We start from the raw sequence: 51048 nt of genomic DNA, 5'->3' as shown, positions 1-51048 counted from the left end.
AGTCAGGTGATGAAAAACTAAGCACTCATGCGGTCGCCCTGTCACTTTCCCTGACTTCATTTTTTATCTTGCATTTTTTAGTCATGTTTTTATATCTCCCGTATTGGTCCATTACAGGCACATTCCAAAATGAATGATCAATATGGTTAAACATTGAAGAAAACATTTCTTCTGACGGAAGTTCATCAAATGTTTTCAGATTCAGTCCATTATATTCGTACTGATACAGATAGTGATTAAATTGTTCTTTTTCTCTGTCGTACAATGAATTCATACAAATGACATCATTCAACAGAATACTGTGATTCACGATGTTCATATTGAAGAGACATTCCTGATTGGTACTGGAAAGAAAAGTAAATCTTACAACTTTCAGATGTCCATCTGCTTTCTCTTCTACAACCCGATATGCATATGTACTGGCTTTGATGATATTTTCATTCATCATGATCTGATCAAGATAGAGACCATGGGCATCAATGTTAACACGCGGTTGATATTCACCGACTGATTCTTCGTTCGCTTCATCCAAAAGGGTTGAACCAGATTGGCTCTCTGAAACATCATTCAATAAAAATAGCCCAGACGGCGTTTCATATGCTTCACCGTTGAACTTAATCACTTGATTGACGCGTATCGTTCTTTCTTCTGACCCTCTTTTTGGATCAAACGTATAATCCTCTACTTTATCTGAGAGTCGAATGTCTCTGTACCCATTCGTTTCCGTATTCAGTAAATGCAAAATGGTGTGAACGGTTTTCTCTTGAATGACACCTTCATAGCCATTGCAATGATCGCCTTCGACTAATCTCCAGGAATAGGTTGGCATGTTATTCAGTACAGGAACGAGTTTCTCTCCATTCTGGACAAACAAAGTTAAGAAATCATTCTCCAGAAAACCTGCGCATCGCGGTTTATCCCCTGTATGTAAACGCACTCCTAATGCACGTACTTCATCGTTCAAATAATATCTTGCTGTATCCAGCATGATGCTATTCTCATCGATGCGTGTATCGCCTCCTTCAACGATGACATTTTTGTAGCTAGCGATTGATCGCTTGGTCCTCCGGTCAACCAGTAACACGCGCCACAAATAATTCTGATGTCGCTCAGTTTTATGCTCACTCCTGATATATGAAGCAAACACAATATCTTCATGCTGCGGATGTGTTTTACACTGGATCGATTCTATATTGCCTCTGAACTCAGCATCGTTTCGCTGTTGATATTGATGGATGATACTCAGATCACCCTCAAGGCAACCAGATTCAGGTTCACCAAATGACTTCATGCTGAAGAGCAGCAAAACTGATACAAATATACTTTTCACAGAACTCACGCACCCTCCTATCTAATCTGAATTCAGGAATACAAAGAATTATCTAGTGTAATCAACTTACTCTCAGAGAGAGTATAATTTAAAAAATCACCAGCAGCATCTTTACTTCCGGAAATTTTGACAGATATTATATAGATCATTGAAACAGTCTTTTTGATATTATCACTTTTACATAATATCAGACAAAACTCATATTTATCAAAAATTTCACTTCACTACCTCCATGTTATTAGACTTTATTATTTTTATATAATTTATCAATCTTTCTGTTTCATCTTTTGCATTTGGGTTTTTGCACGTAAATATTTTCTCTTCATTCCCTTCATTTTCAAAATTGATATATTCAATATTTGACAATTCATTCATAAATGCAAAAGTGAAATATTTAGATGATGAAGCAATAACAGTAAATTGTTCACCATTAACTTCAACCGAATCGGATTTTATATCTATTAAAGATACAAGTAATCCTTGATGGTAAATTTTTATTTCATCATTAACCAACTTGAAATCAATAATACCACTATATCCATCATCCATTTCGTATTCAGGATAAGATCCAATTTTACTATCGTAGATCATTCTCCCCTTCTGTAAATCATCACATGTAAATTCATAATTAAATGAATCAGAATTCACTTTTGCAGGGGTATTTATTGAAAACAATAATACTACAATATAAAAAAATGCACTCATTAGGTTACCCATTAAAACCATCCTCCGGAAATTTTTTATCTCCAATATGTCCTTTATATCTAGTCTTACTTACATCTAGCTGCCATTTCTTTTCACTATCAGATTGTTGTTCATAATATTTAAAATCGACGAAATATCCAGGATTAATTTTAGTATGAGAGTCAAAATACTGATGGCGTGTAGAAACCTCAAAATGTAAATGTGGCGCACATGTACCATCTATTTTAGTTCCAGAAACCCCTGATTTCGCTATAATCTGCCCTTTAGTCACTTTATCGCCAACTTTCAACGGCATTCCTGTTTCTGGATTATTTTCAATCGATTTTAGATGCATGTAAGCAAAACGTAATCCATTGTCAATATTAACATCCTTTCCTATAGCCCCTTCACTACGATCTGATAATTCATGAACTTTATAATCTAAACGTTCATTCCAAATTCTCTGCACGAGTTTCTTATCAGTTACCCTTAAAACAATTAAATTTCCGTTAGAATTAGAATGCCTTGTATGTTGAATCTCAGCATCTACGCAAGCATAGACATTGGTTCCAACTTCAGCAAAAATATCAAGACCACGATGAGCACCAGCTCTTTCTTTTCTTATATCATCCCCAAACAATCCCCAATATATACATTTCCCACCACTTTGATAATGATTTGTACTCATCGGATTTAAGATTGGCTCATGCCAATGACGTTCACCATCCTTAATATTCGAGATAGATAATGGCCAAATATGCCAAACCCTAGATTCAACATTCAACACATTGAGATCAATTTGTTGAATCCATGTGATTTTCTCAATCCGCTGCTGTTCATGGTTTATAAATTGGCTATATATAGATTCGATCATTTCAGGATAAGGTGAATTCTGATAGCCTTCTTCAGATTGATAATAACTCCTCAGCTTGTTTTCTTGTATCTCACGTCCTTTCTCTATTAGTTTTTTGTATTTAATCGCTAATTCATCTTCCTTGGAATACCACTCACTCGGGTGCTTGGCGATTACTTTTTCAAGTCTGTTAGTGGCGGCCTGATAGAAGGCAACCAGTTCGTTTTCTGAGATCTGGCCGTCGTTATCTGTGTCGATTGCGCGGCGAATGTCGTTAAAGAAGGCGTTTGCCGGCTCCATTACACCGGTACTGCTGCTGCCGTCGATAACCTGAAAACCATGTTCTTCTTGTCCACCAGCCAGAGCTTTAAGGAAATATTCAGGCGGGCGATCATTTGAGAACACTTCAAGATGAACACGATATTCCTGATCAATATTGCCTTGGGCATTTTTCAGGTACTCGTACTTACCCAGATAACCCAGGTGTTCGCCGGCTTTAATGTTCATCGGTAGTTCAGGCACCTGGACGGTACCATCAGCGACGATGGGTAAATTATTTTCCGGGCCATTTTTGGTGTGCCATGGCGGCATTTGTTTGGTCAGGACATCGGCCAGTGCGGGTAAACAATATTCAGCCGTATCTCCGTTGTATTTACTGACGGATAACCAAATTTCCTGATCCAGTTTTTGATCAGCCGCAGACTGTTTGCTGACTCTATCCCTTTCGTTATCTGCAAATTTACCGACTTGCACGACTTTACATTTCAGGAAATCCCAAAATTTCGTTCCAGCTTTCTTTTTCGTAACCGATGTTCTGGACGGATCGGTTAACTGAATCACAGTCCCGACAGGCATTAAAGTTTTGGTCTCAAAATCCGTGGTTGTCACATCGCCACGGACATACCAGGTTTGTGTCAGCCTGATATAGTGGATTTCGCTGACACTCTCTGCCGCTGTGATCGAATCCTGGATTTCTTTTTGCGATTGCAGATGCATGTAAAGGGAATAGAAAGTGTAACTTTCGTCTTCTTTATCCGGGTTCTGGAAGGTATGGCGCAGCAGGCAGAAGTTGTTGCTGTAACTGGACGTGGTCTCCAGATACTGTGTGGTCGGGTATTCTTCCGCCATGCGATAAGCCACCAGCTCACCGTCGGCCATGGCCTGAACCGGCTGGAAGTGCTGTGCCCAGAATGCAATGCGGTTATTAAAGTGAATGCCGCCGTGCCAGCCACGGCCTTTACTGATGATGTAACGGCCGCTGGTCTGCCCGTTCAGCAGCACCTTTAGCGCGGAAACATCGTTGAACTGGCTACCGTCGACCTGACAGATGGGAAATGCGGTTTTCATGCTCGTGTCACCTTAGTCTGAATACACATCGAGGAACGGAATCAGGCTTTCCTGTCCGGTGTTTGCTGTTGTGAAAACCACAGCAGTCACCTGGCCGACCGTGGAACTGTAACCGGAAACCTGGGTGTTTGTCACAATACTTTCTTCTGCGTTTTCAATTAGCTGCATCAGCTTCTCACTTAAAGAAGAAAAATATTGTGCCGTAATGTCCGGCAGAAGCCGCTTCAGGGTTTTTAAGCCGTCTTCATAACGGGCAATCCCTTCCACAATCACGGTGCGGTGTTCGTATTCAGCCTGCAGTTTCACGAAGGCGAGATAATCGGCTATCACACCGACAAAATTGTCGATGTACTGACTGAACGACTGAGCGACAGCCTCCCAGTCCATATTGCGGATATATTCAATACTGTTGCCTGTGCCGTGATAACGTACACCGCCCAGCAAAAAGGCCGGCGGCAGAAACTCGTCCGGCGTGAACAAGGCATCGAGAATATGCCCCTGCGGATGGCACAATGGCGCAAGGCTGTGAATCAGCGGTACGTAGTGATCGACAGTGTCTGCGTCGCGTTGAATCCAATCCAGTGCTGACACAAAACATTCGCCAAACACTTTATGCTGATGTTCGGTGGCGAAATACGTGGCGCTGAACTGGCTTTCAAACCGCACCAGTGATTCGAAATCCGGATCAGAGAAGGTTTCCGACAGCAAAACGCCCCAGTCGTTGCGCACGCCACTGCGTTCCTGCCAGAACGGCACGCGATTGCCCGCCACAGCTGAGCAATAGCTGAATAAATCCGGATACGGGTTTTCGACGCTATTTTCCGGCAGGTTATTGTAAGGCTGATACGGATCCTGAGATTCCTGAATATTGAAGAGACACAGGGTTTCTTCCAAACCGCTGACCACGGCCTGTCCGGAAGCATCCAGCGTGCCGCTGCCCAGCTCCGCCCCGCCTTCATCAGTAACCGTAAAAGGCGCATTTGCCAACGGAGCACCCGTTGGGTATCGGCAACTCAGGGTGACATCAAACGTTGCGGCTTCGTCTGGCGGTACCTCGACACTGGCTTGGGATACGCCAGACAGGCACATGGTATTGGCTTTGTTCATGGTCATCATGTCAGACAAGCGGGCAACCCCTTCGCCTTCGATTTTGACGGTGGCAGAGGCAGTGACAAAAGCGGCTTCTCCCTGAATTACACCAGAGACTATGCCCTTCTTGTCTCCACCTTCATCGCCGGTACTGGTTGAGAATTTGCTGGGTTTGATCGCGATACTGTTGCCACCGTCCATTGTCACTGTCGTCGTACCCTCCACCAGATCGGCCGATTTGGCTTCATTGGAATACGGAATCGGCACAACGGGTGGCCCGCACTGTGTCATACAAACATCCGGAATATCGGCGTTTGCTACGCCCTCCGAGCCTTGGTGGACAATACTCAACCCATCTGCACTTACTGTTACCGGCATTACCCGTCCTCATCTCATCAATAATTAGGCCATTTTATCAACAAGATAGGATTGCTTTCTCACTGGAATCTCAGTGAATAAGACGGATATGACTGTCGATTTAACGGTTTACCCCGAAGTGAGAAGCGGATTCCGTTTCTGTCCTGATGATTCGCGTTTGCTTTTATGACCTTGATTATCTGGTCTTATGATCTTTTCTTAGAGCGAAGGCATACCATGACGCAGCAGTATTATCCAGAACTGAACCGACTGGGACAGATTTTAATTCTGCAGTTATGGTAACTAAGTAGCGTGATTTTCTGAACGCATATGCAACAATGAGCTAATCTTTTATGTGAGTAACCTCTGTCGGGGAAGGCGAGGCCTATGTTGTTATGCCACCACTCTTTTTTAATCATTGACGATAGTCATATGGCTATCGCACTGACGCGCTCTATGCTGACTAATGCCGGTGTGCCCAACTCACACATTCAGACCGCCACAGACAGCCTGAAAGCGCTTCGGTTACTGCGAGCTAACCAGTTCGACGTGGTACTTTGTGATTACAACATGCAGCACCATATTGATGGCGGACTTATTTTTGATGAAATCAAACATAATCATCTGTTATCACCCAGCAGCGTCTTTATCTGTGTGACCGGCGATAACAGCCAGAAAGTCGTGACCCATTTTCTGGAACTGGAACCCGATGATTATCTGATTAAGCCGTTTCGTTTTTCTGATTTCATTTCGAGAATCGAATACGTACTGGAGCGAAAAACGGTATTGAAGGTATTACTGACTGCTATTGATGAAAAACAGTACGAACAAGCCCTGCATCTCGCCTCGTCACTAACCCAGGACTTCCCCAAATATAAGGGCTACATCACACGCATACAGGGTGACTGTCTGTTGCGGTTACAACGCCATCAGGAAGCTGAAACCCTGTATTTAAAGGCCTGTACGGAAACACAACATATCTGGCCCATGATAGGGTTTGGTAATGCACTGCAAGGCTTGGGAAAACTCAAGCAGGCACAAGAGATTTTCCATAAAATACTGGCAAAACATCCGTACCACCCCAAAGCCCGCCAGGGGCTGGCTAACTGTTTGATCAGACAAAACGAACTGCCGCAAGCCTTACAACATTTTCTGATGCTTCATAAAATCAATCCGGCTAACCCGATCCGGGAACTTATCATTGCCAACTTATATGCCCACCAGCAGAACCATAATAAAGCCGCAACCGGCTATCAGCGTTTCATCCGCAAAGTCGCAGATACCAGCCAGTACAGTTATGGCGTGGAAGTGAACGCCGCCATCTCGCTGCTATTGGCCAGCATCTATTCCCGTGATGCCAAACACACAACACAACTGATTGATGAAGCCCGTAGTGCGCTTGTTCAGCTAAATCAGAAAGCAGCGAAAGAAGATAGACGGCTCGAAAATCACCCCAGCTTTCTGGTTGGTCTGGCGATACTCGCCTGCATGCGCGGGGAGATTCAAAATTGCTACAGCATCGCAAGTCAAATTGACATGGATAGCGTAGAGACAGATGACTTTTACACCGCGTTGAATCTGGCACGTATGTATGGATTTTGTGGTATGCCGGACATGTATGAAGCGGCAATGGTCAAAGCGCGGAAAATTTGCGGTCAGACAGAAGATGAAGGACTGATGCTCAGTCAGATTGAGTTGCTGAACGGCTTTCAGGATGAAATTTACCAACGGCTGAGATTGGGGGGCGCACTGGTTAAGAAGGCACAGTCATACCGGCAACAAAACCTTGCCAATCAAGCGCTAAAACACGCTTATCGTGCTTTTTTCATCGTACCGTTTCACCATGAGCTGTGTTTTTTAATACTGGAACTCACCGCACTGGCTACCCCTGTCGGGCTACAGCATGATGAGGTCAATGAGATTCTGAAATCCTGCTACTGGCTTTACTGCCATGATAAGCGCCCTACTGAACAACAGAAACGGCGCGCGCTGGATCTGTACCGGTTAGCGGCCATGCGAGTGGCGTAATGCTCATTAGATCAAGGTGCGATCTCCCACATCAGCCACTAGGGATCCAGGTTAAATACATTATTGTCGAACAGAGAAGTGACGATTTCTGTGGCGGTTGAACTGATATCCAGATCCAAGCCGCCCAGGTCCAGGTTTTCCAGCACCACATTGTGCTCCCCACTCACCGTACTTACTGCCAGATTGATGCTGTCGCTGGTATCGATATTGGCATCAATGTTATCGAGCAGACGGGTTAAGTTATCAGCGCCGCCGTCCGGTAAAACATCCGACAAGGTCAGTACATCTTCACCGGGATTCAAATCTGTAAACACATCGGTATTGGCCGGCGTGGTGACAGACGAAGTATTGATTACAAAATTATCGGCACCTTCCCCGCCGGTTAAGATGTCATCACCGGGTCCGGCAATCAGGGTATCGTCACCGGCCAGTCCGTTCAGCGTGCTGCCCGAAGCTTCCGCTGCCAGCTGATCATCCGCTATGGTGGCAAAGCTGATATCAAGCAGCAGAGCGCCATTATTAAATAAAGTTTCCAGTTTTTCTCCGTCGGTTAATCCGGCCGGATCTTCGCCAAGCAAGCTGGCCTGACTGACGCCTTCCAGCACTATGCTCTGCACAAGGACACCGCCGTCAAGAATATTGAGCAGCGTATTACTGCCACTGTCGGCCAGTTGAATTTGAGCAGTCAGATCATCAAAGGAACTGCTGCCGGAAGTATCCACCGCTTCGGTCAGATCCAGGCCGTCGATGCCGGCTTCGAAATCTTTCACCGTGTCCGTGGCTTCATTGCCGGCCGTGCCTAAATCAGCCGCAATCCACCTGAACAGATCACGAACCCCGTCACCGGTGCCACCTTCTTCACCGCCCCAGAGCAGGTCATCACCTGCACCACCGACCAGAATATCCTGACCTAAACCGCCAATAAGAATATCTTCGCCATCTCCCCCCAACAGCGTGTCCCCGCCATCCGCACTGATGACCAGATTCGGTGCACCGCTGTCACCGGCCCCGATTTCCCCGCCGGTATTGGCCGGATCATCGACGCGGACTTCAATCGCGACCGGCGCTGATTCTGCCTGACTGCCGTCTACCTCTTCAGAAACCGCAACCACGGACAGATTGCTGGTCCCTTCCGGCAGATTGCTGACCAAGAGATCACTGATCTGTGCCGCAGTGACCGTCCAACTGCCATCGCCATTGTCTGTCCCGACCACAGCCCCGGTGCTGTCGACTAACTGGCCCGTGCCGAGATTGCGAATCTGCACCGTCAGAGCTTCATTCGGATCGCCCGCGACGGCTTCAAGTCCCAGTAACGGTATGACCGCACCGAGCGCACCCCGCATCACTGCGGTCTGCGGGACAGACAGTGTCAGTGTCGGCGGTGTAGCCACCGGCGTCACCGTGACATTCACTGTGGTTGTGGCAGTTTTCGGGCCGTCAGTCCCAACGTTGCCCTGATCATCGACCGTCACTGTGACCGTATCTGCGCCATTGAAATCCGCATTTCCCTGATAATCCACACCTGCTGCCAGAATGGCATTGATCTCATCCAGGCTGCCTTCCAGCGTCACTGCGCCTGTCCCGTTATCGGTCACGATGACCGACGAACCACCGGGGACAGTCACGGTCAGTGTGCCCTGATCCGCGCTCAGCGTGGCGGTCATCACGCCGGTTGATCCGGCTTCGCTGAAATCAGCATCAGTGACGGATAAACCACTGAGAGTCAGTACCGCCTCTTCCGCCACGGTCTGACCGGGCAAGGTTGGCAATTCAGGTGCATCATTGATGGCCTGCACCTGAATGGTCACCGTGTCACTGTCTTCCAGCGGGCCGCCAGCGCCCGTGTTGCCCTGATCATTGGACGTCATCGTCAGCGTGACATCGCCATTGACATTCAGATCCGGCGTAAAATTCAAACCACTGCCAAGCAGTGTGTTGATGTCTGTAACAGAGCCTTCCAGCACTAAGGTGTCTGTCCCGTCACCGGTGATCGTCAGCGCGCCCGTATTGCTGCCGGCCGGCACAGCAAGCACGCCGTCGCTGACGCTCAGTGTCACCGTCATGGTTCCCTCGGATGTTTCATCCACGTCCACATCCGTGACCTGCAGTGCCGTGATCAGCAGTGTGTTATCTTCATCCACCACCAGCGGATCCGACGGTACTTCATTCACCGGGGCATCATTGACCGGATCGATGCCCACCGTGATTGTGGTGAACACGGCCTTGTCGTCGGTGGCCACATCGGTTTGATCCACGGCGCGGATTTCAAGGTTCAGTTCGCCATTCCAGTTCTCTCGGTTGGCATCGCCCGGCACAAAGACCAAACGGTCCAGATCAGCACTATCGACCGTGACCAGCCAGGTGCCGTCCCCGTTGTCAGTCACCGTTCCGCTGACACCGTCTGGCAGCGCAATACTGCTGGATTCCGGTACATTCGACACCAGAACCTGCAGCGTTTCCGGCGGATTTTCAGTCACATTTACCGCCCCGTTCGTATTACTGGGCGCGTCATCGAACGCTTCAATATTCAGGATCAGATCGATGCTCTGATCTTCCGTGCCGCTGGCCGTCGGTGTGACATCGGTATCGACCCGATCTGCCACCGGATCGACCTGCAGTGTGAAGGTCGCAGTCTGTTCAGACGGCGTCGACAAACTTTCCTCCTGAGTGAAGACCGTCACCCCAATTTCTGCGGTTCCGCTGAAATCCATCGGCGGTGTGATTGTGACACTGCTCAGATCAAAGCTCGTACTGCCCGGTGGCACAGCAATGGTCCATTCACCGCCGCCGTTGTTGGCCGCACCGCTGACCACAAACCCTTCCGGCACGTTGGTCAATTTGACAGAGAGAATTTGCTCGGAACCATCAATGTCGACGACTGAGCCCCCCAAGCCCGACAGACTGATGGCCGTGTCTTCATCGCCGACCAGCGGCACATCGGTGCCGACAAAATCGACCGAATCATTCACAGCGACCACCTCAAAGGTCACCGTATTACTGAAGGTTGCAGTATCACTTTCTGTCGCCGGTCCGGTGGTCATGTCATAACTCGCGGTATCTGTCACTTCAACCGACAGCGACAACGATACAGTGCCGCTGAAATCCTGCGCGGGCTGGAAGACAATGCTGTCCAGCTGGCTCAGATCCGTAATCGTCAGTGAGCTGACCGGATTCCCATTGCTGTCGAGCAATGTCCCGGTTGCCGGATCGGTGACAGTCACCACAACCTGAGTGATGGTTTCCAGCCCTTCCGCCTGTGTGGTACTGATATCGCCGACAGAGCCCGACACATCCAGAATGATTTGCCCGTCTTCATAAGCCGTGCCAGTCTGGATGACTTCGGCTTCGCCGCTGTCCGACACAGGTTGCAGATCCGCATCCAGCCCCTGCGTTTCCACCACGCTTAATGTGAAGTCCGGCTGATCCACCACAGGTGAAATACGGATGGGAATCTCATCAAGCTGCTGATCGGTATCGCCGCTGACCGTGTCTGTATTCACATACTGGACACTGATCGTAAAGTCCCCGGCAAAATCCTGCGGCAGATTCAGGCTCACGCCGCTTAAATCAATGGTGCCGTCCGGATTCACCGTCGTTTTGATCACATACTGATTGGTCACAAAGTTAAAATCAGTGCCGGAAATCGTCACGCCCGGTGGCAAGCTGCCTGCATCAATCACCAGCGATAATTCATCATCACCCTGATCACCTGCAGTGCTGTTCAGGCTGACGATCTGATTCAGAAAGCTGCCAAGATCGACCTGCGTGTCTTCCGCCCCTGTGACTTCAATCGCCTCGTCAATCTGAATCTCAGCAGCGACCTGATCCTCCGCGCCACGGGTGAAAGTCACCTGCACCGTATCGGTAAATTCCACCAGCGCGCTGACGTCGCCATCATCACTGAGATCCTGCACCCGGCCTGCCACTTCTACCGTGGCTGTCCCGTTAAATCCCGGTGGCGGGATCACGACAATCTGATCCAGATTGCCATCCGGCACATACCAGCTGCCATCTCCGTTGTTAATCGCGCCTTCGACCACAAAACCGGTCAGCAGATTACCGCCCGCATCGCGGAAGGTCAGAACCACATCGGTCACGACTTCATCACTGCTCGGATCCAGATCCAGGAAACGAATCGAACCCTCCGAGCCGCCGCCCCCAGTCAGATCCAGACGGTCGCCCACCACCAGCGTATCGGTAAAAATGGGATCGCCATTGGTGTCTGTCCCGGTTTGAATGCCAATGACGCCATCCGGCTCGACCACAGCCGTGAGATTCAGCGTGACCGTGCCAGCCACTTCTTTGGTTGCCACAGCCGGTGAATCCACATCGTTCTCTTGCACCATCACCAGGGTATTGATTGTGACATCCAGATCCGAATCTTCCGGCGCAATCAGCTGAAGCTGTGCCCCGCCCTCCAGTAACGCAAATTCCGCCGCAGTCAGGGTGACGGAGCCGGAAGCATCCACCGTCAGGGCAGTGATAGTTCCGCCATTGTTAATTTGCAGGCTGTAGCCCGGAGCCGTCGGTATATTCTGAAGCGTCAGCCCTGTGGCAAACTCTTTACTGTCGCTGAACGGTGGCTGCCAGTTGATGGTCACCGGTTGATCTTCCAGTCCCTGACTGGTCTGGGTGTAATCCCCGGCATCAATGACCGGCTCGATGTGAATCACAATCTGGCTTTCCTGTTCCAGTTGATCCCCATCGTTTTCTGTCACCACCACTTTGGCGTTCAGCACAATATCTTCGGTGCTGTGCAGAGGCGGCCTGACCGTAATCGTTCCGGCATCCAGCTTCACTTCATATTTCGGGGTGCCTGTGGCCGGGTCAATCCCGGCATAAACAATCGACTGAGGATTCCCATCGGCATCAAAGAACTGTGTGCCTTCCGGGATATTACTGATCACCAGCGAGAGGGTTTCCGACGTATCCGTTGGTGCTAACACCAGCTCTCCGGAAATCACACGAAAATCAAGCACCGCTTCTTCGTCTTCATTGATCGTGGTTTCCACCCCCGGCAATCCACTGTCCGGCAGCACGGTCCAACTGGTCCCGCCAATGTCAAAGTCCGGCGCATCAGCGACACCCGTCAGATCCACCTCGATGGTTTTCGCCGGAATCACCCGCTCATCAGTCACTGTGGTTGGGGTGCCGTCTGCCAGCGTGATCTCAACCTGATCACGTACAACGCCTTCCACGGTGAACGAAAAATCGACATTGCTTTCAGGCACCGGTTGCAACTCAATCTCGCCGATGTCGGTATACGCAAATTCATAGACGCCATTGGCATCCGGGGTGAGTGGTGTGCCGTTTTGCAGCAGTACGGCGCCATCGGGCAGGTCGGAAATCCGGACGAACAGGGTTTCGACACCAAAATCATCGGCGGTGTCATCCAGCTCGGTCAGGGTGATATGGTCACTGAGCGGAATCGGTTCATCTTCGAGAGACTCAACCCGCGTCACTTTGAGCAGGGCATCATCTGCGACTGGCAGAACGTTGATGACGACTTCCTGCACCACAGACTGGGCAGTTTCCGAACCAGCCAGAGGGTTCAGTGTTTCTGTACTCTGCGCGATCAGTTCAAGGCGAATATCACCACTGAAGTTATCAGCAGGGTCGACAGCCACGGTATTGATCTGACTGACAGGCACCAGGAACGAACCGTCTCCCTGATCAATCAGCCCTTCACCGACTATCTGTCCCTCGCCTTCGACAATGTGCACAATGTATACCAGCTCTTCTGAGCCGTCGGTATCTTGCAGCAAGGCGTTGAATGACGGGCCGATATTGATGTTATCGCCATCTTCCTGCCCGTTGCCGTAGTGAACCTGTGCCGCGCCGTCCCAGACAGGCACATCGGCAATGCCCTGCACATCGACGGACAAGGTGCCGGTCAGTTGAGCAGGCGGCGTACCTTGTGTGACGTCAATCTGAGCGGTCACGGTGAAATCCAGCAAGAAGCCCGGCTCGGCGGCCGTCGAATAATCAGGCTCCGGTACAAAGGTCACCCCTTGCAGTTCAAACACACCGTCGCCGTCGGGATCAGTAAACGCGCTGGCAGGAATTTGGACCTGGCCGCCGCTCGGGGTGATCAGCACACCGTTAAAATAAAAATCCCCGTGCGGCTCAGCCGACAGAACGATAAAAACATCACCTATGGTTTCGCCTCTGTCCTGATCGCCCAGGTCGATCGACATGGTGACAGGAATCCCCAGCGCAGGATCGGCCAGACTCTCGTCCGGGTCCGGATTGCGTCCCTGCTCTTCCACGCCCTGCGCAGGACCCACAATGAGCACCGGGTTGTCATCAGTGATAGTCAAATTGATCAGGCTGGTGTCCAGATCGTTATCGCCATCGAGCACTTCGAACGTCAGCGTGCTGGTCAGGGCCGCATCGGCATGATCAATGTCAGGCTCTGACACGAAAAACGCGTCACCTTCCGGGTGGACGAATAACTGACCAATCAACTGGCCGCTTTCAAATATATCTACCGCGACAAACCCGCTGGCATCCGGTGCCCCGCTCGCTAAATCGGTCCGGTTACCGTCTGCGTCAATAATGGCCGTCACTTGGGCATCATCGGCCCCTTCCTGGCTGACCGCCAGCAGATCCAGCGTGCTGCTTGTCTGGCCTTCCACTAAGGTATCGAAAGTCACATCAGTCGTTACCGGCAGGTCATCATTCACGGTGACCGACAGGGTGATCGCACCGCTGGGATCATCATCCTGATCAACAGCTGTGACGATGAAATCCAGCTGCAGGCTGGTATCGTCATCCGGTTGCTGGTGATCAAGCGCCCCGGTCAGCGTAAAGCTGTAACTGGCTGTCACCACATCAAAATCCAGAATGAACACTGTGACGCCATTGGCCTGCCCCAGATAAGTGTCTGTCCCGGCGTCATACACCAGAGTCACAGGATTGCCGCCTGAGGTCAGTCCGGTATTGGCGGCGTTAAAGGCATCGACATCCACGATAAATTCCGCCACTTGATCAGAGCCGGAATCCAGCGTGATCTGGCCGGTAGCAGACTCGCCGTCACCGCCGGGATTGGTGCCCGGATGGAAGCCATTGCCGCCATCCAGATCGGCTTCTGTCACACTCACCGCTTCAATGGCAGTGAGTACAGGATCATCACCGTCTTGAATCGTCACATTGACCGGCACCAGATTATCGAGAAAATCACCATCGCTATCCTGCACCTGAACCGGCAATTGGAATTGAATCTGATCATTTTGCGACACCACCAGGCCTGAGGTGTCTGTCCCGTTATGATCCAAGGGGGCAAGCTGCTCAACCACCAGTGTGATATCAAGCCCTGCACCATCGGCGTTCTGGGTGGCGGCCAGCGTCGCGGTCAGCACGGTTGCACCACCGGCGGTCAGGGTCAGTACCTTGGTCGCGTTATCCCAGTTTGCCGTCACTGGCTGGCCGCCTGCTGTGATTTCAGCCTCCAGTTCGGCAATCAGCTGAGCCAGCGTGGCAGCGTCAAGCGTTGTGGTGGCCGGGTCGAGTCTGTCGACACCCGGATTGATCGTTATTTCTGTCTGTCCCGATACCGGATAACCGTCGGCCGGATCGGCCGGGGTGAGATCGCCTTCAGTAAAGACAATGGTATTCACACCGGTAAAGCTGCCGTCGGCGTTGGTGCCATCGGCAATGGTGATTGTTATCGTGCCCGGTGCGCTGATATCGCCATCCCTGTCCTGTGCCAGTACCGTCAGGGACAGATTATTGTTATCCGGCGCATCAAACTGATCGAGCGGCTGGGTCTGGTTCACCACATAGTTGCCGTCTGTGTCTAGGGTGATTGTCAGCACAGTGACTGAGGGATCATCGGTGCGGGTCACTGTGATCGTATCGCCGCTGACCAGATAATCAGTGTCGAAGCCATTGCTGGTCAGGTTGTCCAGCGCAGCCTGCGCCGCATCAAAGAACACAGCAACAATATCGTCACTGCCGGTATCCACCGCTATGCTGCCGTTACCGGTTGCCACTCCGTCATCGCCTTCATTGAGGCTGGCACCGGAATCGCTGCCAAATGCCGGCAGATCACCGTCGATGATCGCAATCCGGGTCACATCCGGGGTTATCAGTAAATCACCGTCACTGTCGGCGATCTGCAAGGGCACATCAATGCGAATGTCGCTGCCATTGGCCAGTACGATGTCGCCGTTGAAATCGACATGCTCTAACGGGCGGAACTGCTCCACACTGGCGGCCACATCCACGTCGCTCCCATTTTGGGTGGCCGTGAATGTCACGGTTAATACAGGATCATTGCCGCCCGTTGTCACCAGGGTAATAGTGACAACGCCATCGACGGATTCATCGACAACTGCGGTTAACGCTTCACCGTTTGAGGTCAGAGCGGACAGCTCATTTTGCAGCGTGTCTGCCGCACCGGCTTCCAGCATCAGGGTGCTGGCGACCAGATCATCCGTCACGGCAGCAATTGCAAAGGTGGTGGCGTTATCAACCGGGTAGGCGTCTGCCGGAACCGTGGTGTCCAAATCGCCTTCGGTGATGCTGAGGGTTCGGTTGCCGCCTTCCGGATCCGGGCCGTCGGTAATATTAATGATCAGATTGCCCTGATTGCTGACATCCCCATCCTGATCCACTGCCGTGACGGGCAGTACCAGTTCGGTGACATCCCCTTCCTCCAGTTGCTCCAGCGGCAGATGCTGCACAACCGTGTAGGTGCCATCGATATTCACAGTGACCGTCAGTACGGGAGTACTGTCTGTGTCTGTCACCAATTCGATGACATTGCCTGTCACCGTATAACTGGTGTTCACACCGTTTGAGACCAGATCCTCCAGCGATGGCTGGCTCTGTGCAAATTCAAGTGTGGCGATCGCATCGCTGCCAATGTCCAGCGGTATGCTGCCGTTGACCGTCTGTTCATCCAGGGTTTCAGTGAAGTTGGTGCCGCTGTCGGTCCCGAGTGAAGGCAGAACGCCATCGGTAATGGTGACCTGGGCATTGACAGGCTGCTGCAGTGAATCACCATCCACATCCGCAAGCTGTACCGGAATACTGACCACCAAATCCGTGCCATTGACCGATACCAGCCCGGTATTATTACCGGCTTGATGATGATCAAGCGGTAAATGCTGGGTGGTCGCAAAGCTGAGCGTCACATCCTGACCGTTCGCGGCCTGTGCGGCGGTCAGGGTTATCGTCAGGGCAGGCGTACCGTCAGACAGCGCGCCGGTCAGCTCTCCCGTTGCGGAGTCATAGCTGAACGTCAGCGCCTGTCCGCCTGATGTCAGTTCTGCTTCCAGTTCATCAATCAACCCCTGCAACTGAGCGGGGTCGATTTCAATCGTAGACGGGTCAAGCCGGTCCTCCCCTGCGATAACATCCGCCGTGGTTGAATTGGTGGCCGGGTAGCCGCTCGGTGACAGGTCGGGCTCGGTCAACGCAAGGGTAATCGTTCCGCCACCGGCAGGATCATCGCCGTCGGTCACAGTGACAGTGATAATGCCGGTATTGGTATCGCCATCCTCATCTGTGATGATGAGGCTCAGCGGCAGATCCAGGCTGTTGCCAGTATCCTGATCCAGAGTGCCGATCAGCAGCGTATCGTAGCTGCCATCTTCTGCAACAGTGACTGTCAGTATGAGATTACCATCGGCATCACTCACTGTGATTTGATTGTCACTGACCGCAAAGCTGACTGACTGGCCATTGCTGCTGATACCGGATAATCCGGGCTGATCGGGCGCAAAATTCAGAGTCGCTATGGCATCTGAGCCGATATCCACACCAATGTTGCCACCGCTGTTCAGCACGCCGTTATCCATGGTTTCATTTACGGTGACGCCTGTATCTTCCAGCAGCGCGGGAATATCGCCATCGCTAATCGTCACCGTCGCGTTAACCGGTGTAATCAGGCTGTCGCCATCGACATCATCGGCCTGGACATTGAAATTTATGGCAATACTGTCGCCGCTGACAGACACGAAACCATCGCTGTTGCCTGCCAGATTATGGTTGAGCGGCAGGTTCTGAGTGACTGCCAGATTGAGCGACACATCATTGCTGCCTGTGACCTGAGTGGCTGTCAGCACAATACTGACAGCGACTGTGCCGTCAGCCAGTGCGCCCTGCAGCACCCCGGTGGCCGGATCATAGCTAAACGTCAGCGGCGATGTACCCGATGCCACTTCGGTATTGAGTTCATCCAGCAATGCCTGCACGTCGGCCGGATCGATTTGTACCGACTCCGGCACTAATCTGTCAGCGCCTGCGGTAATGACGATATCTTCACTGTGACTTTCCGGATACTGGGTGGGATCAGAATCCGGCTCGGTGATAGCAACAGCGACACTCTCTCCGCCAGCGGCATCACCGCCGTCGGTAATATTGACAGTAATAGTGCCCGGCGTGGTGTCTCCGTCATCATCGGCCAGCAGCACGTTCAGCGGTATCACCAGAGGATCAGAATCTGTCTGATCAAAAGTGCCTGTCAGGGTGACATCGTACGCACCGCTCTCGTCAATACTGACCGTCAGGATCACATTACCGCCAGCGTCGAGCACCTGCAGCGTATCATCATCTACCCGGTTAACCGTAACCGCTTCGCCATTACTCTGTATCCCCACCAGGCCCGGCTGAGTCGGTGAAAACGTCAGGCTTGCAACCGCATCGCTGCCGATATCAATGCCTATGCTGCCGGGCAAAGTGGCACCCTGATCATCAGTTTCGTTCACTGTGACTTGAGTATCATCGAGAAAGGCCGGCAACTTACCGTCAATAATAGTCACGGTAGCAGCAACCGGTTGCGCCAGTGGGTCTCCATCCACGTCGCTGGCCTGAACAGGCAAATTAATCAGAATCGTCCCGCCATTGACAGTGACAAAACCGTTGCTATTACCGTTCAGGTTATGATCAAGCGGCGCATTCTGAATCACATTCAGTGTCAGGCTGATATCATTGCTGCCCGCCGCCTGTACGGCGGATGGCAGAATACTGAGAACGACAGTTCCATCTGCGAGTGTGCCTTCCAGCACCCCTGTCGTCACATTGACGGCAAAAGTCAAAGCTTGTCCGCCTGAGGTCAGCTCTGCATTCAGCTCTGTGACCAGCGCCGCAAGCTGAGCTGGATCGATCTCGACAGTTTCCGGTACTAACCTGTCTTCTCCTGCTGAGACGATCACGGTTGCAGTGCTTTCAGCGGGATAATTACTGGGCTCCAGCTCCGGTTCATTCACTGTCACCGCAATCACTTCACCGCCCGGAGGATCTTCGCCATCAGTGACAGTCACAGTGATCAGCCCCGTATCCTGATCACCGTCATTATCTGTGATGACGAGGTTCATCGGTATGTCCAGCGAATCGCCGGTCAGATGATCTAACGTGCCAGTCAGTATCACACTGTACTGACCATCAGGTGTGATCGTGACCGTCATGATCACTGTGCCATTATCATCTTCCAGCGTGATCTGATCGCCATTCGGGACCAGAGTCAGCGGATTGCCGTTACTGGTGAGCGTCAGATCCGGCTGGGTATCGTCAAACACCAGTGATGCAATACCGTCGCTGCCGATATCCAGGCCAATGGATCCTGTCAATGTCTGGCCGTTATCAGCCGTTTCATTGGCAGTTACCCCGGTATCCACCAGAAATTCAGGTAAATCACCGTCATTTATCACTACAGTGATTTCTGCCGGTGTCGCTAAACTATCACCGTCGGTATCTTCGGCATTCAGCGGCAAGGTTAATGCAATCGTCTCACCGTTAGTGGTGATATATGGCGAGATCACTGCGCTGGCGAGATGATCTAACGGCACATGCTGGGTTACTGTAATGCTGACCGCCAGATCTTTACTGCCGGACTGAGCCACGGTAAAACTGATTGCTAACGCCAGTGAATTGTCTGGCAACCTGCCTTCCAGCACACCTGTTGTTGGATTGACCAAGAAAGTGATGGTCTGCGCATCCGAAGTCAGTACCGCGCCCAGGTCATCAAGAATGGCTTGTAACTGCGCCGGATCCAGCGCCAGCGAATCGGGCACTAAGCGGTCGGCGCCAGCCGATATCACAATGTCATCGGTGCCGGTCTGCGGATAGTTATCCGGCTCAGAATCAGGTTCAGTGAAGGTAATGCTGCCCGTTTCTCCGCCTGCCGCGTTGTCACCATCCTGAATCGTCAGGGTGATCTGCCCCTGCGCTGTATCGCCGTCGTCGTCCGTTGCCAGTACCGCCACAGGCAATATGATCTGGTCATCGGCGCTCAGCTCATCGAACGAATCGGTGATGATCACTTCATAACTGCCGTCAATACTGATGGTCGCGGTCAGAATGACACTGCCGGAGGCATCGGATATCTGCAGCTGATTGTCACTCACGTTGTAGCTAACCGGATTGCCGTTACTGGACAGGGCGCCAATCGCATCAGCCAGTGCCTGATTATCGATGATAGTAACGGAGGCTACATCATCGCTGCCGATATCCAATACGATCTGGCCTGCGACGGCAATGCCGTCATCCGTTGTTTCATTGACGATAGCACCACTGTCATCACCAAAAGCGGGAAACACACCGTCTGTTATTGTGCTGTTGACCAGCACAGGATCATCCAGAAAATCACCGTCTGTGTCCTGCGCCTGCACCGGAACAGTGATCACTATAGTATCGCCGGATACTGCAACCAGCCCTTCGCTGTTCCCGCTCTGATTATGATTTAAGGGGAGATGTTGTGTCAGCGTGGCACTCACCGTCATATCCAGGCCATTGGCCGCCTGAGCAGGCGTCAGCACAATATCGACGGCCAGCGTGCCGTCCGGTAAGCGTCCTTCGATTGTATTCGTCTGTGGAAGGTAAGTGAATGTCAGGGGTTGATCGCCAGATTGTACTTCTGAGGATAACTCAGCCAGTAATGCAGCGCTCTGCGTAGTATCAACGGCCAATGTTGCAGGGTCGAGTCTGTCGACACCCGCTGTCACAGTGACTGAATTTGTGCTTGCTACCGGAAAGCCGCTTGGCGACAGATCCGGTTCAGTGACAGCTAAATCAATCGTTTCTCCGCCCGGTGCATTGCTACCGTCAGTAATGATCAACACCACTGTGCCAGGCGTGGTGTCTCCATCAAAGTCGATGGCTGTCACCCCCAGATTAAAGACGGTTTCATCTGAGATCAGCTCATCAATAGGCTGGAACAGTGTGAAAGCATAGGCACCATCCAGTGTAATACTGACGGCGAGGACAGTATTGCCTTGAGCATCCACCAACGTTAACTGGTTACCATCGACGCTCAGCGTCGTTGGCAAACCGTTGCTGGTCAGCCCGTTCAGCGCCGGTTGATCCGCTTTAAACACCAGGGCTTCAATAGCATCACTGCCGATATCCAGTGGTACGTTGCCCATCTGCACCACGCCCATATCTGCCGATTCATCCAGACGTGTACCTGGGTCTGCGCCAAAGGCAGGATCCGTACCGTCCACAACAGTGACTGTCACGCTGACAGGAGTATCTAAGGCATTACCGGCGACATCAGCACCCTGCACATCTGCCAGAATCGTCAAAACATCATCAGCGATAGCAACCCTGCCGCCAGCGCCGCTGTCGAGGTGATCAACCGGACCACTCAACACAGTCGTCAAGGTCACAACCACATCCCGGCCACTCGATTCAGCCACCAGAGAAACAGTGATAACAGTTTGTCCCTGACTTTCCCCGACAATGGCATTCTGGCCAGCGTCAAAACGGAAAATGACGGGCTGACCGCCAGATGTCACTTCGCTGTTGAGTTCATTCAGTAAAGCATTCAGAGTGCTAGCGTCAAAAGTAAAACTGGTGGGATCGAGCGGTAGTGTACCGGCTTCTATCAGCACAACTGACGTTGTTTGGCTAGGATAGGTGTCCGGCGCTAAATCGCCTTCCGTCACAGACAGTGAAACGGATTCCCCGCCACCTGCGGCGTAGATGACATCCGTATCTTCGTCTGACTCAGGAAACACAAATTCATAATCTGTATCAAAGCCCGCTTCGGTAAGTATGCTGTCGCCATCATAATCAACAACCACGAAACCACTGTTGGCGGCCTCACCACTGGAACCTGCAGCAGCAGCTTCAAACACTTCCGTTGGATCTTCCCCGGCCAGGATCAATGCCTGGAGCTGTTCGATATCCAGCCCAACCGGCGGTGCTTGATCGCTGTCAGGCTGTTCAAACTGAACATTATCGGCAAGATCCGACACCCAGACTCCGGCGCCATCCAGCAAAACACAGGTCGGACAGGGACGATCGACCAACACAGGCTCACCGTTTTGCATCATGACATAACGGGCATAGCCGTTCGCGACCACCAGCTCATCGGGCTGAACCTGGTAGGCGAAGTCGACCGGTTTCACCGAGCCATCGGGCTTGATAACAAACACCACCCCGTTTTCAACGATCAGGGTTGCCAGACCATTTGAGACAGACTCTGCCATAACGCCTCGCTGACACAGGGAAGCAATAACCTTGTCGTGAGCAACGATGTCTGCCATTCGCTGACTCACTGTCGGGTCAGTGTTCCTCATCTGATAATTAAGAATTGTAGAATAGAAGTGATACACATCACCTTTTCTTGATCTATCCTTGTCAATACGGAGTTATTCAGTGGGTTAGCATCACACTGTTATCGATTTCGCATTCGGACTAATAGCCAAACTACTGAAGTCGGAGCGGGAAGTTGAGTGTTTAACCGGGTTATTTGCTCTCAGTCTTGCTATTGAGACAATTTCGCAGCTTCAACAAGAGCGCCGACAGATATGAAGACGCCGTCAGTGAACCGCAAGCATCTTGATTTTGTGGATGATAAAACCGCCGCTCTGCTGCTCAACACACCGAGCAGTGCCAGGCTAATACTCTGGGTTATTGTCATTTTCTTTATCGTGGCAGGTGTCTGGGCATCCCGCGCACAGCTGGAACAGGTAACGACAGGAAGCGGGAAAGTTATCCCCTCCTCCCAGCTTCAGGTGGTGCAGAACCTCGAAGGCGGTATTGTCAAAGCACTGATGGTAAAAGAAGGCGAACAGGTACAAAAAGATCAGCCCCTGCTAATGATTGACGACACCCGTTTCCAGTCCGACTTCAATGAAAGGGCACAGGAGCTGGCCAGCGCCCAGGCCGATGCCATCCGGCTTGATGCCTTGCTCGATAATGTCACGGTTAATCAGACAAAAAAAATGGTGTCAGTATCCCGCCCGCCGCTGGTTTTTCCTGACACCTTCCTCAGCACATATCCGGATCTGGTTAATCGTCAGCAGGCTGAGTACAGCGATAATCTGTCAAATATTGAAAGCCAGCTCGCCGTTGCCACCCAACAACTACAGCAAAAGCAGCAGGAACTGATTGAAGCCCGCTCCAGGCTAAGCGGGCAACGACAAGGCTACAATCTGGCCAGCCGGGAATACAACATCACCAAGCCGCTGGCAGATGAAGGTGTGGTGCCTGAAATAGAGCTGCTGAAACTGCAACGCCAGCTCAACGATACCCGCAAAGAGATGCGCTCTACTGAGCTGCAAATCCCCGTCATTGAAGCGGCTATCCGGGAGGCTGAATTCAAGCGTCTGGATGTCGCCCTCAAATTCCGCTCAGACATTCAGGCCGATCTCAATCAGGCCACGGCCAGACGCGATGCACTGAACCAGTCCAGTATCGGTTTAGAGGATAAAGTCCAGCGCACCCTGGTGCGCTCTCCGGTCAATGGCACGGTGCAGACCCTGTATTTCAATACCATAGGCGGTGTGATTCAGCCCGGCATGGACATAGTCGCCATAGTACCGACCGAAGATAACCTGGTGATCGAAGCAAAAGTGCTGCCACAGGATATTGGCTTCTTACGTCCAGGTCTCAAGGCAATGATTAAATTTTCGGCTTATGATTACACTGTCTATGGTGGTTTAGAAGGCACACTGGAGCAAATCAGCGCCGATACGATTCAGGATGAAGAAGGCAACAGTTTTTATCAGGTAAAAATTCGAACAGAAACAAACAATCTCGCGGATAACAGCGGTGAGCAGCTGCCCATCATACCGGGAATGACAGCGTCGGCCGATATCATTACCGGCAAACGTACCGTGTTGCAGTATTTACTGAACCCGATACTGAAAGCCCGCAATTCCGCCCTGAGGGAGTAGACCAATGCACTATCTGTACACCAAGGTATGTACTGCACTGACCCTGGCGCTGATCACCGGGCTGGCCTCGGCACAATCGCTGGAGCAGGCGGTTGCCCAGACGTTGTCTTCCAACCCGGAAATCAAAGGGGCCTATAACGATTTCATGAGTCGCTATGAATCTATCCGGGCATCGAGAGGGCAATATCTGCCTTCTGTCGATCTGGAGGCCGGCATTGGCTACGAAGACTACGATGACACCACCAACAGCACGGGTGATTATAATCCGTCGGATGCCACCATCAGCATCAGCCAGCTAATCTGGGATGGTTCCATCACCTATCACGATATCCAGCGCAATAAGTCCGAAGCCGAGGCACAACGCTATCAGTTACTGGCCGATGCGCAGGACAAAGCACTGCGGGTCGCAGAGGTGTATCTCAATGTTCTGCAGGCGCAGGAAGTGCAGTCGCTCTCGGAATCGAATTACCAGATCCACCAGCGAATTTACACCGATATCAAAAAACGCACCGATGCCGGTATTGGCTCGATTGCTGATCTGTCACAGGTCGAAGGCCGGCTGGCACGGGCGGAGTCCAACCTGATCGCTTCACGTAATAACGTGCAGGACAAAGTGACGGAGTTTGACCGGGAAGTCGGTGAACAGCCGGTCAATCTGGTTCAGCCGGAAGTGGATATCAACTACCTTCCCCCATCGCTGGATCGGGCCATCGAGATAGCAAGGGAAAACAACCCGACACTGAAAACCGCCAGCAATGATATTGATGCGGCCCATTATCAGTACAAGCAGGAACGCGGGGATTTCTGGCCGACTTTCTCGATTGAGGCCTCTCAGGAGTGGGGCGAAGATCTGGAAGGCACACCCGGTCATACCGACGAATTAAAAGCCGGGTTACGCATGCGTTATAACCTGTATAACGGCGGTACTGATATGGCAGAAAGCCGCCGGGCGGCGTACCAGATCAATAAATCCAAAGATATTCGGGACAGAGCGCACCGTCTGCTGGATGAAAGCACCCGGCTGGCATGGAGCGCCCTGGAACTCTCTGAACGCCAGACCCAGTATTTACAAAAGCACGTCGATGCATCGGCCCGTACCGTAGTCGCCTATGAGAAACAGTTTCAGATTGGGCAACGTACTTTGCTTGATGTACTGAACACTGAAAATGAACTGTTTGATGCGCGCAAAGCCTATTTGCAAGCCTTTTACGACGGCATACTGGCCAGATACAGAGTCCTGAATGCCACGGGTAAATTGCTGGATGAAATGCGTGTGGATATCCCGGATAAATGGGCTGAGTCAGTGCGCTGATGAGTAAGGAGGTGACATGCAACGACAAGTGATGTGTTTCTTGCTGACACTCGTACTGCCGGGCTGCTCAACCACGGTATCGGATCCGCCCGTCGCCGAACAGTCGCGTGATCTGCTGGATCAGGATTCAGACGGAGTGATCAATGCGCGGGAGCGATGTGCCGACACACCACTGCCGGCTGTGGTGAACAATGACGGCTGTCCTGAGTTAGTTGAAAGTAAGCGCACCAATCAGCTGCATATCTTGTTTGCGAACGATTCTGATGTCATCCCGTCAGGTTTTCGCAGCCAGATTCAGAAAATGGCCGCCTTTTTGAAAGCCTATCCGGAAACGGCAATTGAGCTTAAAGGCTATGCCAGTCCGGTGGGGGCATCGCCGCATAATCTGGACTTATCCAAACGCCGTGCCGCGAATGTGCGCACATTGCTGATTGACCAGGGTATCGCGCCTGAAAGAGTCAGAACTGTTGGCTTCGGAGATCATGAACCGGTACCGGGACAGACACGCGAGCAGACCAATATCCTCAGCCGGCGTGTGACTGCAACCGTGACGGGGGCCGATGCCGGGGTGCTGGAACGCTGGACTATCTTCACCACAAGGAATCAATAACACCATGACAGTACGGCTTACTCCGGCCCCCTGCTGGCAACGCCAGTGACGCGGTGGCTGTTGATGACATGGCTATTACTTGCGCTCCCGCTGAATGCATTAAATGAACAGGATCAGGCGGTAATTGATCGCGTCACGGCTTTTTATGGTGAACGCGCAGGCAAGCGGATGATCGCCTGGCGGCAACTGCTGACTTCGGTATCCCATCAGCAGGATTGGCAGAAACTGGAGCAGGTCAACCGCTTCTTTAACCAATTCTCTTTTCTGAATGATATTGAAATCTGGGGAGAAAATGACTACTGGGCAACGCCCTTTGAATTTCTCGGTGCAGCAGGCGGCGACTGTGAGGACTTTACTATCGCCAAATATTTTTCGCTGCGTGAACTGGGTGTTGATGACCAGAAACTCCGCCTTGTCTATGTTAAATCACTCAAGCTGAATCAGTTCCACATGGTACTGGCCTACTATGCCAGCCCGAGTGAGGTGCCTGTCCTGCTGGATAATCTGGACCCTGACATCAAGCCCGCTACCGAGCGTCGCGATTTATTGCCCGTCTACAGCTTTAACGGCAGTCAGCTATGGCTGATGAAACAGCAAGGGCAGGGACAGCTCGCCGGTAAATCTTCGCGCCTGAAACGCTGGACCAACCTGAGAGATCGCTTCGACGCGCAGAAACTGGCGCGCCCGCTCATTAACCTGGACCAGCCATAGAAGGAAAGGACGCATGACACTCTACAGGCAAATCATTCTCTGGTTATTACTGGTCTTTGTGCTGCTGCTGGTGAGCGTGTTCTCGGTTCAGATTCACAATACCCGTAACTACCTGCTCAATCAGCAAACCATTGAGACAGACAATGCCGTGAATGCCGCCGGTCTGGCATTAACCCCTTATCTGGCTGAAAACGATTTGATTGGGGCGGAATCTGTGATTAACGCCATGTTTGACGGCAGTTTTTACCAGCGGGTTTCCCTGAACATTGTGACACCTCAGAGCCAGATCCTGAGGGAATACCCGCCGGGGGCTTTTGCGGTGCCCGGTTTTTTCCGCCGCTGGCTACCCATAGATCCGCAGACACGTTCAGTGACACTCACCAGTGGCTGGATGCAAACCGCCGAGCTATCGGTGACCAGCAATCCTGCGGTCGCTTACCAGCAGCTCTGGCAAAGCGCCATTCAGTTATTTCTGGCCTTGTCCGCCATACTCGGTTTGGGTGCCGCCGCTTTACTGCTGGGCCTGAACCTGATTGTCCGCAAACCGCTTAACCGGCTTCGTACCAAAGCACAGGCCATTTCCCGTCATGACTTCGGGGCGCCGCTGCCCCTGCCTGCCACAAAAGAACTGCACGATGTGGTAGACGCCTTTAATCAGATGAACCAGCAGATACGCCACCATTTCAGGCAACAGGCTGAAGAGGCGGACAGGCTTCGCATTCAGGCTTATCAGGATGCCGTCTCCGGGCTGGCAAACCGCCGTTTTCTGATGTCAAAGCTCTCTGCACTTGTTCAGGATAAGGGCCACGGGGGTATCGTCTTGTTACGTGCCGACATCGTTAAAGACACATACCAGCAACAGGGATTCCGGGCCGGCGACAGCCTGGTGTCAGCCCTATCCCGCCAACTGACGACACTGTTTGCCCCGAAGGCCACCCTGGGCAGGCTCAATCAGTCAGAATTTCTCTATATCGGGCCGGCTCAGTCGCGAACGGACTTGACAGAGATTGCCAGACGCATGCTCGATATCACCGATAAATGTCATCCGGTGCAAGAGGGGGTGGCTGAACATAACAGCTGCGTGGCCGTTGTGATGAAAGAGAAGATCCATTCTGTGTCTGATTTGCTGGCAGCGGCAGACAATGCCGTCAATCAGGCGTCCACTCAGGCAGACCTGCCACTGTGTGTCACAGGCGACGAAATCAGTTTACCCACTTTTGGTCGCCAGCAATGGCAATCCCTGATTACTCAGGCCATCAAATCAGATCAACTGGCATTCAGCTTTCAAACAGCCATAGATCATAAACACCAGCCTTTATTCAGAGAAGTGTTTACCAGTGTTGAACACCAGGGCCAGACTTACCGGGCGCAATTTTTCCTGCACGCACTGGATACGCTGGAAGATGGCGCCAGCCTTGATCGTGATGTACTGAGCAAGATGGCAAAACACTTAGGCTATCGTGATGATACTTCTCTGGTGCCCTTAACCGTCAACCTTAGCCTCAGCAGCATTCGCACTGCGGGTTTTCTCCGCTGGCTGGCAGGGTTTATGGCCATGCACCGTCACCTTAGCAGCAAACTGTTGTTAGAAATTCCTGAGGCGGCTTTTGTTCAGCATTTTGAATTTACCAGCCTCCTTTGCAACATCATTCGTCATTATGGATTCCGCTTCGGTATTGATAACTACGGGCACCATTTCAGTACCCTTGGCTATCTGCAGCGATTTAAGCCTTACTATGTCAAACTGGACTACGCCTATACCGGTCAGTTAGATCAGGATATAAAAACCGATGTCCTTCGCGCTGTCACCCGGACCGCAGATAATCAGAATATACTGACCATCGCCACCCGGGTTGAAACCCAAGCACAGATGAATACGCTGGCGGCCCTGTCAGTAAGAGGTTTCCAGGGCTATGTGGTCGACAGTCTGCTGAGGGTGTCACCATGACAGATCCTCTTCTGCTCGCTTTAATCTACGTCAGCCGCCACTATGGAGTAGCTAACACACCCGATGCGTTAATTGCCGACCTGCCGCTGCCAGACGGACAACTCACGCCCTTTCTGCTGCCCCGGGCCGCTGAAAAAGCCGGACTTGAAGCGAAAGAGGAAAAACTGGCGGTAGACAAACTACCGCCTATGCTGCTACCGGCCATACTGCTGCTAAAAGGTAACAGCGCCTGCGTCGTCGTCAGCATTAACCATGAAAAACAACAGCTTGCCATTCTATCGCCGCAGTTTGACAGCGAAGAGCGCTGGCTTTCTTTTTCAGAATTCAATGACAGCTATACCGGCCACCTGTTCCTGCTCAAAAAACGGTTTCGCTATGACGAGCGATCACCCGAACTGCTCAAACCCACTCAAGGCCACTGGTTCTGGGGCACCCTCTGGTTATCGAGAAATATCTATCGCGATGTGTTTATCGCCTCGATTCTGATCAACCTGTTTGCCATTGCCACGCCGTTGTTTACCCGGCTGGTTTACGACAAAATTGTGCCCAATCAGGCATTTGATTCACTTTGGGTGCTGGCCAGCGGCATCACACTGATCTTTGGCTTCGACTTTGTGCTTAAGCTAATGCGCAGCTATTTCATTGATGTGGCAGGGAAAAAATCCGACATTCTGATATCCGCCAAACTCTTTGCCAAAGTCATGGGTCTGCGAATGGAAGCCCGGCCTCCCTCTGTCGGTGCGCTGGCCCGGCATCTGCAGGAATTTGAAGCGATCCGGGAGTTTTTCACCTCGGCGACCATCAGTTCACTGATTGACCTGCCCTTTGCGTTATTGTTTCTGGTCGTGATCTGGCTGATTGCCGGTCCTCTGGTCATTATTCCCATTATTGCACTGGCCTTGCTGATCCTTTACAGCCTGCTGGTACAGCGGCCTTTGCGAAGAAGCATAGAAGAAGGCTCGCGCCTGTCGTCGCAGAAACACGCTAACCTGATTGAAAGCCTGTCCGGACTGGACACCATCAAACGCTTCGAAGCGCAAAGCCAGTTTCAGTACAAATGGGAAGAAGCGGTTGCCCACATGGCCAACTGGAGTATCAAATCGCGACGCCTGACCGATTCAGTACAGAACACCGCCGGATTCTGCCAGCAATTTGTCACAGTCGGCATGATAGTGTTTGGCGTGTATCAGATTGCCGCCGGTGAATTAACCATGGGCGGTCTGATTGCCGTATCCATGCTCAGCAGCCGCGCGGTTGGACCATTGGTGCAACTGGCTTTGCTGTCTACCCGCTACCATCAGGCAAAATCTGCTAAAACGATTGTCGAACAACTCATGGCTTTACCTGTCGAGCAAGAAGCTGATAAGCGATTTCTGCATCGTGCCTCCTTACAGGGCCGGATTCAGTTCAGTCAGGTCAGTTTTCAGTATCCCGGCCAGCAGCGTATGGCAATCAAAGACTTGGATCTGACCATAGAACCGGGGGAAAAAGTCGCCGTTATTGGCCGGGTCGGTGCCGGAAAAACCACCATAGAGCGTTTGATCATGGGGCTATACAAACCCTCGGCAGGTTCGATCAGCCTTGACAACACTGACATCGGCCAACTGCACCCCACGGACATCCGGCGCAATATCGGCAGCGTGCCGCAGGATCTGATGCTCTTCTACGGCTCTGTCCGCGATAACATTGCGCTAGGCCGCTCACAAGTCAGTGACGATGCCATTCTCCGAGCCGCTGATCGGGCCGGTGTCACCGCCTTTACCCGGCAGGATGAAGCCGGGCTGGATCGTCAGGTCGGCGAAGGCGGACAGGCACTCTCCGGCGGCCAGAAACAAGCCATCGCCATCGCCCGTGCCCTGCTCACAGAGCCCAAAGTCCTGGTTATGGATGAGCCCAGCAGCAGCATGGACAACAAAGCCGAACAGGCACTCAAACAGGTATTAAACAGGCTCGACAACGACGAAACCCTGATCCTGTTCACCCATAAAACCAGCATGCTGGATGTCGTCGACCGCATTCTGGTACTTGAACAAGGCCAGCTTGTTGCCGACGGTCCAAAAGAGCAGGTACTGCAGCAACTTAGGGACGGAAAATTAAATGGCGGAAAAATGGGAACTGGGTGAGATCGGAGTGACATAAAATGCTCAATCAGTTCCTCCCCCTTGCCAAGGGGAGGGAATCTTTCGTGTGCAGTGCAAGCTCTGCTTCAATAATCACATGGCAGGATTATCAACCCGGCGCCAGAAGCATATTTTCTGATTGCTGCGCTGATCCACCAGCCAGGTATAGCTGCAGTTATCATCGTAACTGTAGCGGCCAGTCTGAACCTGATATGGCCCAAAGCTGGTGCCTTGCATCGACTGGAAACGCCCCTGATACAGCAGTGAAAAATGCAGATGTGGCCCGGTTGACGAACCGCCTTCACACAAAGCGGTCGAGCGATTGCTGGCGTAAGTCCCCAACTTGGTATTTTTGGTAACCCATTGACCGTTAGACACCTGAACACCATCCATGTGGTAGTAGTTTGTTCCCCACCCATTCGGATTGGTTACCCGCACCTGACAGCGTGATAAAACCGTGGCATAGCCGTCGTGAGCGGCGGTGACACTGTACGTCGCACCGCCCCAGGCCGGCCAGTCGTACGACACATCAATGGAAGAAAGTGGAAAGCCGGATCCACTGTGAGCATGCGGCCCGTTAGGTACCCAGCTGTAGCCCTGAAACCAGGGCATCTGCATAAAACCGGAAGGAGGAGCGAGCGTGCTGACGGCACGCGATTGCGCACGACTCTGACGCGTTGGCGCCGACTCGCCAAACCAGGCCACATAATGTTGCGACCATTCTGCTGCGCGCTGCGGATCATTCAGTGTGCTGAGAATCGCCAGTGTAGAGGCATTGGCCGGTAACACTGTGTCAGCCTCGTAGCGGTAAAAGTATTGCGAGAGATGGTTAGCAACGCGTTTAATCGCCTCTTTAAGCTGAATATCTTGTGCTTCATTAAAATCCGCATCCGGATGCCAGTCTTCCGTTAACAGGACAGTGACCAGTATGACTCTGGGATCGACACCCGTCGCGCCACTCCAGTGCATCAGGGTTTCTTTCAAAGCGATCCAGTTCGGGGCATAGCTATCAAAAAATGCCTGTTCATCAAACGGGTTCTGATAGGGTCTGAATACAAAATCTGCGTCAGAGACCAGAGACTGAACGTCCGTACCCTGATCAATGACTTGTTGAATGACCGGAGAACTGGGCACAGCAGGATAAAGGTCATGAGCCAGCGCGACAGAACTGGCAATGAAAGGTAAAGCCACTAACGCTATCGATTTTTTCATCACTAATATCTCCAATTGCTTATATGCAATGTGGAGTTTGGCAGGCGGCGATGGCTTCAGAAAAATAATCTGCTGATTTGCGAGTTAACAGAAGATTGAATGTAAGTATTTGTAATTGACAGATAATGCAGTTTGATTCTGCGTGATATCTAACCGTAAGTGTGGCCACTTTTCTGGCTGGACAGCCGCGAATGGAGCAGCGCTTGCAGGCGCATTACAATTCGCAGTGCCCTTCTAATATACCAGGTTCAATGGCACTTACAGACGCTCTTCAACCAGGAAGCGCTTGAAGAAATCCGACAAATCGATTTTCGCCAGATCCTTGAACTCTCCGGCATCGTAAAAACGGCCTTTACAGGTCGGGCAGCTTTCAAACCAGATATGAGGCTGTTTCGGGTCAACCAGTCTTAGCAACTTATTGCTTGGGCAGACAGGGCATTCGATCTGATCGATGCCGTTAAATGTCTTACCGATCCCGGCATCCCCGATATCGACAGCATCGGCCAGCGGCTTCATTTTTTCGATTTCATACGCGTCCAGCCATAAACCTTTGCAAGCGGTACAGCGCTCAATATCACCCAGCGAGGTATTAATATGCTCAAACTTCGAATGACACTTAGGACATTGCATTCGAGACTCCTTTTATTATTGTCTTTAAATTCAGTTGCATACTACATTCATGCCGCAAATGAATAATAGACAAATTGTTTTATATCCTTCTGTTTTGTGATTCTCATGGAAATGTCATCGATTTCTGCCGCCATCGAAATGATGCTTGTCCGGCAACTGCCGAAAAAAAGCCGCTCAGAGCGAGCGGCTTTGGCTTCAGTTTCCCTGCCGGGACTGGAGAATATGCTGCAAGGCATCCGTCACCAGTTGATGATCCTCTTCCTGAGGCAATCCCGATACCGTCACCGCGCCCACCAGCCCGCAGCCTTTAATACGTAGCGGAAAAGAGCCGCCATGCGCGCAGTAATCCCGCGCATCTATATGGTACTGGCTTTCAAACTCACGCTGTTTGCAGGCGTTATACTGTCCAAGGTAATAAGAACTTTTACCAAACCGCAGCACGCTGTTGCGTTTGCGGCGAATCCAGTCCTGATGATCCGGGTTCGTTTCTGGCATCGCATAGCTGAACAGGGTCTGGCCAAACGCGTACACTTCGATCGCGACACAGGCCTGCTTCGCTTCTGCATTGGCTTTTAGCAACGAGCCCAGCGCCCAGGCGGTCTCATGATTAAACTGCTCAAGCTGCAAGTCCGCTTCCTGCTGCGCCAAAATGTCCAGTGTCAGCTTCATGCGTCCACCTTCATGGTCTGCCCTAACCGACTGCTTTCCATTGCCAGCTGAATCAGCCTGATATTCAGCAACGCTTCCTCAGCCGACACCGGGTTCGGAGAGCCTAAACGAATCGCGTCTGCAACACCGGCAAAATAATGCTGATAGCCTCCCAATTCAGTCGGAATGATTTGCGAGCCTTCTTCCTGATGCAACTGGCCATAGTTGGCTGCGTCCTCTGCTGCCCATTCTGGCTGCTCGGGTTTTACGCCGGCTTTGAGGTAATCTTCCTGTGGATCCAGGCCATATTTCTCGTATTTACCCAGTGAACCCAGCACTTTAAAGCGCAAATTCGGCTCCGGACTGTACAGGTTGGAATGCAGCTGGACCAGATGTTCAGGGTACTGAAGGATCAGGTTGTAGTAATCGACGGTTTTCGCACCCGGCCGCATGGCCATACACTGCGCCGTCAGTGCCTGAGGTTTGCCGAACAGCGCCAAAGCCTGATCCAGCAGATGCGGCGCCAGATCAAACAAAATACCGCCACCGTCTTCGGCCATTTCACGCCAGCGCTGACGCACCACAGGACGAAAACGGTCAAAGTGTGATTCAAAGTACTTCACCTCTCCCAGCCTGCCCGCTTCCACCAGCTTTTTCACTGTCAGGAAGTCGCCATCCCAGCGGCGATTGTGGAAGACACTCAGTACCAGCCCCTTCTCTTCGGCTAACGCAATCAGTGCTTCGCCGTCTTCCACTTTGGTGACAAAGGGTTTTTCGACGATGACGTGTTTGCCGTTTTCCAGCGCCAGTTTCGCCAGACGAAAGTGAACGTCGTTGGGCGCCGTGATGATCACCAGTTCGGCATCACTCTCGATCAGCAGGGCATCGGCATCACTGAAACAGGTCACGGCAGGATAATCAGCGGCAACCGCCGCTGTCTGACTGCTGCTGATAGCGGTCAGCTCCAGCTCATCCATCCCCGCAATGAAAGGCAGGTGAAAGGTTTTTGCAGAAAAACCGTAGCCAATGACTGCTGTTTTTACAGGAGAATATCGCATATCAAAGCTGTCCTTGTGTTGTGGAAGCCACGATCACTTGAATATCGTGGCTGTCAAAGCGTTCGGCGTAAGTGTTTGTAAGTGGTTGGTCTGTGATTAATACATCAATGCCAGCCAGGCCGCAGACGTGATGAAAATTATTCTGGCCCAGCTTGTGCTGTTCACACACCACAACAACCTGCTGCGCCTGCGCCATCATGGCTTTTTTGAGCGAAGCTTCCTGCTCATTATTGGTCGACAAGCCATGCTCTGATAAAGCACAGACGCCGATAAAGGCTTTGTTTACCCGATAGTCAGCCAGCTGCTTCTCAGCCTGATGGCCTAACACAGCGCGGTGGAATGCATCAAATTTGCCGCCCAGCAAATGCACGGCAACATGAGGGTTGTCTGCCAGTTGCTGCAGGATATCGACAGAGTTAGTAATGACAGTAGCAGGCCGGTGAATGTATCGCGCCATTAATGTCAGTGTGGTGCTGGTATCCAGCAACAGATGATCATCATCGTCGATTAATTGTGCCGCGCACTGAGCCAGCTGTTGCTTGGCTTCACTGATCACTTTACCGGAATAGGGTTCAAGACGGGCCGATACCGAAGTTCTGACCGCGCCGCCACGAATACGCTGGATTCCCGGCAGCTGAGTAAGCTTCACCAGATCACGGCGGGCAGAATCGCGCGAGACGGTAAATTGCTCGCAGATGTCATTGAGGGTCACCTTACCTTGCTGTTCTATCAGCGAAGTCAGATGAATTAGGCGTTCTTCCTGAGTCATACACTCAAAACCACTTAAGTAATTTTAAGCCATTCTGACAGAGACGAAAGCAAGTGCCAATCAAATTCGTATTGAGTCATGAGTCACAGCTCATTTTATCAGCATGGTACTGGTGAGCCTGTAATAACCCAGAGCAGAGCAGGAGAAAGGTTCAGGAAACCTCTTCCTGAACCTTGTTAGTGACTAATAAAACTTAGGCATTCGACATGGCCAGCCGGGCGGCAAAGCCGATAAACAGTGTGCCCATTAAGGCATTGCCTATCTTCTGCATACCTTTGCTGGCGCGCACCAATTGGGTGATGTAGGCGCCCGCAATAATCAGCACGCTGAGAAAAATCAGGCTGATGATTTCAAGTACCGCCGCCAGAATAAGAAATGGCACCCCAGGGCTGGCGTAACTCATATCAATAAACTGCACAAAGAAAGACACATAAAACAAAATGGCCTTGGGATTGGTCAGGCTGAGTATCAGTGCTTTGCGAAACACCTTCTTGCCCTGTAAAGCCGGAGAAATCTCTGCCGATTCGCGGGACTGAAAAGCGCTGTATACAATCTTTCCGCCCAGAAACAGCAGATAAATAGCACCGAGATACCGAACCAGAGTAAACAAAATCGGCGTTGTCTGAATCAGGGTAGCAACACCGGCATAGGCGCAGAAAATTAACACAGCATCGCCGATAAACACGCCCGTTGCCGCCAGATACCCTTGCCTGATCCCCTGCCCCATACCGGTTTTCAGCACAAACAGAGAGTTAGGTCCGGGCAGCAGCACAATAAAGATGGCGCCGACCACATAGGCCCAAAAATTCAACACCCCGTATTCCGCAAACATCGCCCCTCCCCCTTAATCACTTCAGACCATACTGATATACAGCAATATATACGTTTCAGTATTGTATGCAATCAGAGCATAAAATCGCGCATATCTTCAGCAGCGCAAACACTTTCATGGGCTATAGCCAGTGTTGCCAAATGGGATTATCAACCAGCAACCAGATGGCTACTACCATCAGCGATGCGAAGTAAATATAGCCTTGTACTTTCTGGTTTTTGCTGTCGCCCGCCAGTTTTGCTAACAAGCCGCCAGCCCAGATCCACACCAGATGCATGGAGATATTGAGGATGGCAAGCCAGACCACTAACACCCAGACCGATTGTTCCCCGTATTCCTGATAGGCTTTTTCTGAAAACAGAGAAAACATTAGTAAGACCAGCAGCCAGCCTTTGCTGTTGAGTAATTGAATGATCACGCCATCGTAAAACCCTAAGCGCTTTTGCTGCCCGTTGTGCTCGAGCAGGCTGGCTTTCAGAAAACCCACGGCCAGATAAATAATATAGAGGGCTCCCGCGCACTGAAGTAACTGCAGCGCCAGCGGATACTCTTGAATGAGCGCGCCCAGCCCCAGCCCAATCAGTAACGACTTAATCAAAAACACTGTGTCTATCCCCAGCAGCAATGGCAGAGACCGCCGGACCCCGACACTGGCCCCCGAGGCGGCAAACACGATATTCGCCGGCCCCGGACTGAACACTAATGGAAACATGACACCCAACCACAATAATAAGAAACTCATCCGTTTATCTCCGCTTAATTCAACACATCTGTTTCAAGTAACCTCAGGCTACACGGATAGGTTAAACATCGGGCAAAGTGGCTTCTTGTATGAAATTGCAATCGCTAAGGTTGGATAGAGTAATGCTTGGGAGGTACGCCAAAAGCGCGTTTAAAGTTGCGGGTGAAATGGCTTTGATCAAAGAAACCGCAGTGGAGTGCGGTATCGACACAGCTGTGGCCATCCAGTAACAGACTTTTGGCTTTCTGCACCTTTGTCAGCAGCAAAAACTGGTGCGGCGTCAGTCCGTAATGCGATTTGAATGCCCGGATGAGTTTGAATTTGGTCAGGCCACTCACGGTTTCCAGCTCATCCAGAGTCACGTTTTCCTGCCAGTTATCGTGCAGGTAGTCCCGGATAACGCCCGTATGCTTCTGAGCATTCCCAACCCTGTCAGCATCACGTCCGGCATTGCCGTATTGAGAAAACAAGGATTCAAACGCTACAGTCAGCAAAGACTGTTTAGTCAGCTCAAAACTGGTTGCTTCGAACGCCACATGCAGTTGAAGCAGCAAATCAAACAGAGCCGGATTGTTGATCACAGAGCGGCCGATGACAGGATCGACGAATTTCTCGCTGCCAGCAAAATGCTGTTCGATCATCTCCGGGGCGAAGTAAAACATCCGGTATCGCCACCCGTGCTCACTGCCCGCAAAACCCGTATGCACTTCTGAAGGATTGATAGCCACGATGTGACGCTGAGGCACCACAATGTTGCTACCCCGGTAAAATAACCCTTCCGCACCTTCCTCTATCACACCAATGGCCAGTTCTTCATGCCAGTGACGGGAGAATTCAAACTGAGTAAACGAGGCGGACAGCAGTTCGATACCGGAAAATCGCGCTGGCCGCCAAAGTGTAGAAAATTCCCTGTTTCCTGCGACCAACTCAGTCCCCTGTTTGTCTGTTCAACTACGCAACTACGCAACAGGTGACATCATCACACCAGCAAGATCAGATTACAACGACCGGCCATCAAAATGCGTCACCGGAATCGCATCCAGATCGATATCGTCAAGACAACGGATATTGATGGCGGCCATGGCATTGCCCTGCGGGTCACTCCCTTCCCCATAAGGATGAATGCCGCACGTCGGGCAAAACCTGTGCTGAATAACATGCTTGTTGAAGGTGTAAGTGCTTGCTGCGCTGTCTTGCGACAGCAGCTTTAATTCACTGCGGGGCACAAACCACAATAACGAACCTTTTCGCTGACAGATAGAGCAGTTGCAAGCCAGAGCTTCCTGTATATCACCTTCGACCTCAAAAGCGACATTGCCGCAGTGGCAGCTTCCTTGATATTTCATCGTCTTTCTCCCGTCGATTTCATTTCATGCCAGCTTGACCGCGACAGCTGTTTTCAATCGGTATCAGTATAGCTGGCTGAAAAACGGGGATGACTCAAATCGCTTTTCCATCCAGAGCGAGCTGATGTATTCACCCTGTTTTCTGGCATAGTCATGAAAGACACCAACCTCACGAAAGCCAAATTTCTGATGCAGCGCCACCGATGCTTCGTTTGGCAAAGCAATGCCAGATAAGGCACAGTGCACCAGCTGAGTCGCTAAAGCATCAAGTATGGTTTTCATTAATGCGCTTCCCAAACCGTGACCCTTCGCATCGGGGTGAAGATAGATGGTCACTTCAACGGTTTCCGCAAAAGCGGCGCTAGGCCGGTAAGGCTGACTGCAGATAAACCCCATTACTTGATGGTTTTCGAGGGCAACAAAAAGCTGATGCGGAGAATCGGGACGGAATTGCGTAAACCAGTCATTACGATTACTCAGCGTCATCGGCTCGGTTTCAAATCTGGCGTTCGTGTGCTCAATGTAATGATTAAAAATAGCTGTGATCGCGGGGATGTCGGTGATGGTGCCGGGGAGTATGTTCATTGGATCTTTTCTTTGTTTACTTAAGATTCCGCATCTTAAAAGGTTTAGCGAAAAGGTGCGGTGGGCGTCGTCTTCCCACGTTTCCTTAAGGAAAACCAATAAAATTTAAGTGTTCAATAGTATTCTCCCTTCGGTAAAGTTTGAATGGTGTCAGTATTAATCAATTAAAAAGCTGTATAGTCCCAGTAAAGCTAAAACTATACAGCAATTTAGATTTTTAACTTTTACTCACCAGACCAATTCTCCAACAATTTCTTTCTTGAAGAATTTATCACCTTCAGATCAGTTTGGTTAGATTCGATCCAAAGCATATGTCTCGTAAAATCATGTGCTTTAATGTGGTTATTATTGAGTAGTTTTGTTTCCTTGTTTTTCTTTGCCTCATGAGATAACTCAGATTGTTTGTTGGTCTTAATTTGCTCTTTTGCCAACTCAATAAGCTTATTATCTCCAGTTTTAATCCATCTTTTTGGAATTATATCTTCTCCTGGCTTAGGATCTCTCAAAACAATAGTAGATGATTCTCGACTCTCTAGTCCAGAATTTTCAGCTCCTGATAGATTGAGACGAATTTCTACGTTATTGCACCTTACAGTTTCATAGCCTACTGCAGGCATCAGACCATTTACTGACTGACCTAGTGCATTTTTATATTTAAGTTCGACATCAACTCCATAAATATCGATATCTTGATCGATATCATAGGCACCAAAATTATGAGGTGTATATGTTCCTGTGACCCATTGTCTCAATTCGTGCTGACTAAATTTTTCAAAATCACTAATAATGGATTCTATAAATTTTGTTGCTTCATCAAATTCATATTGAGTAGGTACAAAAATATACTTACCTGACTCCAGAACTATTTTACCTATCCGGTAAAGTGATTTAACCTCCTCTATCAAAAGTGCAGATTTATAGAACATTCCAAATTTTTCACCTTGCATTCTTATCTTAGCACTGACAGGGATTTTGTTCTTTTCTGAATAACGATAATCATCGAAAACTTTAGTGTCGACACATGGTGTTGTTACCAATGCTCGAATTTCCAAATCAGAATCCCAATCAAACCCATCAACATAAAACCCTAAGAATTCTTTATTTGTTTCGGGTTGAAAATAACCAACTGAGTTCTTGTTTACCAATGAAGAATTGTATGGTGACAACTTATTCTGCTTGATCCAAAAGAAGACTTTTGGTGAATCAAAAATCTTGGGGTATTTAATTTTGTTACCTTTAGATGGATTTTTATCCTCTAAAAAACCCTCTTCGTAAAATAAGTGATCTCCAACCACTGTTTTATTGTTAATTTTATATTCTCTGTCAGGATTCAGACTTAATGTAAATTCGGATGCGTCTTCTTCATCATCCCAAAAACCACCATCTAAATCCCGATACTGTACCAACTTATCAACACCATCATTTCCTGGAATCGATAAACTATACGTGTAGTTCATAGTAAAATCGACGCCCGTGGAGTTACTTCCACTTTTCCCAAAGAGAGATTTTAATGTCGGATGATTGTACCAGGCAACTGGTCGTGTACCCTGGACTTTATAAGCACCGAAATGAAAACTTGGATAAATAAATGTACCGAATATTTTCTTACCATCTTTAAATTCTATTAATTTTTTCTCATGTTCTGTCAACTCATTCTCGAAAATCTCTCTGACATACTGCGTATTCTCCGATGCGACTGTATCAAAAATGTCTCCACTATCCCACCAACTAATAGCTGATGCTTTCGCAGTAATAGGTAAGTGAATAATTTTCTCTTCACCTAATGCTTTATTTAGCTTCTCATTCTTTTCATCAACAATTACCAAAATCCGAATGTTATCATAAGGAGATAGTTTAAATGATCTTTCCGATTGATAAAAATCGTGGAAATTCTTCCACTTTTTATCCCCTGGCTTTCTCGCAGAGATCACAACTTCTTTAAATATATCATTCGTCAGATCTGTTGGTAATTTAACAGTAAACATATCAACAAGACTATCAACTGATTCACTGCCAATACAATGAACTGGGAAATATTTATGATAACTGCTCGACAGTTGTTTCACTTCATCAATCTTTTTCTCATCACCAAAAATAAAATTCTCAAGAGAAGTGACGTAGTATCCTGCTTTTGCAATCAATGCATCAAATGTATCAAATACCATTTCGCCATCATAGTTCACGACATCCAGCCAGTATTCATCCAGATTTAAACTCTCATCGAATATATTGTCAATATCCCATTGATCGGAAAGAATAAATTTATCAATATAACCTTTTATATTGAATTTTATCTCTATCGATTCCTTATGTTCTGGATTCAAGTGGATTTCCAGTTGGTATCTCTTGAGTAACCTGACGAGCCCATTCAGCGCCAAGGCTCTCTTCAGATAACTTTTCAAGAATGGAATATTGACTTCACCAAATGCATTAGTAGCAATCATCTTTTGAGAAAGTGTTGCATCAACTTCACCAAGATTTTTAATCGCATTTTTAAAGGTATTCTCATCCTTGAATAGCTTTTCATATGCAAAATCAGCGACAGTAGAAACAACTTGTCCGGCTGCAATTAAGACACCAGCGGTCGCCATCGCAACCGGAAATGCTGCTGAGAATGCAAGCATTGTCGCATCTACAGTACTACTCGTCGTTTCCCTTAAAGCGTCATTTAAATCTAACTCTGACTTAATCATTTCCTTTCTGGATTTTTCCAGTACAGATAATCCAACTCTGCTGACAGGATAATCATAGATTGCATTAAAGTTTAGTTTTATCTCAACTCTTCTATTTCTCTTACGATTTTCTTCTGAGTCATTAGGAAATAGGTTTTTTGATTCACCATACCCTTCTTCCCAAATAAATATTTCCCATATTCTTTTTTTATCCTCAGAGATTGAATCAATAATCGCATCTTTTACAGCGCGAGCCCTCAATGTCGATAAATTTAAGTTATAAGATTCACTTCCTCTATCACAGGTAAAGCCAGCGATTTCAATCGGTATTGGATCGGGTAAATTTTCTATCAAACTCGCAAGTTTTTTCAATCCGGTGCTAACGTTTGGATCGATTGTATTCAAACTGGCTCTATCAAATTCAAACCAAGTACTTGCCAATTTCAGTGACAAATCGCCCAATACCTCATTCACTGAAATGAAATTTTCATCTCCACCAATTTGGCGTAATTGTGCGTGAATATCTTCCAATATTTTTTGATTTTCTTTTACTTGCTCTGTATCAAGTAAAGCAATTGGCTTCGCTTGGTTCGCTGTCGGAGATTGTATCTTCTTAATATAAAAGCCAGACTTTAAATTAAACTCCTGGTCTTTAATATCAGACTTTTCAAATTTATCATACGTATCATATAAATTATAAACCACCTGGCCAACTGTCATAACATCACCACCTACTTTCAGCGGTTTAGCTAACAGGTCAGAATATGAGGTCATTCTATCATTTGCAGCCTTTAAAAATTTTTGAAGTTTCTCCGGGACAGGGATGATATTTATTTCATCAAGCCGCTCACCAAATCGATCTTTTAACCACTTTATTGTGGCTGGCTCATTTGCAAATGCTTCAGAAAACTTTCTTATTCTTGGATCTGCGGCAGTTGTCAGTTTATCACTAGAAGCCGCATCAATAAATGTGTTTATTGACTCACCAATTCCCGCAATTGCAATTGCATTGTTAACAAATTCATTATCTTTACCATCCGCTTTTTTTACAATCAAACCAACTGTTGATAAAACGACTTTAGACTTGGCGTTCCAAGCAGATTGGGTTGTAAAGCTTCCCACAACACTTTGAAAAACCCCTTTCGATGTATTAAATACATTCTTTAAAAACTCTTGATAGTTTTTACTGATTTCATTTTTATTATTTTCTAATTTATCTTCACTAACACTTAACCTTTTGATGAGCTCAGTGAAATATTCAGGTGAATGATTTATCAGAGCTTCTTCAACACTGATTGGATCACCATTTATCAGTGCACTTCTCCCAAGTGCAGTTTTTATTGGCAGATCGAAAACTTTTTCTTTTAAAGAATAGCCTTTTCTTAAACTATGATCTAAAGCTTTTATTTTTTCTTGGTCAAAATTATCAAAACTAATATCAAATCTTGCATATGAGCTTGATATTAAATCAATGTTCATTTCACTTTCTATCCAAAATGTAGCTGTAATACTACCTAGTACTTCACCATCAGGATTTTTATGATCGATTGATTTAATTTCGGAAACTGGTTCTCCACTATCTGAGTCAACATCACCTGAAACTTTAATCGTTATAGGGATGTCTTTCAATTTCACTCTAGCTCCAATAAATTTTTCATCAGAAAAAGTGATCACAATAGTGTAAAATTGTGGCACTTCAATAATTCTTAATTTTTCATTCTCTAATGAGTCATACCAGGAATTATAGGACTTGTGAATCTCATTGTCTGCATATTCATATTTGTCAAGCAACTGATCTTTTGACGTGCCAACATCGAGAAATTTTGTCTTTGTGTTAAAGGAATGTGTATCATTTAAATTATTTAAAGTTTCTGTCAAGTCTTCCAGCCAGCTCTCCCCTTTATTAAGGTTATATAAAGGCACCAATTGACTAGGAAATAACTTAAACTTTACTGTGTAATCTTTACTATAATTTTCATCAGTCGTAGGTATTGATACAATTGACAATTCATTACTATCAAATTTTGCATTTAAGTATGACAATTTCCCAACTTCATCTGTCGAGGCAATAGGAAATTTTGCGTTCACTGTTTGTACGTGATCGCCTTCTCCATTAATTTTTTCTTCTATTAAAGTTTCAGAATCTGGTAATATTAGGGTTTCAAAAGGTAACGGCTTGAACTTTGCGTTTTTACATATTTCTCCCTTTCTATTATACAGACGCCCCATTAAATAAAAACCAGACTGTATCTTTTTTTCTATAGCCATTGACGTAACCTTTATTAATATAATAAATCAATCCAAGTATCTTCATATCTCGCTTTTGAAGGCAATTCAGGGAAAAAATCTGCAATATTTAGGCCTTCAAATGTTTCCTTTGCACTTACCGGAAGATACAAATCATCATAAACTGTAAATTGATATTCATCGCCAAAGTCATATTTATATTTTATTTTAGCTAAAGGTGTATCTTCCGAATCATCAACTATTCGATATATTTCACCATCTTGCATCCCCCACTTACCTAATTCAATCACACGATAACCTAAACTTTTCCCTATTATCTTGTTAGGGTTATTTGATTCATACACATTGTAATCAAGTTTATTACTATCGTAACTACATGTAAAAAGGCTAGAACTCACTCCAAATGTTCCACCAAATTTACATTCATCCGAGAGAAAATTTCCTCGCTCAGGGTTTTTGAATCCAGGCATATCGTATATGATCTGTTCGCCACTCCCTTCAATGGTATTTGCATAAGCATTATCATTGTAAATATTTGAAATGGCTTTTTTCCCATCTTTTACCACGAAAAATTTACTGTTAGCATCTTCAAATTCATACCCATAAATATCTTTTATATATTTTATTTCTTTTGATGAAAGTGTGAGAAATGATTTACCATCACCATTGTTTATAATTGCTATTTTTCCATCATCAAGCCATGATTCGATATAACATCGACCTAATGCAAAGTTTTGCCCTTTCCTTTCTTTTATATCATAGAGGGTACAACCATATCCCTTCTCATTTGAAGTTGAAATAATATACCTTCCATCAAGTGAGCGATTGGGACCTGTAAAGTAGCCGAGAGGTAAAATGCTCGCACCAAAGTCCTCGCGTGTTGCAACAAGTTTTACATCCTTCCCGTCTATCCCCATTGAGTAAAGATCAAAATCTGGAGCTCCATACTTTCTGGCCTTGAATAATACTCTTGGAATCTCATACTCTTCATCCCATACCTCATATTCAATATCATCCGGTATGCTTACATTTATTTTCCACGCGATAATGTCGGCTCTTGTTTTCCAACGTTCTATTTCAATTGCTTCAACTATTACATCCAACTGCTCCTGATAATCCTTATGATAAGCTATTTTCTCTTTAATCATTTTCCATGCTGGATAGGCGATTGCACCAACGCAAAGCGCCCCAACACTATAAGCCAGCAGTTTTTTCTTCATGATTGATTCCTAAAAATTTGTTGCGTTCAGCCAAAGGTTTCTGAGCTCTTCAATTTTCTTTGCTTCTTCGAAGGACTCTTCAACCATTTCAGCATGTTCAATTTCTTCACATTCGTCTTGATCGTTTGCCAGTTCTTCAAACGGCATTTCCGTAAAAATGAATTCAGCACCATGCGGATCTTTGGGATTTGCAATAAAGAGTGTGAAACTTCCGTCTTTCGGCAAGCCCGTGAACAAAGCCTGACGCCAGCGAGAGATTTCACTATCACCGCTCTTCTCCATTAACACCGATTGCTTCCAGTCGCTGTTTTCATCTTTCAAAACCGCGTAAATCGGCGGAATTGCGCCGAAAACAGCAGAAGCCAGGCCCACTTCAACTTTGACAAGGAAACCGTCATTTTTACCGTCCACATATGCCACAGGTGTATTTGAAGATGCATACTGATCAAATACTGCGCACTGTTGAGTCAGCCAGGCCATATCGTCTTCAGAGACCTGATGGAGTTTGGCTGACTGAATATCAGCGGTGTGTTCCTGGGGCTCAAACGTCTGACTATTTGAATACACAGACAGTTCATCCAGTGGTGTTGCAGCAGCATCCAGTTTTGCTGAATCATTTTCCAGTGCTTCTATTTGCTGGTATGTCTTTTGTTTCGGTGAAAACATAAGTTTGACACCATTCTCACCGGCCTGAACTTCACCGGCAATTTTATACGGCACCCAGAATTGCGGCAGATCGAATCCATCCGCTTCACGGTATTCAATGACAGGCTGTTCTTTCTGCCTTTCCTGCTGATCTCTGACTCGGTAATATTCGCTATCAATATCTTTGTAATAGCCAAACTCTGTGACTTGCAGCTCGCGCCAGAGTTTGCCTTTCCAGAAGACATACAAATAGCCACCTTTTAATTCCGCGGCTTTTTCTTTGTCTTTGCTGCTGTCCAGATAGGCCAGTGCACGAACCGGGATCAATACCGTTTCCCATTCATCCATGTCCGCTTCTTTTTCTACCGGCATCAGGTTTTCAGCCAGTAAAAAAGTCAGCGGATTTGGCAGCCCCTGTAATGGCACAACCAGATAAAGCTTTTTGGCTTCATTTTCCAGTGCTTTGAAGGTTGCCAGCGTTCTGTGACCTGTTTTCACATCGGCTATCGGCCGGGTGATTTTCTGATCCTGCATTTCGGTTTTAGCAAGCTGAAAATACGCCCGGTTTCCCTGCCACTGTCCCGCCAGTTCCACCACCAGTTTGTGCTCTGGTACGGGTTCTATCGGTTGATTGACCACATTGCGGGGCAACGGGGTGATGTCTTCCAGCGGCGTATAATTCGCCTTTACATATCTCACTTTTTTCATTTACTTTTTCTCGTTTTTCTTCGCTTTGGCGAAACTGAACCACGTTAGGCTTGAAGGAAAACAACAGCGAGAAGCTAAGCGCTTACCAGCGGCCAACATGAGTGAACCAGGAATAGTGTCCGGGCATGAAAACATCGGACCTTGTTTAAATGTGTGTGAGAAGGTGTATCGGCTATCGGGTTGCTGAATCAGCCCACAATGGCAGTACATCATGATGACGCTCTCCGCAGCGAGTGTGCGCTTATTCGTGCTGTCGGCGGCTGTGCGATAACAGATCAACGAATAAGCCCTGCATGGCTCTTTTTTCATCTCTGTTCAGTACATGAACACACTGGGTACGGTCATCAAGACGTACAGCGGAAAACCCTATCAGATTGAATACCCTAATCAACTGATTTAATAGCCTCTCCCACCTGAAAATGTCACTTTGTGGTATTGAGCCAAAAAATAATTTCTGTTTTGGCTCATTGCGTTACCGTTTTACGTGACTGCCGTGTTCGGTTCCGACTGCGTTAATGTCATCATCGCCCGGCTGTCATTGGCTCCGAACAGGAACACACTGCGCACACGCTGGCTATCGGTGTGGTGTAACGCTAATGCCAGGGTGGCAAACAATGAGGCTTCGCCTAAATACCCCCACAGGCTGTGACTAAGCACAAGCTGTTCAGGGTTAGTCAGCCGTTCACCTCGGGCACCAATGGCAAAACCGTATTCTTCATTTTGAGATCTCAGGTTGGTCATATCGCTGAACAGCAAGCCAAAGTCATCCACGGCTTTGCTTTGCTTACGCAGCGCGCTGGACATCAATTGCTCGCCAGCACCCTGCTCGCAGTGCCAGCTGTCCAGTCTTGCCTGTGGCGTTAACTTTAAGGCTTCTACCAGGCTGCGCGATGCCAGCACAGCGCCTGCTGCGCCCTCGCTGGCGATCACTCCCCAGGGGTGCTGAGCCGTCTGCAACAGATTACGCTGTGAAAGTACATCCAGTGCTGATAGAGGGGAATCCACAGAAATCGCCATCACCACTTCTTCTTCATTCAGGCTTTTTAACACATCAGAAAAATGCGTATGTTCTGTGTGGTGACTCAGCACCACCCGGCCTAGTACCTTTTCTAAGCCGCTATCAGCACGCCAGGTTTGATACCAGTTTTCCAATTGCGACTGCGTGATGGCTTGTGGCATACGCACATAAAGCGGCGCTGGCGGCAGGCTGCCCGGCAGGTTCACCGCCAGTTGGGTCACCAGCAGGGCCAGCATCGCAAAGTATTTGTCGGCCGTGTTTTCTTCAGCATCCAGATAAGTGATTGGCGCAACCGTCGCTTTGCTGTCGGCATCTGCCACTGGCCGGGTCTCGTACATGTCTAAATCCGCCTGCGCCACGGCAACAGAAATATCCAGGTTGAAACCCGCCGCGGTGACGGCATCTGCGCAAAGAATGTAACGAGCAGTTGATAAACTCATACAGCAGCCTTTTGTTCAGAAATAACAGTATTGACTAAGTCAGCCTCCTGTCCCTGGCAAGGAAATGCAGCCGACCAGGTGGCCGTGACAGTCAAAGCATCGGCATCCACGGATAGCGTATGCAGCGCCATGGTTTGCAGGCGCTTTTGGCTGCCAAACGCCGCTTCGGCGACAAAGGTGCGTCGCGGTAACGTAAAGTACAGCGTCTCTTCATGACTGAAACCAGACACTATGATGCGCTCGCCACCGGCCAGTAACCCTTTTGTCTGCTGATCAGCAGGTGCTGACTGGTAAAACGCCGTTGAAAAATCAACAGGATATAGCGGCCGGCGTTCTTCTGACCATTTTTCATCGAACGTACCCGCCAGGCGAGCACGCGCCGCATCAAAGACAGCCAGCGGACCAAAACCGGCTGGTTGCACCTTAGCGGTATCTGGCTGCCAGTCCTGTTTCAAATAGAACACTGAAGGCACAGGCTGGTTCAGCAAATCCATCGTTTTGTTCGCAACCCCGCAGCCAATACGGTTACGGGGATCGTCTCCCCCTAAAGCATGGGCATAAGACACAGGACGCTCGATAAAAGGGGCAGGGACAGTGACGCCTACCTGACCGGCTTGAGTGATCCATTGCCGATCACCCACTACCGTCAGTGTTTTATCGATATGCTCTTCAATCAGCAAACGACACTGCACACGGGTAACGGGTTTCTTACCCAGACTCCGGGCGTGACCTTTCACCAGCACGTCTGTATTGGCTTTACTGACGGCAAAATCCTGATCCGCCACCATGGCGGAGAAACCGGCCTCACCATCAAACACAGGGGTTGAATAGATCTCTGGCTGCGTCTGTACTGGCTGCCACTGGCCTTCGCACTGCTGCCAGCCGGTTTTTAAACACACCACCCATACCGTCTGTCCGTTATGATCACGCACAAACTGCCCTTTCATGGCATAAGGTAAATTAGATTCAACGTCCCACAGCTGCATCACGCATCCTCTGGTTATACCGCTCCGATGCAGTACTGTTTTTAGAAAGTGTATTGATGGCCCGCCGTTGTTTTTCCGGCCAGCCCATTGGGTCATAAGGCACATAAATGCCACCATTGAGGCATAAATCTCTCCAGACCCAGGTACGAAACAAGGCTGGCATGGACTGGCTTTTCAACACATCGATACTGGTGGCATAACTCAGCGTTCCGCCCATTCTCATCATGGGCACCTGTACCGCTTCGGGTTCAAGGTCCTGCCACCAGTGCATCAGTAACTCTGCGGCGTGCTGTGCGTTGTACTTCACGCCCAGATCGGCGACACGAACTGGCATTTTCTCTCCCAAAATCAGAAAAATCGCACTCACCCAGTGTTCCTGCTCTACTTCATCCTGAGCGCTGAAAAGCGCTTCAATCATAGGTTCCACAGCAAGCGGATCACCTGCCAGAGCCGCTTTCAGATAAGCGTGTTTATCATTCGCGAAATCGGGCAGCGTGAAAGATTCAGGTAAGCGATTCACAATGGCGTATTCATCCACCTGTTGGAAAGCTTCTTTCTGGGGCAGGATGTCACCACGAAGCCAGGCGACTTTGTCTTTTCGCACCAGCAAGTGAGTAAATAAAGATTGAGCAGGATCGCCATGTTCAATCACCCAGTTAATACCGGCCTCGTGTCCTGAACAGGCCAGCTGATGCCGGGCCATCCCGCTCACTTTCGTAGAACCTTCCCGGATACACTTATTGGCGAACTCTGTATTCAGTTCATGACGGCGCACCAAAGCCCGCATGGCCTGTTCAGACTGTGGGATCTGGCTGATGGCCGCAGACTGCAATATCTCGATAAGCTGTGTTGATGTCGCCAGAGAAACCGTATCCAGCCACACTTGTGGCTGCAGTTTGTCGGCCAGCAGCAATGACAGCCTTGCCGCGCTCGGATCAAGCGGATCAATCTCTGCTGAGCTCAACACCCACAGCAGCACTTGGGGATGCGTGTCGGCCAATCCATACAGATAGCCCGGCTCAACCCGAAAGAGCGCCACAAACACGGCCATCAACCGCGCCAGTTTCCTGTTCAGCAAATGATAATAACGACTGTCACTGTCAGGCAAACCGCTGGCTAATGCACGATGACGCTGAGCCAGCAGGAAACGCACTGCTTCAGCAGCACTATCCACTTTCTCTCGTGCAAAACGCTGTATACCCGGTGCTGAGGCTTCGGCATGCTCAACCGCCTGCTTCATCGCGGCGGCCAGTTGCTGTATATCCTCTTCCGTCAATACGCTAAAACCTGACACTTCAGGCTTAATCTGGCTGATCATCATGTTGGGCCCATCAGTTAATCGCTATTATTGCACCCTGAATTTTCTGGGATTTTTCCGCCTGGCTGTTGATATATTTGGCTTCGGTCGTCACCCGGCTGTTTTTTCCGTCGTAGTGCGTTTTGGCATCGCGACTGGCAACAATCAACTGCTCTTCAGCTTCAATGCGGATGTTTTTCGCTTTCAGCACCAACTCGTCACGCTGTTCAATCAAGGAAAAGAAAATGTCGGTGACCAGAGGCAAATTTGGATCATTACCGATGAATTCAATGCGACACGACAGTGCATTCTGCACAGCTAATTCAAGCTCAACCCGGTTAAACTGGCGGCCAAGCCTGGCAGCCAAACCGGATGGCATATCACAGCCATCAAAGGTGACACGAACACTGTCCCCTTCAATGGCCAGAATATGGCCGAAACGGGCATGCAAAGGAGCCGGGGATACCCCGGCTTCTGATTCAATCATTAAATGGCTTTGTGTCTGCTGCTTTTGCATTAGTTCACCGATACTTTTCCGCCCTGAACAACCACTTTATCTGAACCATTAATCAAAATGGAGGTGCCTGTGATTTGAATCGAGCCATCACTATTGAGGACTATCTGAGAAGATCCTGCATTTAGCACAATCTTCTCTTTACTGATGATCTGCGTCGTACTTTTGGAATCAGACGTTACATTCCCGGTCACTGTCAGGGTGGAATTCCCTTCTACATTCAGGTTGTTATCTTTATCTACCTGAGTCTGACGGGCACCGTGAATCGTGATAGTCTGGTTTTCCATCACTTCCAGTTCATCGTTTTTGCCAATTTCAGTGGTGCGATTCTGATTGATCTTCAGATCCGAATTCTTCACCACGGTCACGGCTTCATTACTGTTGTAATTCACCGTGACATCACCATCGACCGTTTCTGTGAAGGTGCCTTTTACTTCTGTGGTTTTGTTACCTTTGATGGTTTCCAGCTGATTCTGACCAATCTCGTTGGTTTTATGACGAGCAACCGTCAGAGTGTCATCATTACCGATCTGCTCGAACCGGTCGTTAAGCACCTTCACTGACATATCTTTCTGCGCACGCAGATACAGCTCTTCATGATTGGTTTCATCATCCAGACTGATCTCGTTGTACCCTTCTCCTTTGTGCGTTTTAGAACGCAAGGTAGTGCGGGTTTTCTTCAGCGGCAAATCATAAGGCGGAAGATGCAGACCGTTATAAACCGACCCTGTGACTAAAGGTTGATCCGGATCGCCTTCCAGGAAGCTGACGACCACTTCGTGCCCGATACGCGGCAGGAAAACCGCGCCCCAGTTCGGACCGGCCAGGCTCTGGCTGACACGTACCCAGCAGCTTGAGTGTTCATCCGACGCACCTAATCTGTCCCAATGGAACTGAATCTTGATGCGGCCCAGGTTGTCGGTATAGATTTCTTCGTTCGCCGGACCGACCACCACAGCG

General features: G+C 49.3%; 30 protein-coding genes. 7 read left to right on the top strand and 23 right to left on the bottom strand.

The window, feature by feature from the left end; all coding sequences use genetic code 11:
- Positions 1-25: 25 nt before the first annotated feature.
- From L6J37_RS19350 to L6J37_RS19335, 4 genes are all read right to left on the bottom strand, one after another.
- Positions 26-1339, bottom strand: a complete 1314-nt coding sequence (locus tag L6J37_RS19350; protein WP_237796262.1) for a hypothetical protein — start codon at positions 1337-1339, stop codon at positions 26-28.
- 207 nt (positions 1340-1546) lie between these two features.
- Complete coding sequence (locus tag L6J37_RS19345; protein ID WP_237796261.1) at positions 1547-2047, bottom strand: hypothetical protein; 501 nt, start codon at positions 2045-2047, stop codon at positions 1547-1549.
- Entirely contained in the window at positions 2040-4214 is a 2175-nt protein-coding gene (locus L6J37_RS19340) for a M23 family metallopeptidase (protein ID WP_237796260.1), read from the bottom strand. The genes L6J37_RS19345 and L6J37_RS19340 overlap by 8 nt, the downstream gene beginning before the upstream one ends.
- A gap of 12 nt (positions 4215-4226) precedes the next feature.
- Positions 4227-5681, bottom strand: coding sequence for a DUF4150 domain-containing protein (locus tag L6J37_RS19335; protein ID WP_237796259.1), 1455 nt, complete (start codon positions 5679-5681; stop codon positions 4227-4229).
- 366 nt (positions 5682-6047) lie between these two features.
- Between L6J37_RS19335 and L6J37_RS19330 the strand changes: the two genes are divergently transcribed.
- A complete protein-coding gene (locus L6J37_RS19330) occupies positions 6048-7688 on the top strand; it encodes a response regulator (RefSeq protein ID WP_237796257.1) in 1641 nt (546 codons plus the stop codon).
- A gap of 38 nt (positions 7689-7726) precedes the next feature.
- Here L6J37_RS19330 and L6J37_RS19325 read toward each other — a convergent pair whose 3' ends face one another.
- Complete coding sequence (locus L6J37_RS19325) at positions 7727-22183, bottom strand: retention module-containing protein (protein ID WP_237796255.1); 14457 nt, start codon at positions 22181-22183, stop codon at positions 7727-7729.
- A gap of 264 nt (positions 22184-22447) precedes the next feature.
- Here L6J37_RS19325 and L6J37_RS19320 point away from each other — a divergent pair, with 264 nt between their 5' ends.
- The 6 genes from L6J37_RS19320 (at position 22448) to L6J37_RS19295 (ending at position 30522) form a co-directional block, all read left to right on the top strand.
- Positions 22448-23818: an HlyD family type I secretion periplasmic adaptor subunit gene (locus tag L6J37_RS19320; RefSeq protein WP_218385226.1), complete on the top strand. Its 1371-nt coding sequence runs from the start codon at positions 22448-22450 to the stop codon at positions 23816-23818.
- Between the two features lie 4 nt (positions 23819-23822).
- Positions 23823-25130 carry a TolC family outer membrane protein gene (locus L6J37_RS19315; protein ID WP_218385223.1) on the top strand — a complete coding sequence of 436 codons (1308 nt, stop codon included), beginning with the start codon at positions 23823-23825 and terminating at the stop codon, positions 25128-25130.
- A 16-nt stretch (positions 25131-25146) separates the two neighbouring features.
- On the top strand, positions 25147-25740 hold the full coding sequence (locus L6J37_RS19310; RefSeq protein WP_192016375.1) for an OmpA family protein: 594 nt from the start codon (positions 25147-25149) through the stop codon (positions 25738-25740).
- Between the two features lie 63 nt (positions 25741-25803).
- Positions 25804-26451 carry a transglutaminase-like cysteine peptidase gene (locus L6J37_RS19305; protein WP_192016374.1) on the top strand — a complete coding sequence of 216 codons (648 nt, stop codon included), beginning with the start codon at positions 25804-25806 and terminating at the stop codon, positions 26449-26451.
- A gap of 13 nt (positions 26452-26464) precedes the next feature.
- Positions 26465-28399, top strand: coding sequence for an EAL domain-containing protein (locus tag L6J37_RS19300; protein WP_237796254.1), 1935 nt, complete (start codon positions 26465-26467; stop codon positions 28397-28399).
- Positions 28396-30522 carry a type I secretion system permease/ATPase gene (locus L6J37_RS19295; protein WP_237796253.1) on the top strand — a complete coding sequence of 709 codons (2127 nt, stop codon included), beginning with the start codon at positions 28396-28398 and terminating at the stop codon, positions 30520-30522. Before L6J37_RS19300 ends, L6J37_RS19295 begins: the two co-directional genes overlap by 4 nt.
- Before the next feature lie 90 nt (positions 30523-30612).
- Here the strand turns inward: L6J37_RS19295 and L6J37_RS19290 are convergent, their stop codons facing one another.
- The 18 genes from L6J37_RS19290 to L6J37_RS19205 form a co-directional block, all read right to left on the bottom strand.
- The gene (locus tag L6J37_RS19290) at positions 30613-31731 is read right to left on the bottom strand and encodes a M23 family metallopeptidase (protein WP_237796252.1); all 1119 of its coding nucleotides are present in this window, start codon (positions 31729-31731) and stop codon (positions 30613-30615) included.
- Between the two features lie 258 nt (positions 31732-31989).
- Complete coding sequence (locus L6J37_RS19285) at positions 31990-32361, bottom strand: zf-TFIIB domain-containing protein (RefSeq protein ID WP_218385207.1); 372 nt, start codon at positions 32359-32361, stop codon at positions 31990-31992.
- A gap of 195 nt (positions 32362-32556) precedes the next feature.
- Entirely contained in the window at positions 32557-33030 is a 474-nt protein-coding gene (locus tag L6J37_RS19280; protein ID WP_237796251.1) for a heme-degrading domain-containing protein, read from the bottom strand.
- Positions 33027-34067, bottom strand: a complete 1041-nt coding sequence (locus tag L6J37_RS19275; RefSeq protein ID WP_237796250.1) for an oxidoreductase — start codon at positions 34065-34067, stop codon at positions 33027-33029. The genes L6J37_RS19280 and L6J37_RS19275 overlap by 4 nt, the downstream gene beginning before the upstream one ends.
- 1 nt (position 34068) lies before the next feature.
- Positions 34069-34836 carry a DeoR/GlpR family DNA-binding transcription regulator gene (locus tag L6J37_RS19270; RefSeq protein WP_237796249.1) on the bottom strand — a complete coding sequence of 256 codons (768 nt, stop codon included), beginning with the start codon at positions 34834-34836 and terminating at the stop codon, positions 34069-34071.
- Between the two features lie 193 nt (positions 34837-35029).
- Complete coding sequence (gene leuE / locus L6J37_RS19265) at positions 35030-35668, bottom strand: leucine efflux protein LeuE (RefSeq protein WP_027250853.1); 639 nt, start codon at positions 35666-35668, stop codon at positions 35030-35032.
- A 121-nt stretch (positions 35669-35789) separates the two neighbouring features.
- Positions 35790-36410, bottom strand: coding sequence for a LysE family translocator (locus L6J37_RS19260; RefSeq protein ID WP_237796248.1), 621 nt, complete (start codon positions 36408-36410; stop codon positions 35790-35792).
- 104 nt (positions 36411-36514) lie between these two features.
- Positions 36515-37336, bottom strand: a complete 822-nt coding sequence (locus tag L6J37_RS19255; protein WP_237796247.1) for an AraC family transcriptional regulator — start codon at positions 37334-37336, stop codon at positions 36515-36517.
- Positions 37337-37408: 72 nt separating this feature from the next.
- A complete protein-coding gene (locus tag L6J37_RS19250) occupies positions 37409-37756 on the bottom strand; it encodes a GFA family protein (protein WP_218385196.1) in 348 nt (115 codons plus the stop codon).
- A gap of 63 nt (positions 37757-37819) precedes the next feature.
- On the bottom strand, positions 37820-38341 hold the full coding sequence (locus L6J37_RS19245; protein WP_237796246.1) for a GNAT family N-acetyltransferase: 522 nt from the start codon (positions 38339-38341) through the stop codon (positions 37820-37822).
- A gap of 224 nt (positions 38342-38565) precedes the next feature.
- A complete protein-coding gene (locus L6J37_RS19240) occupies positions 38566-43281 on the bottom strand; it encodes an OmpA family protein (protein WP_237796245.1) in 4716 nt (1571 codons plus the stop codon).
- 14 nt (positions 43282-43295) lie between these two features.
- Positions 43296-44480, bottom strand: coding sequence for a hypothetical protein (locus L6J37_RS19235; protein ID WP_237796244.1), 1185 nt, complete (start codon positions 44478-44480; stop codon positions 43296-43298).
- 9 nt (positions 44481-44489) lie between these two features.
- Positions 44490-45833, bottom strand: a complete 1344-nt coding sequence (locus L6J37_RS19230) for a hypothetical protein (protein WP_237796243.1) — start codon at positions 45831-45833, stop codon at positions 44490-44492.
- 480 nt (positions 45834-46313) lie between these two features.
- Positions 46314-47291 (bottom strand): hypothetical protein, encoded by a 978-nt coding sequence (locus L6J37_RS19225; protein WP_237796240.1) that lies wholly within the window; start codon positions 47289-47291, stop codon positions 46314-46316.
- A complete protein-coding gene (locus L6J37_RS19220; protein WP_237796238.1) occupies positions 47288-48277 on the bottom strand; it encodes a DUF2169 family type VI secretion system accessory protein in 990 nt (329 codons plus the stop codon). Before L6J37_RS19220 ends, L6J37_RS19225 begins: the two co-directional genes overlap by 4 nt.
- Positions 48258-49598, bottom strand: a complete 1341-nt coding sequence (locus L6J37_RS19215; protein ID WP_237796236.1) for a hypothetical protein — start codon at positions 49596-49598, stop codon at positions 48258-48260. Before L6J37_RS19215 ends, L6J37_RS19220 begins: the two co-directional genes overlap by 20 nt.
- A 10-nt stretch (positions 49599-49608) precedes the next feature.
- Positions 49609-50091: a hypothetical protein gene (locus L6J37_RS19210; RefSeq protein ID WP_192016355.1), complete on the bottom strand. Its 483-nt coding sequence runs from the start codon at positions 50089-50091 to the stop codon at positions 49609-49611.
- On the bottom strand, positions 50091-51048 hold a 958-nt coding region (locus L6J37_RS19205), incomplete at its 5' end, for a type VI secretion system Vgr family protein (protein ID WP_237796235.1). The genes L6J37_RS19205 and L6J37_RS19210, both read right to left, overlap by 1 nt.

Origin of the sequence: Photobacterium sp. WH77 (assembly GCF_022014395.1) — a bacterium.
Lineage (GTDB): Bacteria > Pseudomonadota > Gammaproteobacteria > Enterobacterales > Vibrionaceae > Photobacterium > Photobacterium arenosum.
Note: the sequence above shows the minus strand (reverse complement) of the source record. Positions and strands in the feature narration are given on the sequence as shown.

Bases quoted from the DNA above. Each gene is read 5' to 3' on its own strand.
- L6J37_RS19310 (WP_192016375.1), top strand. From the start codon at position 25,147: ATGCAACGACAAGTGATGTGTTTCTTGCTGACACTCGTACTGCCGGGC.
- L6J37_RS19220 (WP_237796238.1), bottom strand. From the start codon at position 48,277: ATGCAGCTGTGGGACGTTGAATCTAATTTACCTTATGCCATGAAAGGG.
- L6J37_RS19285 (WP_218385207.1), bottom strand. From the start codon at position 32,361: ATGCAATGTCCTAAGTGTCATTCGAAGTTTGAGCATATTAATACCTCG.
- L6J37_RS19325 (WP_237796255.1), bottom strand. From the start codon at position 22,183: ATGGCAGACATCGTTGCTCACGACAAGGTTATTGCTTCCCTGTGTCAG.
- L6J37_RS19315 (WP_218385223.1), top strand. From the start codon at position 23,823: ATGCACTATCTGTACACCAAGGTATGTACTGCACTGACCCTGGCGCTG.
- L6J37_RS19235 (WP_237796244.1), bottom strand. From the start codon at position 44,480: ATGAAGAAAAAACTGCTGGCTTATAGTGTTGGGGCGCTTTGCGTTGGT.
- L6J37_RS19215 (WP_237796236.1), bottom strand. From the start codon at position 49,598: ATGATGATCAGCCAGATTAAGCCTGAAGTGTCAGGTTTTAGCGTATTG.
- L6J37_RS19340 (WP_237796260.1), bottom strand. From the start codon at position 4,214: ATGAAAACCGCATTTCCCATCTGTCAGGTCGACGGTAGCCAGTTCAAC.
- L6J37_RS19320 (WP_218385226.1), top strand. From the start codon at position 22,448: ATGAAGACGCCGTCAGTGAACCGCAAGCATCTTGATTTTGTGGATGAT.
- L6J37_RS19345 (WP_237796261.1), bottom strand. From the start codon at position 2,047: ATGGGTAACCTAATGAGTGCATTTTTTTATATTGTAGTATTATTGTTT.
- L6J37_RS19280 (WP_237796251.1), bottom strand. From the start codon at position 33,030: ATGAAGCTGACACTGGACATTTTGGCGCAGCAGGAAGCGGACTTGCAG.
- L6J37_RS19305 (WP_192016374.1), top strand. From the start codon at position 25,804: ATGACATGGCTATTACTTGCGCTCCCGCTGAATGCATTAAATGAACAG.
- L6J37_RS19225 (WP_237796240.1), bottom strand. From the start codon at position 47,291: ATGAGTTTATCAACTGCTCGTTACATTCTTTGCGCAGATGCCGTCACC.
- L6J37_RS19290 (WP_237796252.1), bottom strand. From the start codon at position 31,731: ATGAAAAAATCGATAGCGTTAGTGGCTTTACCTTTCATTGCCAGTTCT.
- L6J37_RS19270 (WP_237796249.1), bottom strand. From the start codon at position 34,836: ATGACTCAGGAAGAACGCCTAATTCATCTGACTTCGCTGATAGAACAG.
- L6J37_RS19250 (WP_218385196.1), bottom strand. From the start codon at position 37,756: ATGAAATATCAAGGAAGCTGCCACTGCGGCAATGTCGCTTTTGAGGTC.
- L6J37_RS19260 (WP_237796248.1), bottom strand. From the start codon at position 36,410: ATGAGTTTCTTATTATTGTGGTTGGGTGTCATGTTTCCATTAGTGTTC.
- L6J37_RS19330 (WP_237796257.1), top strand. From the start codon at position 6,048: ATGTTGTTATGCCACCACTCTTTTTTAATCATTGACGATAGTCATATG.
- L6J37_RS19240 (WP_237796245.1), bottom strand. From the start codon at position 43,281: ATGGCTATAGAAAAAAAGATACAGTCTGGTTTTTATTTAATGGGGCGT.
- L6J37_RS19275 (WP_237796250.1), bottom strand. From the start codon at position 34,067: ATGCGATATTCTCCTGTAAAAACAGCAGTCATTGGCTACGGTTTTTCT.
- L6J37_RS19335 (WP_237796259.1), bottom strand. From the start codon at position 5,681: ATGCCGGTAACAGTAAGTGCAGATGGGTTGAGTATTGTCCACCAAGGC.
- L6J37_RS19245 (WP_237796246.1), bottom strand. From the start codon at position 38,341: ATGAACATACTCCCCGGCACCATCACCGACATCCCCGCGATCACAGCT.
- L6J37_RS19230 (WP_237796243.1), bottom strand. From the start codon at position 45,833: ATGAAAAAAGTGAGATATGTAAAGGCGAATTATACGCCGCTGGAAGAC.
- L6J37_RS19295 (WP_237796253.1), top strand. From the start codon at position 28,396: ATGACAGATCCTCTTCTGCTCGCTTTAATCTACGTCAGCCGCCACTAT.
- leuE (WP_027250853.1), bottom strand. From the start codon at position 35,668: ATGTTTGCGGAATACGGGGTGTTGAATTTTTGGGCCTATGTGGTCGGC.
- L6J37_RS19300 (WP_237796254.1), top strand. From the start codon at position 26,465: ATGACACTCTACAGGCAAATCATTCTCTGGTTATTACTGGTCTTTGTG.
- L6J37_RS19210 (WP_192016355.1), bottom strand. From the start codon at position 50,091: ATGCAAAAGCAGCAGACACAAAGCCATTTAATGATTGAATCAGAAGCC.